This is a genomic window from Vibrio intestinalis (assembly GCF_025195085.2).
Lineage (GTDB): Bacteria > Pseudomonadota > Gammaproteobacteria > Enterobacterales > Vibrionaceae > Vibrio > Vibrio intestinalis.
The window spans coordinates 1-57,671 of the sequence record NZ_JANAVY020000014.1; the positions used below are offsets into that span (position 1 = coordinate 1).

Sequence of the window (57,671 nt, forward strand, 5' to 3'; positions counted from 1 at the left end):
AAAAGAACTAAAACAGCTTTCCGAATTAAAGAATTTGCTTGGCGACCATAGCGTTGTGGACCCACCTGATTCCATGCCGAACTCAGAAGTGAAACGCAATAGCGCCGATGGTAGTGTGGGGTTTCCCCATGTGAGAGTAGGACATCGCCAGGCTTTAAATTTAGACTCAAGAGTCTAACCAGTGCGGAGCGGTAGTTCAGTTGGTTAGAATACCGGCCTGTCACGCCGGGGGTCGCGGGTTCGAGTCCCGTCCGCTCCGCCACTTATTTCAAGAACCTCGCTAATAGCGAGGTTTTTTTGAATCTACAATATGATAAACTGTAGTTTCTACAGGGGTGTAGCTCCAATTCGAAAGAACAAAGAGCAGCGGATTCCCCAAATACCTTGTGATAGGGCGTGTTGGGAGTTCGAATCTATTCGAACCTGATTGTAGATAAAATTTAGGGGTGTAGCTCCAATTGGCAGAGCAGCGGATTCCAAATCCGCGTGTTGGGAGTTCGAATCTCTCCACCCCTGCCATATTCAAGGCTCTAGTCGAAAGACTAGAGCCTTTTTCGTTTTACCCCTAGAAAACTCCAATTGGCAGAGCAGCGGATTCCCCGAACTACCAAAACAGCGCGTGTTGGGGCGAAGCTTTCGAATCTCTCCACCCCTGCCATATACAAGGCTCTAGTCTAAAGACTAGGGCCTTTTTCGTTTTACCCTAGAAAGCTCCAATCGGCAGAGCAGCGGATTCCCCGAACTAGCAAAACAGCGCGTGTTGGGGCGAAGCTTTCGAATCTCTGGATCGCCAGCCCGGTCCACACCTGCCATATTTAAGGTTCTAGACTAGGCGTCCCCGACGAAAGACTGGAGCCTTTTTCACATCCCCAAAACTCTTCTCATAACCACAATTTCTTTATCTAGTTGAGAATTGATCTCACTAATTAGTTAGACTGCAATAGCTCAACTAATAATAAAGGAATAGCGTTATGGATTTTACTCGCCGCCAATTCTTACAATCTTCTCTTGCTGTAAGTGCTTTAACTGCTTTGCCTGCTTGTTCACTTGTTGGTGGTAAGCAAAAAGATGGACGTTATGTTTATGATTTAACGGCTCAACCCGCGACGGCAGAACTCGTTCAAGGCCACCAGACTCCGGTACTTGGCTTTAATGGTCAGATACCTGCCCCTACAATTCGCTGTCGTCAGGGTGAGCCTGTGACAATTCGTTTTACGAACTTATTGGATGAACCCACTACCATACATTGGCATGGCTTACGCATACCAATTGAGATGGATGGTGTTCCGTTCTTAAGTCAGCCACCAATCATGCCTGGTGAAACCTTTGTTTATACCTTCACGCCACCAGATGCGGGTACTTTTTGGTATCACCCACACATGAATAGCGTCGTTCAATTAGGAATGGGTCTTGTTGGATTAATAATTGTTGAAGAGTCGGTTCCAGTCGTATTCGATGAAGAACATGATCTTATGGTTAAGCATTGGCATATCGACAAGCAAGGGAACTGGAAGAAGTTGATGGTGCCTAGATTAAGTGCTCGTATGGGAACTCCGGGAGAATACAGCAGTGTTAATGGGATTCATGAGCCCGTTTACCAATTGCAAGAAAATGCCACCACGCGCTTACGCATTGCTAATGTCGATAACACCATTACTTACCCCATTGCAGTTGAAGGCGCAGAGGCTTGGGTCATAGCTATTGATGGAAACCCGATAGAGACGCCCTATAGACTCACAGAACATAAGATTAGTCCGGGAATGAGGGTTGATATTGGTTTAATCGCTCCAAAGGCTGGAGAGCGTTTATACGTTCGTCATATGAAAGGGCGTTTCCCCTTCCCGTTGTGCGAATTTGAAACGACTCAATCTAATCTTGCTAAAGAGCAGTTACTACCGTCTTTACCACTTAACCCTGTGCCAGATCTCGACCTCGCGAACGCTGAAGAAATTGATTTTGTCTTCGAATGGGAGGGTGCAGTCACTCCAACAGACAAATCAGGCAAGGCAATGCCGAAGTTCTGGTTAATGAATAAAAGAGCTTGGGAAGGAATGAGTAAAGACAATATTCCTGCGCCGCTAGCGACATTGCAGTTGGGCAAGACTTATATTTTCGATCTACGTAATGTCACCCAATACCATCATCCGATTCACTTACATGGTCATACTTTCACTGTTCTTGAAATGGATGGTAGAAAACTCGCGCAGCCTTTTCATACCGATACTGTTTTATTAGGAAAGAACGGGCGAGCGAAAGCGGCCTTTGTTGCTGATAATCCCGGTCGCTGGATGTACCATTGCCACGTTATTGAACACATGAAGACGGGTTTAATGGGGTATATTGAAGTAAAGTGACTCCTGTAACTTTTTAAATGTAACGCTATTACCAAGTAGAACATAGGGAGAGTTTTGCGCAAATATAGCTTACTTAGTTCGATTAATGACGTTTTATGGCTACAATATCGTCATTAGTTTTTAGGGGGTAGTATGGGACAGCTTTCCATTTTGGGATTCATCGCCTTGGGCGGTGCATTCGGCGCGTGTTCGCGTTATCTAGTGTCTGAATTGTGCGTATTGTTATTGGGGAGGGGTTTTCCATACGGTACGCTAACGGTCAACGTGGTGGGTTCATTTGCGATGGGATTGCTTATCGCTGCATTTGAGAGTGAGATGCTCGCTACTGAACCTTGGAGACAAATCATCGGCTTGGGCTTTCTTGGCGCATTGACCACTTTCTCAACATTCTCGATGGATAATGTTCTGTTGATGCAACAAGGCGCGTTTTTCAAGATGGGTTTGAACGTTATTTTAAACGTTGTATTGAGTATTTCAGCAGCATGGCTAGGTTTCCAATTGCTAATGAAGAGTTAAAAAATAGTTTGTTAATTTATAAGCTGTCGGCTTGGTTTCAACCACCCGATTGCTTATAATCGTTTTACTTGTCGGAGTGCCATAAGGCTGAGACCGTTAATTCGGGATCCGTTGAACCTGATCAGGCTAACACCTGCGAAGGGAACAAGAGAAGATATCTACACCCATTTAAGTCCTAGTGATGGGTCGATCTATCATCTAATCGTCTGCTGTCATATATCCATTTCTCGGTTTATAGCATTCGATTCCTCTTGTCGCATCTTTCCGCCAAGCATTTTTATCCAAAATCTTTTTATCTAGAATAACAAAGCAAGGAAAAATGCTATGTCGAGTCGCAAGCAAGCGAGACTGGAAGCAAAACAGTTCATTGATACTCTTTCGGTACAGCCGTACCCAAATTCTAAGAAAGTTTATATTCAAGGTACGCGTGCTGATATTCGTGTACCTATGCGCGAAATCTCTTTGGCTGATAGCTTAATTGGTGGCACTAAAGAGGCTCCGATTTTCGAGCCTAACGAGCCTATACACGTCTATGATACCTCAGGCCTATACACAGACCCAGATTACCAAATCGACCTATACAGCGGCTTACCTAAGCTACGCGAGCAGTGGATTGAAGAGCGTAGTGATACAGAGTTACTTGATGATGTTAGTTCTGTGTACACCAAAGAACGCTTAGAAGATGAAACACTAGATGATCTTCGCTACGGCAATCTACCACGTATAAGACGTGCTAAAGGTGATCAGTGTGTTACTCAGCTCCATTATGCTCGTAAGGGTATCATCACACCGGAAATGGAATATATTGCCATCCGTGAGAACATGGGACGTGCGAAATTTCGTGATGAAACGCTAAATCAACAGCACGCTGGCCAGAGTTTTGGCGCGAACCTACCTAAAGACATTACTTCTGAATTTGTGCGTAAAGAAGTGGCTGAAGGCCGAGCCATTATCCCTTCTAACATCAACCACCCTGAGTCTGAGCCAATGATAATTGGCCGTAACTTCTTAGTGAAAGTAAACGCTAACATCGGTAACTCTTCCGTCAGTTCTTCCATTGAAGAAGAGGTTGAGAAACTTGTTTGGTCTACGCGTTGGGGTGGCGATACGGTCATGGACTTATCGACGGGCCGTAATATCCATGAAACTCGTGAATGGATTTTGCGTAATAGTCCTGTGCCAATTGGTACCGTACCTATGTATCAAGCGCTTGAGAAAGTGAATGGCGTAGCTGAAAACCTTAATTGGGAAGTGATGCGCGATACACTTATTGAACAGGCAGAGCAGGGGGTTGATTACTTTACGATTCATGCTGGCTTATTGCTTCGCTATGTACCAATGACAGCGAAGCGTGTTACCGGTATTGTTTCTCGTGGTGGTTCTATCATCGCTAAGTGGTGTCTTGCTCATCATCAAGAAAGCTTCCTCTACACTCACTTCCGCGAGATCTGTGAAATCTGTGCTAAGTATGATGTTGCCTTGTCTTTAGGCGATGGTCTGCGCCCAGGTTCAATTGCTGACGCGAACGACGAAGCGCAGTTTGCAGAGCTACGTACTCTAGGTGAATTGACTAAAGTCGCTTGGGAATATGATGTCCAAGTGATCATCGAAGGCCCTGGTCACGTGCCAATGCACATGATTAAGGAAAACATGGATGAGCAGTTAAAGCATTGCCATGAAGCGCCTTTTTATACGCTTGGCCCACTAACTACAGATGTCGCTCCGGGTTATGACCATATTACCTCTGGTATAGGCGCTGCAATGATCGGTTGGTATGGCTGTGCCATGCTGTGTTACGTAACACCAAAAGAGCATCTCGGCTTACCAAACAAAGAAGACGTAAAAACCGGCCTGATTACTTACAAGCTTGCAGCTCATGCGGCTGATTTAGCGAAAGGTCATCCAGGCGCTCAGGTTCGTGATAACGCGCTATCAAAAGCTCGCTTTGAATTCCGCTGGGAAGATCAGTTTAACCTATCATTAGACCCAGAAACCGCTCGTTCATTCCATGATGAAACTTTGCCGCAAGAGTCGGGTAAAGTTGCTCACTTCTGTTCTATGTGTGGTCCTAAATTCTGTTCAATGAAGATCTCTCAAGAAGTTCGTGAATACGCGAAAGACACTAAGCAAGTTGCTGCTGACCAAGCCATTGAAATTAAAATGTTGGATGACCCTCTAGAAGGAATGCGCCAGAAATCGGCAGAGTTTTTAGCCACTGGCTCTGAACTCTACCATCCTGCTGCGAGTCCTGAAGTGGAGGAGCAACCGTGATCGAAAAGGTGAAGTTGCTCGTTCCTGCTTCTAATATATCGGCAACACAAATGCTGCAACATTGTTTGTTATTGGCTGAGAAGCAAGGGTTAGCGATTGACCATGTTCAGTTGGGTGTAAGCCCAACTGAATACTTTATGGTGCAGAATGGCAGTTCAGCGTATCGCTATCAAACGGATTGTTTTGTTGGTTCAGCGCAAGTTGTTTCCAGTGATACCGATTGGGCTTTTGAGTATCACTCGGGTTCTATCTCTCTGGCTACCACTGGTTCTCTACAGCCCAATACAGTGAAGCTTGATGTAGCGAATGAGGAGTATAGCCTCGATGTATGGCGTCATCCTTTGAGCGGAGAAATACGCGCATTGTCATCGCATAGCAATCAGAGTCAAGTTCAGTTCGAACCACAGCGGCACTTTTGTTGGCTACTTACCTTGCTCGCTTTAGATTTTCCTATCGAGGATAGCCTTACGTTGGCAAGAGCGTTGACCAATGTTTCACGTGAAACATGGCCTGAGGATTTTAGTCTATTTCCGATACCAGTGATTGAAGACCCACGTTTGGGTATTCAAGTAGGGTGGAAAGTGGCGAATAAGTCGGTGTCGTTTCCTACTTTAACGAAGCAAAGTTTGGGTCTATATCCGGTTGTTGATGACGTTACTTGGATTGAAAAGCTGCTACCTTTGGGGATCAAAACGATTCAGTTACGAATCAAAGATACTCAACAAGCCGACTTAGAGCAGCAAGTTGTGCGCGCAATTGAGTTGGGTCGTCAATACAAAGCTCAAGTCTATATCAATGACTACTGGCAGTTAGCGATTAAGCACGGTGCTTTTGGTGTTCACCTTGGCCAAGAAGACATTGAAGAGTCGAATCTAAGTCAGCTTAGTCGTGCCAATGTCAGCCTTGGGTTGTCCACTCATGGCTATTATGAGCTGCTAAGAATTGTTCAGATTCACCCAAGCTATATTGCACTTGGCCACATTTTCCCTACCACTACCAAGCAGATGCCCTCTAAGCCACAAGGCTTGGTTCGTTTAGCGCTGTATCAGAGACTGATTGACTCTATCCCTTACGATGCAAGTAAAGGCTATCCAACGGTTGCGATTGGTGGCATTGACTTAACCAATGCCGAGCAAGTTTGGCGTTGTGGTGTGTCGAGTCTCGCGGTGGTTAGAGCTATTACCTTAGCCGGAGAGCCAAAGCAAGTAATCGATAGTTTTGCCCAGTTAATGACGTTAGCTAAGCAGCAAGGAGATACCTGTGTTGCAGGATAGCCAGTTTATTCGCTATCAAAGGCAAATTGCTTTAACGCAAATTGGTGAAATTGGTCAGCAGCGATTATCTAGCTCCCATGTTCTTGTGATCGGCTGTGGTGGATTGGGTAGCGCAGCTAGCTTGTATTTAGTCGCCGCTGGCGTGGGTAAGTTAGTGATTGTCGATGATGACACTGTTGACGTTAGCAACATGCAGCGCCAGGTAGTGTACCGCCAAGCGGATGTTGGTAGGGCTAAGGTACAGGCGATGGCAGAACAGTTGTCAGAGCTAAATGGCGAAGTCAGTGTACGGGCTATTAACAAGCGTTTAGAAGCAACTCAGCTAGGCATGGAAATCATGTTGGCTGATTTGGTACTCGATTGCAGCGATAACTTGCCTACGCGCCATATGATCAATCAGCTTTGTTTTGAGAAAAATACTGCACTGATTTCTGCTGCGGCGATTGGCTGGCAGGGGCAGTTTGCTGTGTTTGACTTTGCCCGGAAGGATGAGCAGCAACAGCCCGATTTGTCATGCTACCGTTGCTTAGTGCCATTTGATGAGCTGCCCAACACAACCAAATGCAGTGATTCAGGAGTCATTGGCCCTGTCGTTGGCACATTAGGTAATTACCAAGCGTTAGCGGCCATTCAGAAATTAGCGATAGGGCAGTTTAAGTTTCCAACGGGTCAGTTGCATCTGTTTGATGGTTTAACTCTTAAATGGCAAACCATGGCAATAAGCAAAGATGCCCAATGCAGCGTATGTAATAACGATTGAGTTACGGGCATAAAGGTTAGCTTACGCTCGGACAATGTAAGTAGAGATATTAGGGTCGAAGTAATGGGTTCAATAACTATCATAATCAATGAGCAGTCACATCAGGTTGCCGAACAAAGTAGCCTTGAGCAAATAATCAGCCAGTGCGCGTTACCAGAGTTGGGCTGTGTCTTTGCAATTAATAATCAAGTCATTCCTCGTAGTGAGTGGCAGTCAACAGTACTCAGTGAAGGCGATGCCATCTCACTATTTCAGGCCATAGCAGGGGGGTGATGGCATGTTAACGATCGCAGATAAGCTGTTTGATTCACGCTTATTTACCGGCACTGGTAAGTTTGCAAACAGCCAATTAATGGCAGAAGCCATAAAACAGTCTGGTTCTCAGTTGGCCACCATGGCGCTAAAGCGTGTTGATGTTAACGACAAGCATGATGATATTCTCAAGCCTATTGTTGAAGCGGGTGTGAGTTTGTTGCCAAACACGTCAGGCGCTAAGAACGCAAAAGATGCCATATTCGCAGCCCAACTTGCTCGAGAAGCGTTAGGGACCAACTGGTTGAAACTAGAAATTCACCCAGACCCAAAATACTTAATGCCTGATCCAATCGAAACTCTTGCAGCAGCGGAGCAGTTAGTTCGTGAAGGTTTCATAGTACTCCCTTATTGTCATGCTGACCCTGTGTTGTGCAAACGCCTTGAACAAGTTGGTTGCGCAGCCGTGATGCCGTTGGGTGCGCCTATTGGGTCGAATAAGGGCATCGCTTCTGCTGACTTTCTAGAAATCATTATCGACCAAGCAACCGTTCCTGTGATTGTGGATGCAGGTATTGGCGCTCCTTCCCATGCAGCAAGAGCAATGGAGATGGGTGCTGATGCAGTGCTCGTGAACACGGCCATAGCAGCAGCCGCTGATCCGGTCGCGATGGCGAGAGCATTTAAGCTAGCGGTAGAAGCAGGACGCATGGCTTATGAGTCCGGCCTTGCTGGGAAAGTGAATCATGCGATTGCTTCGAGCCCACTAACGGCTTTCTTGGACGAGCTATAGGGAGCGCAGTATGAGCTTTGTAGAGCGTTTTAAGCAGCTTGATTGGGATGATATTTCTATGTCGATTTACGCGAAAACCTCGCGTGACGTAGAGCGAGCGCTGAGTAAACCTAAGTTAGACTTAGAAGACTTTAAAGCGCTGATCTCTCCAGCTGCAGAACCTTACTTAGAGCAGATGGCACAACGATCTTACGCACTAACGCGTAAGCGTTTTGGTAATACGATGTCGTTGTATATACCACTCTATTTATCAAACCTGTGTGCGAATGCGTGTACCTATTGTGGCTTCTCTATGGAGAACCGGATAAAGCGCCGAACCTTGAATGTTGATGAGATCAGTGCCGAAATCGATGCTATCAAAAAGATGAAGTTTGATAGTGTCTTATTAGTCACGGGTGAGCATGAAACCAAAGTAGGGATGAACTACTTCCGTCAGGTGGTGCCTGCAATAAAACAGCGCTTTAACTATTTAGCGATGGAAGTTCAGCCTTTAGAGCAAGAGCAATATGCAGAGCTAAAGACTTTGGGTTTGGATGCGGTGATGGTCTACCAAGAAACCTATCATCCGGCGACATACGGTCTACACCATTTGCGAGGTAATAAAACTGATTTTGAGTTTAGGCTAGAAACACCTGATCGCTTGGCAAGGGCTGGGATAGACAAGATAGGTATTGGTGCGTTGATTGGTCTCGAAGAGTGGCGTACTGATTGTTTTTATGTGGCTGCTCATCTGGAGTATCTAGAGAGAACTTATTGGCAAACTCGATACTCTATTTCATTCCCACGCCTACGTCCGTGTGAAGGTGGCAACTCGCTCAATAGCTTACAACCTAAATCAGTCATGAATGATAAGCAACTTGTGCAGTTGATCTGTGCGTATAGGTTGTTTAATCCAGAGGTGGAATTGTCTTTATCGACTCGCGAGTCAGCTAAGTTCCGCGACAGTGTTTTACCCTTGGGTATAACCAGTATGTCTGCTGCATCGAAGACTCAACCAGGCGGTTACGCAATGGATGATGTTGAGCTAGAGCAGTTTGCGATTAGTGATGAACGCAGTGCTGCTTCGGTCGAGACAATGATTAGGCAGCGAGGTTTTGATCCAGTTTGGCGAGATTGGCATTCAGCATATTCGGGATAAATGACTTCCCAATAGCTATGTTTCACGTGAAACACAAAAAAGGCTCTTCGATGTGAAGAGCCTTTTGTCTATCTGTTAATCGTGGATAGAGCGAAGCGTTCTTACCGACAACACACTATCAATTTTATGAATGGCTCAGTGGTTGTGTTGCCTGCTGTAACCACTGTTTGACTTCACCGTCTACTAGAGGGCCAATTTCATCCCATACTTTCTGATGGTAGTCGTTAAGCCATGCAAGTTCAGGGCGCGTTAGCATGTCGACATTGATGTTACGCACATCAATAGGGCAACGAGTTAGCGATTCAAAAGCGAGTACTGGGAAATCGCCCTGCGTTTGTTGTTCCACTACGATCTCTAAGTTTTCGATACGAATACCAAACGCATCTGCGCGGTAGTAGCCCGGTTCGTTTGATAGCACCATACCTTTTAGTAGTGGTACATCGATCTGCTTCTTCGAAATGCTAGCTGGGCCTTCATGAACACTTAGGAAGTGACCAACGCCATGACCCGTCCCGTGGTCGTAATCGAAACCTTCAGCCCAAAGGTGCTGACGCGCAAGAGTATCAATTTGGTAACCGCGAGTGGCTTTCGGGAAGCGCGCACGAGCTACGCCAATGTGGCCTTTTAGTACCAGAGTGAACTGTTTAATCATGTCATCGCTTGGTTGGCCAATAGCGATAGTTCGAGTGATATCTGTTGTGCCATCTAAATACTGACCGCCTGAATCAACTAGGTATAGCGTGTTCATTTCTAGCTTGCCCGGTTCAGGTTGGTTCTCATGGTTATAGTGACACATTGCTGCGTTACCGCCAGCAGCAGAAATTGTATCGAAGCTTAAATCCATAAGGGTTGGATCTTGCTTACGAATGGCGTATAGCTTGTCTGATAAAACCGCTTCGTCGTGTAGACGACCAGCAGTAACTTCAGCATCTAACCAGGCTAAAAACTCTACCATCTTTGCACCATCACGAAGGTGACATTCGCGCATACCTGCAATTTCTACTTCGTTCTTCGCTGCTTTTGGTAGCAGGCAAGGGTCAGCTTTGCTTACCACGGTCGCACCACTGTTTTGTAGTACCAGTTTGAACCAAGTGTTGCTTGTTGCTGGGTCAACCATTACGCGTTGGCCTGTGAGTTGTTCTAGGCGAGATTGAAGTTGGTCTGGGTGGAATACCTCGACACCTTGGCCAACGTGTTGTGCAAACTCAGCAGGTAGACGAGCAGGATCTAAGAAGTACTCGACTTTACCTTCATTGGTTACGATTGCGTGCGAGAGCAGCACTGGCAGACGAGAAACATCTAAGCCACGTACATTGAGTAGCCAACAAACAGAGTCTAAAGCAGTGATCACTGCGCAATCTGCACCTGCTTTATCAATGATTTTACCAATTTCTTCGCGTTTGCTTTGGCTTGATTGACCAACTGCATGGGTCGCCATCAAGCGTACATCGCTAACTAGTGGTTCAGGGCGATCACTCCACAGCAGATCGATTGGGTTTTCGCTTAAAATTACTAGTTCATGTTTAGCCAGTTTGTCTTGTGCGCCTTCAAGCCAACCTGAGTTGTGCATGCGCGGATCGATAGCAACCTTAGCACCAACCGGAAGCTGCTCAACAACCCAATCAAGAGCAGGTTCTTCAATGAGATGACGATATTCAAACAACTCAGCAGGAACTTGTTTAGTCACTTGTACTGTGTAGCGACCATCAACAAAAATAGCCGCGTTTTCACGAGTGATGACTGCTGCACCTGCAGAACCAGTGAAACCCGATAACCAATGTAGGCGTTCGTTGTGCGCAGGGACGTATTCACCTAAGTATTCATCTTCATGAGGTACAAGCAAAGCATCCAAGTTTTGCTGAACGAGCCACTCTTTGATGGCAGCTAAACGTTGTTCAGTTGTCGTAAGCATCTATCTAATCCTTCATATTGTGTTGTGCCGTTGCAAACGGTCAATGGCGAATAAGCTACTCCTTTTACCGTTTGGCTGCAAACGATACCGAAAGGCTTACTATCATCGCCAGTTAATGCATCTAGTTATTACCCATTTGACGCTATCTTAGCGCAAGAGTTTTCTCTTGAATCATATTACGTAACCAAGACAGAGCAGGGTCGTTTTCTCGTTCGCGATGCCAAAATAGTGTGTAGGCCATAGGAGGGAATTCCATCGGCAATGGCATGACCGTGAGGTTGAGTTGTTGGGCGGCCAAGTTAACGAAGTGGCTCGGTGCGGTAAAGATAAAATCGGTATAGCTACTCAAGCTTGCTGCACTATTAAAGTCCGGCACTGTAATCGCAATATCGCGCTCTTTACCAATATCGGCCAGGCGGTAATCAAGCAACCAGCGGTCATTGCCATCGCAGCGAACTTGGACGTGACGTTGACGTAGATAGTTTTCTAACGTCCAAGGTTGAGTGAGAGCTGGGTGGTCATTACGCATTAGGCACATTTGATTGTCGCGATAGACTTCCTGCCAACAAATATCATTGGGCGGCAGCATAGTGAGCTTAGCGTCATTGATGTCGATATCTTTACCTGTGATACCAATATCTAGTTCACCGCGTTGCAATTGCGTAAAGGTTTGATCGCTCCATGGGTGGGTGCTGATTGTCACATTCGGTGCTTGTTGGAAAATATGAGGCAAGAAATGCGGCAGAATCAACGGGTAGACGCTTTCTACCGCAGCAATTTGAAACCGTTGGGTGCTTGTTGCTGGCGCAAACTCTTCTGGGAGTGTGAGTTGTTCTAGTTGATTAAGTAGCACGTCAAGTTTGGGTTTCAAAAACAAGGTTTTTGGTGTTGGCGTTAAGCCGTGCGATTGACGTACAAAAAGCGGGTCATCGAATTGAGTGCGGAGTTTTGCTAAGTTCTTACTGACTGCGGATTGTGACAGACAGAGTCGGCTAGCTGTGCGGGTGACATTAAGTTCTTCGCTTAATACCTGCAAACAAACCAGTAAATTTAGGTCGATACGAGCTAATTTTTCCACGTTCATATGATTTTACTTCTTGGAATATCAGGGATGATTTTTTGTCATTGGATGTCATATCTAGGTTAACTTACACTGTGCCAAATTTCACTCATTTATGGTTATCTTGTGCACAACTCAAACTTTGCGTCACCGGCGAAAACTCAGATGGTTTTACTGACGTTGCTGGTGTTATTCAGCCCACTTGCTATTGATATCTACCTTCCAGCACTACCGCAGATCTCGGCAGCGTTTCACGTGGAACACGCATTGGCACAAGACACAATCACTTGGTTTTTGTTTGCTATGGGCGTTGGCCAGCTATTTGCGGGGCCTTTGGCAGACAAACTAGGACGTCGAACTGTTGCATTGGGCGGTATCACCATCTATGGATTGAGTGCCTTATTGGCGTGGGGCGCACAAAATATAGAATGGATGTTGATAGCGCGTTTGCTACAAGGCTTAGGTGCGTGTGCGACATCGGTAGCAGCCTTTGCAACAGTTCGCGATATCTTTGGCCCAGAAAAAAGCGGCAAGATGATCAGTTACCTCAATGGTGCGATTTGTTTTATTCCTGCTTTAGCGCCGATTCTTGGTAGTTGGTTAACGCAACAATTTGGCTGGCGTAGCAACTTTAGCTTTATGGCTATCTTTGCAGTAACGGTGTTGGTGATGATGATCATCCGCATGAAAGAGACTAATCCTGCGCCAAGCACCGAACCTGTGTTTCGACTACAGCGTTACTTAGATATTCTAAAAACGCCATCATTCTTATTTCACGCGACATTGTGTATGTTGGCGATGGCCGTCATCCTCGCTTACGTGACTTCCGCTCCTGTTGTTCTAATGGAAGGGCTAGGCTTGTCGATGAATGAGTTTACCTTTTGGTTTGGTGTTAATGCAGCGATCAATATTGTCGCTTGTATGACCGCGCCAAAATGTATGGATAAGTTAGGTACGCACAAAACACTCACTATCGGGATCGTTACGCTGCTTGTCGCGGGTGCAATGATGCTGATGCTAGCGGATATCGACACTGCATTGGCCTTTATGGCGCCAATATTTCTTTCTTCAGTTGGGTTTGCATGGATATTAGGTGCTGCTGCAGGCAAGGCACTGGCTCCTTTTGGTGATAAAGCGGGTACTGCTGCGGCACTACTAGGCTTATTCCAGATGAGTGGCTCAGGATTGGTTATTGCGTTGGTACAACGCTCGGGCCTAGAGCCCCAAGTCATGATAGCGATTCAAATGCTGATCGTGCTACCGGGGTTATTGGTACTGTACAGTAAGTCAGGTAAGCAATGGCACGCTCCATTGGCGCAATCCTAACTAGGCTTGAATAGAAAAACGTTGTATATTTGTCCGCTCAGTTATAACAAGTTGGAAAACAAATAAACATGTCATTGACGACATACGAAATGGCTCGTTTGATGGAGCAGCTAGAAAACGCCCCTGAAAAAGTAATGTTTGGTAAATTGCTAAACGAACTGGGCGATCAAAGTGGTGAACGTATTCAAAGCGCTGCCAAACAAATTCCACTCGAAAAGCTACGCGACATTGTTTATCAATTCCAGCAAGTGATTGAAGCTCGTAAGGATGAGCAAGTCGATATTCTTGCTAAACAGATTTCGGAACAAGGCATCTCGGCTGAAGAGCTAAAAGCGTTTTTGGCACGTTAGATAGCTAACATGAATTATTGAAAAGCTCGCTAATTACAGCGAGCTTTTTTTATGGATTCACATTGCGGTTGATAGGATTTTGCAGTGAGATGAGGGTTTCAGTTGATTGCACCTCATCAATCGCTTGCAGCTTATCAATCAGCACATATTGCAGCTCTTCAATGGAGCGGCACATCAATTTAACGAAGATATTGTATGCCCCCGTGGTGTAGTAAGCTTCGACCACTTCCTCTAGTGCATTAAGCTTTTCCAGTGCTGAGTGATAATCGCGCGCGGCATTTAAATTAATGCCGATAAAACAGCACACGTCGTAACCGAGTTTTTTGGTATCGACGATGACTTCTGTCCCTTGAATCACTTCAGCAGCTTTCATTTTTTCGATCCGAACATGGATAGTGGCTGGGCTCACATCGAACTGCTTAGCCATTTCAGCGTAAGGTTTGCGAGCGTCCGCCATTAAGGTTTTGAGAATCGCTTTGTCGAGGTCATCAAGTTTATTTACGTGAGCTTGCATGGATGTTCCTTTGAGGTAATAGGCGCAAGGTGGAAAGAGTACAATTTAACATCAATAATGGTACTATTAATTTAACTTTTTCACTCATTTGAGAGCTTATCGCGTGCGTTTTTATCTGATTCTAATCGTTTCACTTTTTAGCACCTTGAGTGCGGCACAAGATAAAGACGTATTGATCGTTCACTCATACCATCAAGGCTTCTTTTGGACTGATTCCTTTCAGCAGGGACTAGAGGATGTCTTAAGTCACACGCGTGTGAATACTCGTGTGGTCTACCTTGATACCAAAAGGCTGCAAAGTGAAGAGTATTTAGAGCAACTTTATTTGCTCTACAAGACTAAGTTTTCCCAAGAGTCATTTAAAGCGATTGTCGTGAGTGATAACAATGCACTTACTTTAATGAAGCGACTCGCTCCTGAATTGGGGGATACACCAATCATCTTTGGTGGTATCAATAACTACAGCCCAGAAATGCATCTTGGTCTGCGAGCAACGGGCATTACTGAGGATATTGATATTCTCAGTAACATCAGTCTTATTGAGCGCATTCAACCTAATGTAGAGAATATTTACGTTATAAGTGATCACTCTATTACCGGTGAAGCGGTTCGTGCTCAAGTTAGTGGTTTCTTAAATCAATACCCAGACTACAAGAATATCGTTCAGCAAGTTGTACCGGAAACTTATCCTCAATTGCTTGAGTTTGTCTCTGAACTCGATACCACGTCGAGCGTGCTCTTTTGGGTTTATTACCGTGATGAAAGAGGCTGGATTAGCGGCTTAGAAGATTGGAAAGCACTAAACGAAACGTCAGGTGCCCCTATCTTCATGGTGCACGATTTAGGCATGGGTTATGGCGCCGTAGGTGGTGTGATTCAAAGTGGTCGAATTCAAGGGCAACAAACGGCGGGTCATTTACTTAAGGTACTTAATCAGCCCAATGGCCGCCTGCCTCAAATACAAATTGGCTCTCCTGAAATTAAGCTCGATTACCAAGCCGTCACTCGCTGGGGGTTGGGTGCTGATGCAGAGTCACCATCAGTATTTTTTAATAAGCCGCAAAGTTTCACCGAGCGTTACAGTAAAGAGCTGCGCATCGTTGTTAGTGTCATCGCGTTACTCTCAATCATTATCATGTTTTTGGTTTACTACCTCAGCCGTTTGAAAAAGAGTGAACAGCTTGCTCGAGATAATCAGACACTGATTGAAATGGTGTTTGACCAAAGCTATCACTATATCGGTATTTTGGATTTGCATGGCCGTTTGGTGTCAAGTAACAGTAAGCTGCAAGCGCTGATGTACCACAAAGAAATGATGATGGAGAAACCAATTTGGCAACATCGTCACTGGGAATCGAGCGCAGCAGAAAGATTTAAGAGTTACTTTGCTAACGGCAGTTGTGATGGTGCTTGCCAGTTTGAAGCAGAGATCTGGGATCCAGACCAAGGCGCGAAGGTGCTTGAGTTATCGCTAAAACATCTCCCAGAGCACGAGAACAAAGAGTTACAGATACTGCTTGAAGCGCGTGATATTACCTCACGCAAATTGACCGAAGAGCGACTATTCCAGCGTGAAGCCAACTTAAGCCATTACTATGATCAGCAGCCGGTGATGATGATAACGTTGGATGAGCAGAACCGTATTCAGCAGGTAAACCAATTTGCAGAGCAATTGTTGGGCTATAAAGCCGAGCAGATCTTGGGTCATCGATTAAGAGAGTTCTACTGTGATAGAGATGCGGTGATTCCGCGTCAAGTTCTGTTGCAACCAAAACAAGCAATGAAAGGCGTTTGGCGTCGAGAAATCGACTACCGCCATGCTGATGGAAAAACGCTCAGTATCCGAGAGAATATAAGGCCATTAGTACAAAGTGGGCACTTACTTATTGTTGGTGAAGATGTGACCGAAATGCGTCACTTAGCCAATCAATTAGCGTATCAAGCGCAGCATGATTTATTGACTGACACCTTTAACCGCAACCATTTCGAATTGGAATTAGAAAAGGCGTTACGCGAAGTCGAGAGTTACACCCGAACTCATGCGATGTTGTACCTCGATATGGATCAGCTCAAAGTGCTTAACGATACAGCAGGCCATGAAGCAGGCGACGCCGCGATTCAATTCTGCGCCAGTATGCTGGAAGAGGTTTTGCCGTATAACGCCATCTTGGCGCGTATGGGCGGTGATGAATTTGCGGTGCTGTTGAAAGACTGCACCGAGCGAGATGCGAAAAACGTCGCGAATGCGATTATCTCTACCTTAAGTGAGCAGCCGTTTGTTTGGTATGACATCAAACTAAACCTCACTTGCTCTATCGGTATTCGCTTGATTGACCATACAGCGACATCTCCGCAAATGGTTCACGCTCAAGCAGACACCGCTTGTCACGCAGCCAAAGAAGAAGGCCGTAATCGCTTTAACCTATATGCGATTGATGACAAAGACTTGCAGCGCCGTGAGCTAGAGATGGAGTGCGTGAACTTAGTACACAATGCACTGGCTCATGATCGTATCGAGTTATTTGCTCAGCGTATTCTTGGCTTAAGCCAAGAGGACGATCGGATGCACTTTGAGATACTTATCCGCATCCGCAATCGAGATGGTGAGTACATTTCACCGGGTATCTTTATGCCAGCTTCCGAGCGCTACAATATTGCCCACTTGTTGGATAAGCAGGTTGTCTCTCAAACCTTGCAGTGGTTAGCTTCGCAGCCTGATGTGATTGAAAACCTATCCATGTGTTCAATCAACCTGTCCGGTCACTCGATGGGTAACAAAGAGTTTGTTGATTTCTTAATTCAGGAATTGCAAACCAGTAGCGTACCTTGTAACAAGATTTGCTTAGAAATCACTGAAACCGCAGCAATGAGTAATATGAATCAAGCCATTGAGCTGTTTACTCAACTGAAACAGCTTGGTTGTTTGATTGCGCTGGATGACTTTGGTTCAGGGCTATCATCATTTGGTTACCTGAAAAAGCTACCAGTCGATATTGTTAAGATTGATGGCCTGTTTGTGCGGGATATGGACGTGAATGAAATGGACCATCTGATGGTTCGCTCAATCAATGATTTAGCCCGTCAGATGGGTAAGAAAACCGTGGCAGAGTTTGTTGAAAATACCCAAATTATTGATTTGCTGTTTGAGCTGGGCGTTGATTACGCCCAAGGCTATGTGATTGGTAAGCCTAAGCCGTTACCTGAATTGGTCGAAGAGTTACTCGAAGAGCAATCTAGCCATAGTACCGTGAACTAAATTTCGCTACACTTCTGCGACTTTTTTGCACCTTTCTGGAGCCCTCCGTGCAGTTACAATTGATTTGTGAAGACCAAACGCAATCAGATCACCTAGCCATGCTTTCACAGCGCTGGGGGCTGAATCATGATGCAAACAGCGAGTTTGCCTTGGTTCTTACAGAGCAACGTTTAGAGCTACGCAAGCTTGATGAACCTAAACTGGGTGCTATCTATGTCGATCTCGTGGGTGGTGCTGTTGGCCATCGTCGTAAATTCGGTGGTGGTAAAGGTCAAGCAATCGCCAAAGCGGCGGGTTTAAACAAAGGCGCAATACCAACGGTGTTAGATGGCACTGCTGGATTAGGGCGTGATGCGTTTGTATTGGCATCTCTTGGTTGCAAAGTGCAAATGGTAGAGCGTAACCCTGTGGTTGCTGCATTGCTTGATGACGGCTTAGATCGTGCTAAACAAGACCCGGATATTGGAACATGGGTAGGAGAGCGTATGTCATTAATTCATGCCTCTAGCCATAATGCGCTCCAACAACTCGCGCAAGACCCTGACTTTGTTGCTCCTGATGTGGTCTATCTCGACCCTATGTACCCGCATCCAGAAAACAAAAAGAAATCCGCATTGGTTAAAAAAGAGATGCGTGTTTTTCAATCATTAGTGGGTGCTGACCTTGATGCTGATGGGTTATTAGAACCCGCTTTAGCCCTTGCCACTAAACGTGTGGTTGTTAAAAGGCCAGACTACGCAGAATGGCTGAATCAACAAAAACCAGCCATGGCGATTGAAACCAAAAAAAATCGTTTCGATGTGTATGTAAAGGCATCAATGACTTAGCCATTCTGAGAGCGAATTACCCTCATTTACTGCTTGCCAATTGATACTTCTAACGGTATTACTAAGAATTATTCGTATTCTTAGCTGAGGTGTAGTGTGGCTAAACGTCTGTGTAAATTAAATCGTCGAGACATTGCTGATCAGCTAGGTGACATTCATCGTTTGGTGAGCGCGCCAAAATTCTTGTGCCGTTCTTGTGCGCGCTCTTCTGCTGACAAAGACACGTTGTGTAAGCCTGCCGCGATTCCACCTCAGAGTTGTCAAAGTAAACCTATCGCGGAACAAGCGCAGTGTGGGTTACTGGCTGAAGCCTTACCAGGCAAGGCCTCATTAAGTACCTTAACTGAACCCGTGACAGAGATAGAAAGTGTTTCAAAAGCCGAAGTTAAGCGCGTGAAGAAGCAAGCCAAGCAGCAGAAGAAACAGTATAAGAAATTGAAGAAAGTACTGAAGAAGCAACAAAAGCTGCTTAAGAAACACCGCAAGCTAGAAAGTAAGTTCGCTGCAATCAATCAAAGGTTAGAACCGTTTGAGCGCCCGGCAAATCAAGGCGCTGACGCAGTTCATTAATGTTGAGTTTCTAGTCTTGTCTCGTCCTTAAATATGTTGAATACAAGAAGCCCGCTGTTGATAGCGGGCTTTTTAATTTCTGCTGCATTAATTAATCAGTGACTAATTAATCATTCGCTGCAATCGCTAATCCTTAATCGGAACCACCAACATATCCACTGGCGAGCAATTGATAAGCTGGCGAGTAGAAGAGAGCAGCTTGCTCCAAAAGTCTTGATGGTGACCGCATACCACAAGGTCAACTTGATACTCTGCGATGTTTTCGCAAAGCTCATTGCTTAAATCCCCACTGCCAATCAAGGTGTGCTTAATTGGGTAATTCGCATGGTCAGCCAACTGCTGTAATTGCTCCTGAGAAGCAACTAAGGCTTGATGCTGCGTTTCCGCGAGGTTTATATCAATTAAGCCGGTATACAGCTCGGCATAATTCACATCAATATGAATAAAAGAAACGTCAGCTTCCAGAGGTTTAGCCAGAGCGACGGCTTTTTCTACTAAATATTTACTGTCTTCAGAAAGGTCTATGGCGACTAAGATATGTTGATAACTCATGATGCTATCTCCTGTGATATCCCTAAATTTAGATTAGCACTAGATTATTGATAATTATGCCGAAGTGATCTCATATCCACATTCAGCATACAAAGTGTTATGGTGAGGTATAAATAATAGTCAGTCTAAAATTAGGAGCCGCAAAATGCTGTCTCAAGCAATGATCGATCAACTCAATGAGCAAATTAACCTAGAATTTTTCTCATCCAATCTATACTTACAAATGAGTGCCTGGTGTGAAGACAAAGGATTTGATGGCGCGGCTGAATTTTTACGCGCTCACGCCGTAGAAGAAATGGAACATATGCAGCGTTTGTTCACTTATGTGAGTGAAACCGGTGCAATGCCAATTTTAGGCGCGATTGAAGCACCAAAACACGAGTTTGAGAGCCTTGGCGAAGTATTTCGGGAAACCTACGAGCACGAGCAGATGATTACTCAGAAAATCAACAAGCTCGCGCATCTAGCGTTTACTTCTCAAGATTACTCTACATTCAACTTCTTACAGTGGTACGTAGCGGAACAGCACGAGGAAGAGAAGTTATTTAAAGGGATATTAGATAAGTTAGACCTTGTTGGCGAAGATGGTAAAGCGTTGTTCTTCATCGACAAAGATCTGGCGGCTTTAGCAAAAGAAGGTTCATCTTCTATCATGGATGCCCCAGCTGAATAGTTTTCAGCGAGAGACACACTTTTAAGTTCGTCTTTTTCTCTTGGGCATCTGGGAAGATGTAGGGAGGAAAAGATGATCAGTGGAGACACCATTCTATTTGCGCTAATGCTTGTCACTTTGGTTAATATGGCAAGATACTTAACTGCGCTACGTTCGTTAATCTTTATCATGCGGGAGGCTCACCCCTTGCTCTATCAGCAAGTCGATGGTCGGGGATTTTTTACCACTCATGGCAATATGACTAAACAGGTCAAGCTGTTCTCATACCTGAGGAGTAAAGAGTATCACCATCACCATGATGAAGTATTTACCGGAAAATGTGACCGAGTGAGGCAGTTGTTTATTCTGTCTACCGCATTGCTTGGTGTCACCTTGTTGGCTGCCTTCATGCTATAAATTGGTGAATTGGCAAGCAGAGCAATTAAAGCTAAAATAACCACTAAATAGCAAGGATGTGCAATTCGCACATCCTTTTTTATTGCCACCTTAAAAGCAAAGTAGTTTGAGTGAGTAAGCATGAGTGAGAAGTTTGATGTCGTCATTATCGGTGCTGGTGCAGCCGGATTAATGTGTGCAGCAGAAGCGGGTAAGCGTGGCCGTAAAGTGCTGGTGCTTGATCATGCTAAAAAGCCTGGGCGAAAAATCCTGATTGCTGGTGGCGGCCGCTGTAATTTCACTAACTATGATGTTACCGCGAGCAATTATCTTTGTCGTAATCCGCACTTTGTTAAGTCAGCGCTATCGCAATACACCAATTGGGATTTCATCTCTATGGTGAGCAAACATGGTATCGAGTTTGAAGAGCGTGACCATGGCCAATTGTTCTGTGTGGGTGACTATGATTCAAAAGACATCGTCAAGATGATGTTGGCGGAATGCGACTTACCTACTGTGAAGCTGCGTTATCAGCAAGATGTACATCAAATCGAACAAACCGAAACAGGCTTCGTTCTGCATTCAAATACCGATGTGATTGAGTGCGAGTCTCTAGTGGTGGCGACCGGTGGTCTATCAATGCCAAAACTGGGTGCAACTCCATTTGGCTATAAGATTGCCGAGCAGTTTGAACTGCCGGTGATCCCAACTACAGCAGGTTTAGTACCTTTTACTTTGCACAAACAAGATAAAGAAGATTTTGCTGAGCTGTCTGGTATTGCGATTCCTGCGGAGATTACCGCAGAAGACGGCACGCTATTTAAAGAAGCGTTGCTGTTTACGCACCGTGGCTTATCTGGCCCATCGGTGTTGCAGATTTCGTCATTCTGGAAGGCAGGGCAAAAGGTTACGATTAACTTAGTACCAGAAGCGGATGTAGATCAGCTATTAACGACATCACGAGAAAAACACCCGAATCAAAGCTTAAAGAATACCTTAGCGCGTGTATTGCCAAAGCGTTTGGTGGAAGTGCTGATTGAACGTAAAGAGCTACAAGATAAGCCACTGAAACAGTTTAATGACAACCAATTAAAAGCGATCACGCAATATCTTGAGAACTGGCAAATTGCACCTAATGGCACGGAAGGCTACCGAACGGCTGAGGTGACGTTAGGTGGTGTGGATACAGACCAGTTATCGTCGAAAACCATGGAGTGTAAAAAGGTTAAAGGTTTGTACTTCATCGGTGAGGTGATGGATGTGACGGGCTGGCTTGGCGGCTATAACTTCCAATGGTGCTGGAGCTCAGGTTACGTGGCGGGTCAATACGCGTAATCGCGTTGGAAAATTGAGATTGAGTTAAGGGCGCTTTGTAAGCGCCCTTATTATTGGTCTTTAGTGCTACCTAATTAAGGCCAAGCTACTTTGCGGATTTGAATTTCAGTTGCTGAATTACCAAACCAGTAATGATCAAAACTAAGCCAACTAAAGTTGTGGGATGAATCTCCTCGCCAATAATGGTCGCGAGCAAGATCAGTGAAATAAACGGTGAAGCGAAAATGAGGTTACTGATGCGTGCGGTATTCTCAGTGAGTTTCAGCGCGCTTAGCCACAACACAAACGTCACACCCATTTCAAACAAGCCAACGTAACTCACTGCAAGCCAGCCTTTAACACTGATTTGTTGCCAAGTTGCGCCTTCCCAAATGCTTAACCCAATCGCAAACGGAATGGCGACAAGAAAGCCCAGTAAAACTCCAACCACAGGATCGGCTTTGTTCTTCGTATTTAGAATCCAATAACCTGCCCAAAGCAAGGTAGAAAGCAGTGCTAGGCCAACACCAGTAGGGCTTTCAAAATTAAGACCGAGCAAATCACCTTTGGTGGCGATGACCACCACACCAAAATAGCTTAAGCCACAAGCTAGCCAATCTTGCTTGCGAATCTTTTGTCCCAAAAACACCGCTGCCATTAAGGTTAAAGTGATTGCCCAGCTATAGTTGATCGCCTGAGCTTGTGAAGCAGGCAGCAAATCGTAGGCTTTAAACAAGATGATGTAGTAGGCCAGCGGATTGATTAAGCCAAGCAGCAAGTAATACCAAGGGTTAGCAGTAAACACACTAGAGAGTGAGGAGAGTTTGCCCTGTACGCCACAAATAATGGCTAACGCGATGGCAGAGACAATGCTGGCGATGGTCAGCATTTGGATGGGAGTAAATTCAGCAAGAGTCAGTTTGAATGCGGTAGCAACAGTCGACCAAAGTAACACGGCAGACAATCCGAATCCTATAGCGCGGCGCTCGTTCATAGTTATCCTTCTAAGCAACCTAAACAATGGCGAGGCAGCCATTGTAATATCAGTAAATGCCGGCAATCTTATTGCTGGCACAGTACGTACCGTCGAACCGTTCGAACATTGTACGGACGCTAAGTCTATCTGTTGATTATCTGCTCTACAAACTGGACATTTATCCAGTGGTGAAATACCATTAAATTTACGCTTTGAAAACGAGTTAACCCCTTACTATGCAATGGATTATCGAGAACCAAACCTTATTGTTTAGCGCTATCGGCAGCGCAACTGTTAGCGGCCTAGCGGTTGGCTGGTGGGTTAAACAGAAAATGTGTCTCGACAACCAATTGTTAGAGCAGCAGCTAGAGTCGAATCAACAGCTTGCTCAAAACCAAATTGACCAATTACGCCAATCTCTGCAGCAATCACAGCAAGAGTTAGATGAGTTAGACCAAGAGCGTGACAAAGCCGCTTATGAGCTAAAGCAGTCACACGGTAAGTTAATGGCCGTGATGGAGAAGCTGCGCTACTTCGATGCAGTTAAACAAGAGCGTCAGCAATACGCCGATGACCTTAATCTAATTCGTGAGCAAAAATCTCAACTTGAGGCTCAATTGCGCGAGCAAGAAGCGCGACATGAACAAGCGCAGATCGCCAGCCAAGAAAAGCTGCAAATCCTTGAACAAGCCGAAGAGCGCTTAAAGCAGCAGTTTGAGCAGCTAGCCAATCAACTGTTTGAAGCGAAAACAGCTAAAGTGGATCAGCAAAACAAACAGAGCTTGGAAGGGTTATTAAGCCCATTAAAAGAGCAGCTAGAAGGCTTTAAGAGGCAAGTGAATGACAGTTTTACTGTGGAAGCCAAAGAGCGTCACACCTTAGTCCATGAGCTAAAAAACCTGCAACGTCTGAATGAACAGATGACTCGAGAAGCAGTGAATCTGACTCAAGCGTTAAAAGGGGATAACAAGCAGCAAGGCAACTGGGGTGAAGTTGTACTGGCGAGGGTGTTGGCTGAATCAGGTCTGCGTGAAGGCCATGAGTACCAAACGCAAGTGAGCTTGCAAAACGAGGCAGGTAAGCGTTACCAACCGGATGTGATTGTCCATTTACCGCAAGATAAACAAGTGGTGGTGGATTCGAAAATGGCCTTAGTGGCCTACGAGCGTTACTTCAATGCTGAAACCGATAGCGAGAGATCGCAAGCACTAAGTGATCACTTACTTGCACTACGCGCCCATATTAAAGGGCTAAGCAACAAGGATTATCATCAACTTAAAGGTATTCAAAGCCTAGATTACGTGTTGATGTTTATTCCGGTAGAGCCTGCTTTCCAAGTCGCGATTCAAGCTGATCCAAGTTTGGTTAAAGAGGCGATGGAGCAAAACATCATCTTAGTTAGTCCGACTACATTGCTAGTGGCCTTACGTACTATCGATAACTTGTGGCGAAACGATAGGCAAAATCAGAATGCACAAATCATCGCAGAACGTGCCAGCAAGCTTTACGACAAGCTGCGTCTGTTTGTGGATGATATGGAAAGCCTTGGCGGTGCGCTGGATAAAGCGAACCAGAACTACCAAGGGGCAATGAATAAACTTGCAACCGGCCGTGGAAACGTGATTCGCCAAGCGGAGAGCTTTAAACAGCTTGGTGTAGAGGTCAAAAGGCCTATCTCAAACGACATTAGAGAGATGGCACTGCATACAGATATGTCAGAAAATGAAAATTTGGCGGAAAATGCACCTCTGCTAGAAAGACATCCGGCTGAGGATAAAGTAAACTAATCCTCCGCAGCACTGAGCCCATCAAAGTTGAGAGAAATACTGTGCTGCTTGAAGAGGAATCACCATGACGGATACAAGCGTACAGTCAAATACAGCTATACAATCAGATGAAACCACACACTTTGGTTTCACAACCGTAGCCAAAGAAGAGAAAGTGGCTAAGGTTGCTCAAGTTTTCCATTCGGTAGCCGCAAAATACGACATTATGAATGACCTAATGTCAGGTGGTGTACACCGTTTGTGGAAACGCTTCACTATTGATTGCAGTGGTGCGCGTCCGGGTCATCGAGTGTTAGATCTAGGTGGTGGTACTGGTGATCTTACGGCTAAGTTCTCACGTATTGTCGGTGAGAAAGGCCACGTTATTCTGGCGGATATCAACAATTCAATGTTGAATGTTGGCCGTGATAAGTTACGTGATATTGGTATTGTTGGTAACGTAAACTACGTGCAAGCCAACGCCGAAGAACTGCCTTTCCCAGATGACTATTTTGATGTCATCACCATCAGTTTCTGCCTGCGTAACGTAACAGACAAAGACAAAGCGCTGCGTTCAATGTTCCGTGTGCTAAAGCCGGGTGGCCGTCTATTAGTGCTTGAGTTTTCTAAGCCAGTATTTGAGCCACTATCGAAGGTGTACGACGCGTACTCTTTCCACCTATTGCCAAAAATGGGTGAGCTAGTGGCGAACGACGCAGATAGCTACCGTTATTTAGCTGAATCAATCCGCATGCACCCAGATCAAGATACGCTGAAAGGCATGATGGAAGAGGCTGGTTTCGAGAAAACCAACTACTACAACCTAACCGGTGGTATTGTCGCGCTGCACCGCGGTTATAAATTCTAAAGGGTCATTATGCCATTTGAGCCATTAGTAACAGCGGTTATTGAAACCGGCTTAAACACCCTGATTAAAGACGATCCGGAATTGGGTCGTCGTCTTGCTCGTCTAAAAGGGCAAGTCATCCAAGTTAATCTAAAAGAAGTCAACAAAACACTGACCTTTGTGTTTAGCCAACAAATTGATGTTTTGGCGAACTATGAAGGGGAACCTGATTGTTATCTCTCTTTGAATCTCTCTGTTCTGCCTGAACTGCGCGACCAAGCCAATATTACCAAGCTGATTAAGCAAGATAAGTTGGTATTGGAAGGTGATATTCAGTTAGCGCAAAAATTCTCGCAGTTAATGACAGACTGTAAGCCTGATATTGAAGAGTGGCTATCGCGCGTCACGGGCGATGTAGTCGCTCACAATGTGGTGCAAGGTGTGAATAACATCGGTGAGTTTATTAAAGCTCAGGCGTTGAAGAAGCAAAGTCATCTGGGTCAAGTGATCACAGAGGAGTGGCAACTCACTCCAGCCCCTTTAGAAATCGCACATTTTTGTGATCAAGTTGATGATGTCAAAAGCCATGCGGCTCGTATCGAAGCCAAACTCAACCAATTATTGGAGCGTGCATGACGCCTTTGGAACTACGACGCCTTTATCGCATCATCAAAGTTCAGCTTGAATACGGTCTTGATGAGTTGTTACCGACTCATCAATTGACCAAAGCGCCACTACTGGCGCGAAAAGCCCTATTTTGGATTAAGAATCAGCACCAAGATAAAGAGCTTGGTGATCGCTTGCGTTTAGCATTGCAAGAGCTTGGTCCGGTGTGGATTAAGTTCGGCCAAATGATGTCGACACGTCGTGACCTGTTTCCTCCGCAAATAGCTGACCCTTTAGCTCTACTGCAAGACAAAGTGGCCCCATTTGATGGTGAGCTGGCTAAACAGCAGATGGAGCAAGCGTTAGGCGGGCCAATCGAACAATGGTTTGATGATTTTGAGATTGAACCATTGGCCTCTGCATCCATTGCGCAGGTGCATACTGCTCGGGTGAAAGAGACTAGCCAAGAAGTGGTATTAAAGGTCATTCGACCAGATATTCGTCCGGTGATTGATGCAGATCTAAAACTGATGTACCGCATGGCGCGTATAGTCGCGAAAACCTTGCCTGAAGCACGTCGTTTGAAACCTGTAGAGGTCGTTCGTGAATACGAAAAAACCTTACTGGATGAACTAGACTTAAGAAGAGAAGCTGCAAACGCTATTCAGCTGCGTCGCAACTTTGAAGGTAGTGAAGAACTATACGTACCGGAAGTTTTGCCTGATTTTAGCAGCGAAAGCTTGATGGTCTCTGAACGTATTTATGGCATTCAGGTGTCCGATATCGAAGGGCTAAAAGCCAACGGCACTAACATGAAGCTGTTGGCTGAACGTGGCGTAAGCGTGTTCTTTACGCAGGTGTTCCGCGATAGCTTCTTCCATGCTGATATGCACCCAGGTAACGTATTTGTTGAGCCTGAGCATCCAGAAAACCCTCGTTGGATTGGTTTAGACTGCGGCATCGTCGGTACGCTAAATAGCGAAGATAAACGTTACTTAGCGGAAAACTTCTTGGCGTTCTTTAATCGAGACTACCGTCGAGTGGCTGAATTGCATGTGGAATCGGGGTGGGTTCCACGTGAAACCAATATCGACGAATTTGAATTCGCGATTCGTATTGTGTGTGAGCCGATTTTTGCTAAGCCACTGTGCGAAATTTCGTTCGGTCATGTGTTACTTAACCTATTCAATACCGCGCGTCGTTTTGAGATGGAAGTGCAACCACAACTGGTTCTGCTGCAAAAAACGCTGCTGTATGTTGAAGGGTTAGGTCGTCAGCTTTATCCGCAATTAGATTTGTGGGCAACGGCGAAACCATTCTTAGAAGAATGGATGATGAATCAGGTTGGCCCGCAAGCGGTGATCAACGCGGTGAAAGACCGTGCGCCATTTTGGGCAGAAAAATTACCAGAACTACCGGAGCTGTTGTACGACAGCTTGCGTCAAGGAAAAGCGCTTAACCAACGCATGGATCAGTTGTATCAAGGTTACCGTGCTAGCAAACGTCAGCAGGCGACAGGTAAATTTTTATTTGGTGTTGGTGCCACATTAGTCGTATGCTCGGCAATACTGGTCAACAGCACTTATGAGCAACTATCACCGATAAGCGCAGTAGCGGGTATCACATTTTGGTTGCTCAGTTGGCGAGCTTATCGTCAATAAAGGGTAAGCTCTTATAAAATTATTTTTAAATAAAACCCGAGGTAAAAATTATGGGTATTAGCTGGCCACAACTACTGATTATTGCTGTCATCGTACTCCTGTTATTCGGAACAAAGAAACTGCGTAACATTGGCGGGGATTTAGGCAGTGCAGTAAAAGGCTTCAAGAAAGCAATGAACGACGATGAAGCACAGCAAGAGAAGAAAGAAGCAGATGCTGATTTCGAACCGAAAAATCTAGAGCAGCAGAAGACGGACGCATCTGCTGAAACTAAGAAAGACAAAGAGCAGGCATAACCCGTGTTTGATATCGGTTTTTGGGAACTGGTATTAATATCTGTCGTCGGGCTGGTGGTTCTTGGGCCAGAGCGTTTGCCTCATGCTATTCGCAGCGTGTCTCGTTTTATCGCGTCCGCTAAGAGCATGGCAAACAATGTGAAAGATGAAATTTCACATGAGCTAAAGGTGCAAGAGTTGCAAGAGAATCTGCGCAAAGCGGAAAAAATGGGGATGGAAGACCTATCTCCAGAGCTGAAATCTTCTGTAGAAGAGTTGAAGCAAGCTGCGCAAGAAGTGCAACGACCATACGCTAACCAGACTGAAAAGGCAGGGCAAGAGTCAGTTGCTTCTGAAACATCAGAGCCATCTGAACCTGTGCCAGCACCGGCAGATAAGAAAGCCGAATAGTCTCTTAGGGAGGAGCTGCATTACGATGTAGCTCCTTTTTGATCTCATACCAATCAAGATAAGTGAGTCATAGTTCTCTTTTAAGCAGAGTGAATTACTTATGTTGATTGGTATTCATAACGGGGTTTGATATGTCTTCAGTTGAGCAGACACAACCTTTAATCAGCCACTTGCTTGAACTTCGCGATCGCCTACTGCGTGCGATTGGGGCGGTTCTTGTGGTGTTTGTTGGGTTGCTCTACTTCTCTAATGATATTTACGAGTTTGTTTCTAAGCCGCTAGTAGATAAATTGCCGGAAGGGGCAACTATGATTGCAACAGATGTTGCGTCTCCCTTCTTTACACCGCTTAAGTTGACCTTAATTGCCGCGGTGTTCTTAGCCGTGCCGTTTATTCTCTACCAAGTGTGGGCATTCGTAGCGCCAGGGCTATATAAGCATGAGCGCAAGCTGATCATGCCGCTAATGTTCTCGAGTTCACTGCTATTCTATTGTGGTGTCGCTTTTGCGTACTTTGTGGTGTTCCCTCTGGTATTTGGCTTCTTTACTGCCATCTCGTTAGGCGGGGTAGAGTTTGCTACCGACATCTCCAGTTATTTGGATTTTGTGCTAGCGCTTTTCTTAGCGTTTGGTATTGCATTTGAAGTACCTGTAGCCATCATCTTGTTATGTTGGACAGGGGCAACAACACCAGAAACTCTGCGTGAGAAGCGCCCTTACATCATTGTGATTGCGTTTATTGTCGGTATGCTGTTAACGCCACCAGACATGATTTCACAGACACTACTCGCCGTGCCGATGTGTTTGTTGTTTGAAGTCGGTTTGTTCTTTGCCCGTTTCTATACGCGCAGAGGCGATGCAGCAGAAGTGCAAGACGAAGAGTAGATACTCTGATGGTTAGAATTGAAAAAGGTTGGCGAGTGCCAACCTTTTTTGTGTTTAAATTCTGCCGTTTAATCGGCTTACAGTTTGAATAGCGCTTTTGCGTTACGAGTGGTGAGCTCATCCACTTTCTGTAGAGATAACTCGCGTAAATCAGCCACACGCTGCGCGACTAACTGAGTGTAGGCCGGTTCATTACGCTTACCACGATGAGGCACTGGTGCTAGGTATGGGCAATCTGTCTCTAAGATAACGAAGTCCAAATCTAAATGTGGAATCACTTTATCCATCCCGCCATTTTTAAAGGTCGAAACGCCTCCTAAGCCTAAGTGGAAACCTAAGCCATTGATCGCTTGCGCTTGCTCAACAGTGCCGCCAAAGCAGTGGAAAACACCACTAAGAGAGCCATCTTGCTCTTGGCCAAGTAGTGCTAAGGTTTCATCGATAGAATCGCGGGTGTGAATCACGACCGGCAAATTCATCTCTTTTGCCCAGTTTAACTGAGTAACAAACGCCTTCTCTTGCTCGGCTTTGTAGGTTTTGTCCCAATACAAATCGATACCGATTTCACCCACGGCAATGAAGTTGTGTTTATCAAACCATTGGTGAACTTGTTTAAGTGTGTCATCGACATTGCCATCGACGTAACAAGGGTGAAGGCCCATCATTGAACGACACACGTTAGGGTAAGCGCGCTCAGTATCCAACATAGGTTGAATCGATTCTAAGTCGATATTGGGTAGCAGTATTTGTTCAACACCTTGTTCAAGGGCGCGTTTAACCACTTGGTCACGGTCATTATCAAATTCGCTAGCATAGATATGAGCATGGGTGTCGATCATGGTAAGTCTCTCTTTCTTTCAATCTCGCCAGTATACGGCAGTGTGAAGCTTAGGTCATTTCTTGCGATATTTGCCGCGAGAAACTAGCGTGAATAGGTCAGAGTGATATGATGCCTTTAAGCACTTTCACCAGATAAAGGAGAATAGAGTGTCCGTTTCCATTCAAGGCCAGTTCCCTGGTCGTCGCATGCGCCGTTTGCGCAAACATGACTTCAGCCGTCGTTTAATGGCTGAAAATCAATTGTCAGTGAGCGATCTTATTTACCCAATGTTTGTATTGATGGGTAAGGATCGTCGTGAACAAGTAGAATCAATGCCGGGCATTGAGCGACTATCGATTGATTTGCTATTGGAAGAGGCACAATACCTAGCGCAGTTGGGTGTTCCTGCAATTGCTCTATTCCCAGTGGTAAACCAAGATGTGAAAAGTTTATGTGCAGCGGAATCCTATAACCCTGAAGGCTTGGTTCAGCGAACTGTTCGTGCATTGAAAGAGCATGTGCCAGAGATCGGTGTGATTACCGATGTTGCGCTTGATCCCTTCACCACTCATGGCCAAGACGGCATCATTGATGATGAAGGTTACGTGCTGAATGATCGCACCACTGAAGTGCTTATCAAACAGGCACTGTCTCACGCAGAAGCGGGTGCAGATGTGGTTGCGCCATCAGATATGATGGATGGCCGAATCGGTGCGATTCGTGAAGCGCTAGAAGAAGCGGGTCATATTAATACTCAAATTATGGCTTACTCTGCGAAATACGCCTCTTGCTACTATGGCCCATTCCGCGATGCGGTTGGCTCTGCATCAAATCTAAAAGGTGGCAACAAGAAAAACTATCAAATGGATCCTGCTAACTCAGATGAAGCCTTGCACGAAGTAGCAATGGACATCAATGAAGGCGCAGACATGGTGATGGTTAAGCCGGGTATGCCATATCTAGATATCGTTCGCCGCGTGAAGTCAGAACTACAGGTTCCGACTTTTGCATACCAAGTATCCGGTGAGTATGCGATGCACAAAGCGGCGATTCAAAATGGTTGGCTGAGTGAGCGTGATACCGTGCTGGAGTCACTACTATGCTTTAAACGTGCTGGTGCAGATGGCATTTTGACTTACTTTGCCAAAGACGTTGCTGAGTGGCTAGCAGAAGACAATGCCAAAGCGGCTGAGTATCTGAATAAAGCGGACTAACGCTATTTTAGTCGTGATTAAGGCTGACATTATGTCAGCCTTTTTTGATGGTTTTGATTATTGATAGAAAGGGGCTGTAGATGACGATCGTATATCGAGAAGGAACATTGCAAGAGTGCGTGCAGGTTGTGCAGCGAATTAATGAATTCTCCCATAAAGAAACAGTGCAATCTCTGAGTGAGCGTCTAAATGATAAACGTCATTTGATTCTGGTGGCCGAGCGAGAAGGGCAGATCTTAGGTTTTAAGATTGGCTACCAATTGGACGAAAATACCTTTTATAGCTGGTTTGGTGGGGTCGATTCTGCCGCGAGAGGCGCTGGGATCGCGCAAAGCTTACTTGATGATCAAGAGATCTGGGTCAAAAAAAACGGGTACAAAGCGATCAAAGTTAAATCGAGAAATCAATTTCCTTCAATGCTAAGACTGTTAATTAAAAATGGCTATCTAATTGAAAATTATGAACAAAAAGAATCTTTACTGGAAGCTAGAATCCACTTTTTCAAAGCTTTGTGAGAGTGCTATAAAAAATAAATGAGATTTTTTCTCATTTAGGTGTTGACGACTTAAATGAGAATAATTATTATTAACCTCGTCTTAGGGAATGAGGAACAGTTCACAAGGACGTTGAATTACGAAATTCAATTCATTGGATTAAGTGATGACACAGAACTTACCGAACTTGCACAAGTTCTTTTTGACACGACATTGCTCACATTGCTTCCAGTGTAATTTATAGCTTTATGGCAAAGCGACATGTTCCACATGAATTAGCTTTGACCCCTTTTTGCTAGGCGACATCGTAAGATGTCGCTTTTTTTCTGCCTAAAATTCTTCTTGAACAAAAGGACACCAGTAGTCTTTTCCACAGTTGAGGATCGTTTGTTGATCGCAAATGAAATGATCGATCTTTGTTATATCTCTTTATTTTCATGTGCTTATGTGGTGTTTTTTCCATTTAACCCACAAAAATATAGTCAGTGGTTAAATATTATAAACAGAGTTATCCACAGGTGGGTGGTTGGCTTGTGGGAATAATCACCAATTGTCGTAATCCACATCACAGAGATTACGTAGCATCACTTCCTCAGTCGTGGCATTCTAGGCAGATCTACAATTTCATTCTCTCTGGATACTGAAAGACTATGGCACGCATTCCTGATAATCCGTTGATTCTTATCGACGGCTCTTCTTACCTTTATCGCGCTTTCCACGCTTACCCGGGCACTATGAGCAATGGTGATATTCCTACTAACGCGGTGTATGGCGTAGTAAACATGCTGCGTAGCATGATGCGTCAATTCGCATCTGATCGTATTGCGGTGATCTTCGATGCCAAAGGTAAAACCTTCCGTGACGATATGTATCCAGAGTACAAGGCGAATCGCCCACCGATGCCGGATGATCTTCGTTGTCAGATTGAGCCATTGCACAATGTGATTCGTGCGATGGGTTTACCTTTGATCTCGATTCCGGGTGTTGAGGCTGATGACGTTATCGGTACGTTGGCATACCAAGCTTCTCAGCAAGGCATGCCTGTACTTATCAGTACTGGTGATAAAGATATGGCTCAGCTGGTGGATGACAATGTTACTTTGATCAACACCATGACCAACGTTGTGATGGATCGCGAAGGCGTGATTGAAAAATTTGGTATCCCACCTGAGTTGATCATCGACTACCTAGCGTTGATGGGCGATAAAGTCGATAACATCCCCGGTGTTCCGGGTGTGGGTGACAAAACCGCGACCGCATTGCTACAAGGTATTGGTGGCCTCGATGCGCTATACGACAACCTTGATGATATCGCGCCTCTTGGCTTCCGTGGTTCTAAAACCATGGCGAAGAAACTGGAAGAGAATAAAGAGAATGCACAGCTCTCTTACCAATTAGCCACAATCAAGCTTGATGTTGAGCTAGAAGAGACGCCAGAGTCTTTGCTAAAAACAGAGCCTAATAAAGATGAGCTAATCAGCCTTTATGGCAAGCTAGTATTTAAATCTTGGCTGAATGAGCTACTTGAAGGCGGTTCAGGTGTGGTTGAAGCCGATGAGAAAAGTGGCGGTACAACAGGTGCTGCTAGCCCTCAAGCGGATATGGACACCTCAGCGGTTACCATCGATCGTAGTCAGTACGAGACGATTCTAACGAAAGAATCTTTCGCAGAGTGGCTAGAAAAGCTTAAAGCATCAGAGGTGTTTGCCTTTGATACTGAGACAGATAGCCTAGACTATATGGTTGCTAACTTAGTTGGTCTTTCCTTCGCGACAGAAGCGGGTGTAGCCGCTTACGTGCCAGTGGCTCACGATTACCTCGATGCGCCAGAACAGCTAGATCGCGATTGGGTGCTAGCACAGCTTAAACCTATTCTAGAAGATGACAGCCAAGCAAAAGTTGGTCAAAACTTAAAATACGATGCCAGTGTGTTAGCGCGTTACGGCATTGAAATGCGTGGTATTAAGTTCGATACCATGCTGGCCTCATACGTGTACAACAGTGTAGGTGGCAAGCACGACATGGACAGCCTAGCGCTGCGCTTCCTACAACATAGCTGCATTTCATTTGAGCAAATTGCAGGTAAAGGTAAGAAGCAGCTTACTTTTAATCAAATCGAATTAGATCAAGCTTCTCCATACGCAGCGGAAGATGCGGACGTGACTTTACGCCTGCATCAGCGTTTAAACGAGAGCCTAGAGCAAGACGATAAGCTAAATGGTATTTACCATGAAGTGGAAATGCCGCTAGTTCCAGTATTGTCACGTATCGAGCGCACTGGCGTGCTAATTGATGACATGAAGCTTTCTGCGCAGTCGCAAGAGATTGCGGTTCGTCTAGACGAGCTTGAACAGAAAGCGTATGAGCTAGCAGAGCAAGAGTTTAACATGAACTCACCTAAGCAGCTGCAAGCGATTCTGTTTGAAAAGATGGGACTACCGGTCATTAAGAAAACACCGTCAGGTACACCATCAACCAATGAAGAAGTGCTGCAAGAGCTGGCTTTAGATTACCCATTACCGAAGTTAATCCTAGAGTACCGTGGCTTAGCGAAGTTGAAATCAACTTACACCGATAAGCTGCCGAAGATGATTAACCCTGAGACTGGTCGCGTACATACCTCTTACCACCAAGCGGTAACGGCAACGGGTCGTCTTTCTTCAACCGATCCAAACTTACAGAACATTCCAATTCGTAATGAAGAAGGCCGTCGTATTCGTCAGGCATTCATTGCGCCACATGGCTACAAAATCATGGCTGTCGATTATTCGCAAATCGAACTGCGCATTATGGCTCACCTATCGGGCGATAAAGCGTTATTGGATGCGTTCCGTCAGGGTAAAGACATCCACGCTGCGACAGCGGCTGAAATTATTGGTGTCGATATCGATCAAGTATCGTCAGAGCAGCGTCGCCGAGCGAAAGCGGTTAACTTTGGTCTTATCTACGGCATGAGTGCTTTTGGTCTAGCGAAGCAACTGGGTATTCCACGCGGTGAAGCACAGCAGTACATGGATACTTACTTTGAGCGCTACCCAGGTGTGATGCAATACATGGAAGATACTCGCAGCGCAGCGGCAGAGCAGGGTTATGTTGAAACTATTTTCGGCCGCCGTTTGCACCTACCAGAAATTAAATCGCGTAATGGTATGCGTCGTAAAGCGGCAGAACGTGCAGCGATTAACGCACCAATGCAGGGTACGGCAGCAGATATCATCAAAAAAGCCATGCTACTTGTCGATGAGTGGATTGAGAAAGAAGGTGATGGCCGCGTTAAATTATTAATGCAAGTGCACGATGAATTGGTATTTGAAGTTCAAGAGTCAGCTTTAGCCGAAATTGAAACAAAAGTACAAGAATTGATGGAATCAGCAGCGCAGCTTGAAGTGCCACTGATTGCTGAAGCAGGCCATGGTGACAACTGGGATCAGGCGCACTAGACAAAAAATGACCTAATTGGGCAAAATAGTATGAGCCAGCGCACAAACGCTGGCTTTTTTTTGTCGCTAAAAAAGCCTGTAACGACAAGGGTTTTATGTTGCTAAATGAAATTCAAATGAAAAAAACTTACGAAAGATCTTTGCAAATCTGACCAATTGTTGTACATTAAATCTCGTAGGGTACAGAGGTAAGATGTTCTATCTTTCAGACCTTTTGTTTCACGTTATTGGATTAGGCTGATTCAGCCGCCCCAGTCAGTGTTTGACTGGGGCGTTTTTTATTGTGCCAAAGAAAATTTCCAACCAAATGAACACCTTGTCAATTTCCATATAAAATCTGCGTCTTTATCGCCTGCTTTTCGAGCAAATCCTCAAAAAAATCTTCTTTAGCAACATAATCTGTAACTTAGAAAAAATCTGTAATATTTCTCCATTCACACTTTTGTTATTTCGGCTAAAAAATTAAAACCTAATAATTAACTTTTTTCATCCACTTGATGAATCAATGACGAGTAATAACAAGCGCTCTAGCGTATCGGCTGCGAATTGATGTGTTGTTTTCGCGAAAGGCAGGGGGATTGCAAAGCAGGCAAGAATCCTAAATGCTAAGCAGCATAATAATAACTACGACTAATTCTCTCCCGTTGCCCCGTCTTTATGGCGGGGTTTTTTATTGCCTGTCGAAAGCTTTGGGTAGCTGCTAAAGGTTGATGTGTTGTCAGTCACTGACAATAAAAAACCTCGCAGCGGCGAGGTTTTTTGTTCGGTATATAACGCAGTGCTTATTGCTCTGCATCACCTTGTTCATCGTTATCTGATGCTTCAAGTTCTTCTTGCGCGATCAGTTGTTCCAGAGCTGGAGCAAACCACTCATCGAGTTTTTTACGCAGTACGTCTACGCCAAGACCTTTTAGAGATGAGAACGCATCAACTTTTACATCACCGCCAAAGCCAAGTGAAGATTCGCGAATCTTTAATACTTGTGCTTTTCGAGCGCCACTTTTCAGCTTGTCAGCCTTAGTCAGCAGCACTTGTACTGGAATGCCACTGTCTACCGCCCAGTAGATCAATTGTTGGTCGAGATCTTTCATCGGGTGGCGAATATCCATCAATACCACTAAGCCTTTCAGACATTGGCGTTGTTGCAAGTATTCACCCAGCGATTTTTGCCACTTCTTCTTCATTTCTAGTGGAACTTGGGCAAAGCCGTAGCCCGGTAGGTCGACGATATGGCAACCATCAGCTACCTTAAAAAGGTTAATGAGCTGTGTACGGCCAGGAGTTTTACTGGTTTTTGCTAGGCTTTTCTGATTGGTAAGACGGTTTAATGAGCTCGACTTACCTGCGTTGGAGCGTCCGGCAAACGCAATTTCGATGCCCTCATCTTCTGGCAAATGACGAATGTCAGGTGCACTTGTGATGAAATGGGTGTTTTGGTAACTAATTTTCACGTTCACTGTTAACTCCATCTCGACTTTGTGTAGTCAATTGATTACTTTTTTGTGAAATTGTGTAAAATATCCGTACTCGGCATAAGGTCACTGATTATATCATGAGTGACTTTTTAGAGTGGTACTGGAAGATTAATAATTATAATGGAATGTCATGAATAAATTAGTGCTAATTGTGAGCCTTTTAGCCAGCAGCTCCCTATGGGCCCAAGGGGTCATAGAAGCTGGCAAAAGCAAATCACAAACTTGTATTGCATGTCATGGAGCTGACGGCAACAGTTTACTCGGTATTTACCCATCACTTGCTGGTCAGCATGCGAAGTATATAGAAAAACAGCTGAAAGACCTAAAGTTAGGTATGACAAGTAATGGAGACAAAGGCCGTTACGACCCAGTCATGAGTGGTATGGCTATGCCTTTAAGCGAGCAAGATATGGCAGATCTGGCCGCGTACTATGCTTCTTTACCTATTGCGCATAGCACCACACCAGAAAATGTCGTCGAGCAAGGCAAGGTTCTATATACCGCAGGTGATGTCGAGCGAGGTTTAACCGCTTGTATCGCATGTCATGGCCCTCGAGGTAATGGGACGGAGCTTTCTGGCTTCCCTAAAATCTCTGGCCAACAAGCTGACTATGTTAAATCACAGTTAATGAAATTCCGTGATGGTAGCCGAGGCAATGATATGAACGCCATGATGCGTGATATTGCCAAAAAGCTAACGGATGAAGATATCGATACGTTATCTAAGTATGTAGGTGGTTTGCATTAGTACTTGTTCTCTTATCCAATCGAATCAGTAAAAGAGCGATAACCGAAGTTATCGCTCTTTTTTGTTATGGCTTAGAGCATGATGTTGATCACCTGGCGGCAAACACTTCTGAGGTTAGTTCTGCTCGTCACTGTGTAGGATATTTGCCATATTTATTGGCGAAAAAAGGAAGTGTATTGGTGTAACTATTTGTATGTATGTGCTTTTTGTTTTTCTTAACTTTCGGGTGCTGATTTTTCTTTCGCGCTTATTGTCTCCATTCGCGATCGGCGTAAAGTAACCCCATCTGCAAGGAGCAGATCGAGGAAGACAGACTAGGATAGTCTCCAAGGATGCAAGCGAGGGACGCTTGGCGGCGGGAGAAAGGACTTTAGGTAGGCGGGAAGCTTACTCAATAAGGATGGTTAACTCGTCTAATGGTTTAGACAGGGAAACGGAACCAGGCTAGGGATTAGCCCAGTAACAGGACGTTGAAACGGAAAGCCAAAACTCATCAGGACGATGAAAAACGACACCTAAATTGTTAGGAATTAGCAAGGAAAGCGCTAAAAACAAAAGGATAATTGGTGTACGAAATTTTCGTACCACACAGTTTCGCCATCTAGGCATTAGGAAGCGATAGTTTACTATCGCTTTTTTTATACCTATTTTTTATCAATTTGACGATTAATTGCACAATAGTGCTCCACTCTAACCGCAGTTTCTGGTATGTTTCGCATCCCCGTTTGAGGATGTATTGATGCACAACTGCCCACTTTGCCAAGGCTCACAATCAAACCACTATCATTTTGATAAACGTCGCGAGTATTTACAGTGCGGTGTATGTGAATTGGTGTTTGTGAATCCTGAGCAACGTTTGGACTCTGATGCAGAAAAATCGCAGTACGATTTGCACCAAAATGACCCACAAGATATGGGTTATCGTCGATTTTTATCACGAATGGCAGATCCGATCATGGCGCGAGTTCCAGCCAATAGCCAAGGGCTAGATTTTGGCTGTGGACCCGGACCAACGCTATCTTTGATGTTACAAGAGCAGGGTTACAACATGGCGTTGTACGATATTTACTATCACCCTGAAACATCTGTCCTCAAACAACAATATGATTTTGTTACTGCCACCGAGGTGATTGAGCATTTATATACGCCCGATAAAGTGTGGCAGCAATGGTTGAATTTGGTTAAGCCCGGTGGCTGGCTTGGTATTATGACCAAGATGGTGATCGATGTTGAAGCGTTTGCGACATGGCATTACAAGAACGACATTACTCATGTCATCTTTTTTAGCCGTAAAACGTTTGAATACTTGGCAGAGCGGGATAAGCTCGAACTAGAATTTATTGGAAATGATGTAATTTTACTGAGGAAACCCCAGTAATGAGCCGTAATAAAAAAGCCAAATCAGGTGGCAACGGTGACCTGATTGTTGTTCGCAACCGTACACAGTCTGATGTGGAAGGTCGCTTACGCAAAAGAGATAAAAAGCGCAAAGGCCTGAAAACAGGTACTCGTAACTCTGAAGAGAAATCTCGTAAAGAGCAAACTGTTGGTCAAGCGCGTGATCCGCGTTTAGGCAGCAAGAAGAAAATCGCTCTAGTGGTTGAGACAGTTAAAAAGCCAACTAAAGCTGAGCGTCGTGTGTCTGCTGAGAAAGAGCTAGACATGCTTGAAAATGACGCGCAACTAAACGTATTGCTTGATCGTTTAGACAATGGTGAAAACCTAGGTGCGGGTCTACAGAAATACGTTGATGAGAAACTGGATCGCATCGAAGTTCTAATGAAGCAGCTTGGTCTTTACGAAGAAGAGCAAGAAGAAGCGGAATTAGAGCTAGAACCAGCGCCACAGCAAAGTAAGCTAGCGAAGAAGAAATCGCATTCTGATGATGATCTGCTTTCTCAATTCGAAGGTTTAGATTTAGACCAATTTAAAGGGTAGTAGCGCATCATGAATGTAACCTTATTAGCCATTGCGGGCGGAGTCATTATTGTTGGCTTAGCCTCATACGCGGGTTACCTTCTGCTCCAGCTCAAGAAGCAAAAGGAATTGCAGCTTAAACATCAAAAGCTTGCAATAGATAAACGTAACGCGAACATTTATGAAAACGTGAACACCTTGTGCCTTGCAGGTATTCAAGGTCAGTGCGACTTATCAGAAATCAGCATTCGCGTTTACTGCATTATGGATTATGTCCAAGGTGAAGATCGCATTGATTTTGATGCTACGTATCCTGCGATCTCTGAGTTGTATCATGTGGTGAAAGACATGGCGCGTGGTGAAGACCGTCAGAACTTAGCCAAGAAAGAACGCATGCAACAAAACCTAGCGCGACAAAAAGCCGAATCTCGCCTGCAAGAATCGATTGTTGAAGAGCTCAAGCAGCTGAAATCAAAGGTGCAACCTTTAAACAATCAAATCAATATTCAGATGCTTTAAGTTAACTCGCTTAAATACGGTTCGATCACTTATTATTAATAGAGGTGATCGAACTATCAATTCTGAGTATTGGTACTCAAAAAACGGCCCGCTTTACCAATTGAATCCATTGCGTATGGCAAAATAGACCGTTCACATAACTATGACTTTTCAGTCACAAATTGGAAATATCAATATGTCGCAGCAAGTCGTCGCAAGCCAACAAATTGTATGGGACCAATCGGTTCTGGATAAATACAATTACTCCGGCCCTCGTTACACGTCTTACCCAACCGCGTTAGAGTTTCATGAAGCGTTTACCATCGCTGACTACGACATGGCGTGCACGGCATACCCTGAAAGGCCAATTTCGTTATATATCCATATCCCGTTTTGTCACAAGCTTTGCTACTACTGTGGTTGTAATAAGGTTATTACGCGTCACGCCCACAAGGCGGATGAATACCTTGATGTGATTGAATTGGAAATCCGTACACGTGCTGCGTTATTGCAAGGCCGTCGTGTTACACAGTTGCACTTTGGTGGTGGTACGCCAACCTTCTTAACTAAATCGCAAATCAGCCGTTTGATGGCTATTTTACGTGGTGAGTTTCATTTCGAAGAAACGGCTGAGATCAGTATCGAAGTTGACCCGCGTGAAATCGAAATGGATGTGTTGGATCACCTACGCGGTGAAGGCTTTAACCGTCTAAGTATCGGTGTACAGGACTTCAATAAAGAAGTTCAGCAACTGGTTAACCGTGAGCAAGATGAAGAGTTCATCATTGAAATGGTTAAACGCGCGAAAAAGCTAGGCTTCCGCTCAACTAACCTAGACCTTATCTACGGTTTACCTAAGCAGACGAAAGACTCTTTTGCGGATACCTTGAAGCAAGTGCTAGAGATGCAGCCGGGTCGTTTGTCTGTGTTTAACTATGCCCACATGCCGCAACTGTTTGCTGCGCAACGTAAAATCAAAGATGAAGATTTACCGCAAGCCAAAGAGAAGATGGCTATCTTGCAAGATACTATCTCAACCCTTACCGGTGCTGGTTATCAGTTTATCGGTATGGACCACTTTGCGCTGCCAGATGATGAGCTCGCCGTGGCTCAGCGTAATGGCATTCTTCACCGCAACTTCCAAGGCTACACCACCCAAGGTGAATGTGACCTGATTGGCTTTGGTGTATCAGCCATCTCTATGGTCGGTGATGCTTACGGCCAAAACCAAAAAGAGCTTAAGAAGTACTACGCTCAGGTGAACGAGCAGCGTCATGCATTGTGGAAAGGCGTGGTGCTAGACCAAGATGATTTGATTCGTCGTGAAGTGATTAAACAGCTGATTTGTAACTTCAAACTGGATAAGAACTTCATTGAAAAAGAGTTTGGTTTAACCTTTAACCAATACTTCAAACAAGATTTAGAATTGCTGCAAACCTTCATCAATGATCAGCTGGTGGAAGTTGATGATAATGAGATTCGCGTTACGCTGCGTGGCCGTCTTCTGATTCGTAATATCTGTATGTGTTTTGATAAATACCTACGCGATAAAGCCCGTCAGCAGCAGTTCTCTAGAGTGATCTAACTACTCGCGATCATAGTATTAAGCCACGAATTTGCGTGGCTTTGTTGTATCTAGCGATGCTTAAAGCGCAATGTATTTCTCTTGTGCAACCTTCCATAGCGCTTTAACTAGCGGGTTGTCCAGCTGAGAACGCTTGCAACACACTCCTAGCTCAAACGGTGCAATGGAGGCGACTTTAAGCCTTTCTATCTTATCTCTTACTGGGCTGTTGTTAATCACCACGTCAGGGGCAATACCCACGCCACAACCTAGCGCCACCATACTAACAATCGCTTCATGGCCAGCCACTTGAGCATAGATGTTCGGTTTAATCTTCATTGTTTTAAACCAAGTGTTTGCACGTTCTCTGGCGGTTCCTGCTTCCGGCACGATGAAAGGGATTTGGCTCCAATCAGGTTGCTCTTGCTGCAAGTGTTGAGCGAAGTTGCTGATACCCGCAGGGGCAATTACAGAAAGCGGAATTTCACTGATCGGTTCAAATTCAATTCGCGATGGTAATTGGTCAGGCATGGCCGAAATTGCGATGTCAGCGTCATCACTTAATACCTTATCAATGGCTTGTGCCGGATCGCCGGTAGAGAGTTTGAACTCAATAAAGGGGTGACGCAGTCTAAATTCAGACAGCAGCTCAGGTAAATGGCTATAGCTGGCCGTTACTGAGCAAAACAGACGAATTTCACCTTTAAGCTCTTGGTCGAGCTCGGCAAATTGCGCGTGATAGTTTTGCCACTCGGCCAGTATGTTTAGCGCAACAGGTAATAGCTTCTTACCTGATGGGGTGAGCTCAACACTGCGATTGTCACGCAATAACAAAGCTTGGCCAGTTTCCGCTTCGAGTTTTTGTATCTGACGGCTGAGTGCAGAAGGGCTGATGTGCATGGCAGAGGCTGTCTTGGCAAAGCTTTTGGTTTCACATAAGTGAATGAAGAGCTGTAAACATTTGATGTTCATTAACTGGCAGTCCCTTTAAGAGCAGAGATGAAGTCTACGTTGCATTTTTTGCAATAACTAATTGTGAATATATCACTTTAAGCAATTTAATGTCTGCATTAGTATCGAGTTATTCAGTAGTCAAACCTACTGACCGTATGGACATAATTCTTAAAGGAGCGCCCAGCAATGGCTAACTATTTCAATACATTAAACTTGCGTGAGCAGCTAGACCAACTAGGTCGCTGCCGTTTTATGGATCGTAGTGAGTTTGCAACAGAAGCAGACTACCTAAAAGGTAAGAAAGTGGTGATTGTCGGTTGTGGTGCTCAAGGTCTTAACCAAGGTCTGAACATGCGTGACTCTGGCCTAGATGTCTCTTATGCACTGCGCCAAGCGGCTATCGACGAAAAGCGTCAGTCGTTCAAAAATGCTCAAGAAAATGGCTTTGAAGTAGGTAGCTACGAAACGCTAATCCCTCAAGCGGACCTAGTGGTAAACCTTACTCCAGATAAACAGCATACCAATGTAGTTGAGACAGTAATGCCTTTAATGAAGCAAGGCGCTGCATTAGGTTACTCGCACGGCTTTAACGTAGTAGAAGAGGGCATGCAAATTCGTAAAGATCTAACGGTTGTTATGGTTGCACCTAAGTGTCCAGGTACAGAAGTACGTGAAGAATACAAACGTGGCTTTGGCGTACCAACCCTAATCGCTGTTCACCCAGAGAACGACCCACAAGGTGAAGGCTGGGATATCGCCAAAGCATGGGCAGCTGCGACAGGTGGTCACCGCGCAGGTTGTCTAGAGTCTTCATTCGTAGCAGAAGTGAAATCTGACCTAATGGGTGAGCAAACTATCCTATGTGGCATGCTGCAAGCTGGCTCTATCGTATGTTACGAGAAGATGATTGCTGACGGCATCGACCCAGGCTACGCAGGTAAGCTGCTTCAATACGGCTGGGAAACCATCACAGAAGCACTGAAGTTTGGTGGCATCACCCACATGATGGACCGTCTATCAAACCCAGCTAAGATTAAAGCATTTGAGCTGTCAGAAGAGCTTAAAGATCTAATGCGCCCACTGTACAACAAGCACATGGATGACATCATCCAAGGTGAGTTCTCAAGCACTATGATGGCTGACTGGGCGAATGATGATGTGAACCTACTAGGCTGGCGTGCTGAAACAGGCGAAACGGCATTTGAAAACTACCCATCAACCGATGTTGAGATTTCAGAGCAAGAGTACTTTGATAACGGCATCCTAATGATTGCCATGGTACGTGCAGGCGTTGAGTTAGCATTCGAAGCGATGACAGCATCAGGCATCATCGATGAGTCAGCGTACTACGAATCACTGCATGAGCTACCACTAATCGCGAACACCATTGCACGTAAGCGTCTATACGAGATGAACGTAGTAATTTCAGATACAGCAGAATACGGTAACTACCTATTCGCTAATGTAGCAACACCGCTACTGCGTGAGAAGTTCATGCCTTCAGTAGGCACGGACGTTATCGGTAAAGGCCTAGGTGAAGCATCTAACCAAGTAGATAACGCAACGCTAATCGCAGTAAATGAAGCGATTCGTAACCACCCAGTAGAATACATCGGTGAAGAGCTACGTGGGTATATGACCGATATGAAGAACATCGCGGTGGGTGGCTAAATTACTTGCCTTAATGTTTTATTTCGTTGTCGAAGGTGCTCATTTGCGACTGCAAACTGCGCGCCTTCTCCTAGAAATAAAACCTTAATACTGCGTAATTGCAAACAAATAGCAAAGCAGTAAGAACTCCAGGCTGACTGGGGTGATAAATACAAAAAAACACAACATCTAAAAACAAAGGGCTTGGTCACTGACCAAGCCCTTTTCTTTTGTGTTCATTAAACGTATTGGATTACTTGTCTGCTAGTTTTTCTTCTAGGTCAGCCAGTTTCTTTTCCATTTCCGTTAGCTTTTGGCGTGTGCGTAGCAGTACTTGAGTTTGTACATCAAACTCTTCGCGGCTGACAACATCAAGCTTATTCAGTTGGCCTTGGATTACTTGGCGAACTTTTTGGTCAACGTCTGAACCTAGGTCTTTCACTGGTTGAGGCATTGAGTCATGAATCTGTTTAGCGATCTGCTCTAATTTTTTTGGATCAAACATAGTGGTTATCACTCCTGTATCTTTGACGACATTTTAAGTAATTCAATCTAGAAAGTCGCCCATTAGAGAGTAAAAAAGCGATTCAAGTTGAGAGGTAGAAAAAAGGCCACCGAAGTGGCCTTTAGCGACTTAACAACTTATTGGTTGTTTTTCGCGAGTTCGCGACAAGCCGCTTTCGCTTCGTCAACTCGCGCTAGCTTTTCCAGATCTTTGTCCTCTACAAATACTGGCAGAGGTTTGTGTTTCTCTGCTAGGTAGCTGTAGATAACTGGCAGTACGAATAGGGTAAACAGAGTACCAATCGCTAGACCAGCAACGATAACAATACCGATACTGAAGCGCTGAGCAGCACCTGCACCTGTTGCGTACATCAGTGGGATAAGACCTGCAATCATCGCTGCAGTGGTCATTAGGATAGGGCGTAGACGTACTTTTGCCGCTTCCATAACTGCTTCGATACGGTTTTTCTTATTGTGTAGCTGCTCTTCTTTCGCAACCTCACAAATCAAAATACCGTGCTTGGTGATAAGACCAACAAGCGTAATCAAACCAACCTGCGAGTAGATGTTCATGGTTGCTGCGCCCCATGCTAGGGCAATCAAAGCACCACAAATCGCAAGCGGTACAGAGACCATGATAACCACTGGGTCTTTCAGAGATTCAAACTGAATCGCAAGAACCAAGAAGATGATCGCCAATGCCAAACCAAAGGTGGCGTATAGCGCGCTACCTTCTGTTACGTACTGACGGGCTTCACCCATGTAGTCATGGTTGTAACCAGCTGGTAGTTTGCTTTCCGCAATGTCTTCAAACCATGTAATCGCATCACCCATTGCAGTGCCTGGAGCTGGTACCGCGCCCACGCTTGCTGAGTTTAGCTGGTTGAAGTGTGGTAGTGAGCGAGGCTCTGCCACAACATCAATGGTGATTAAGCTACCCAGAGGAATTGCATTACCATCTGCTGCACGCACATAGTAGTTTTTCATCGATTCTGGGTTTAGACGCCACTTACGTTCTACTTGAGGGATAACCTCGTAAGAACGGCCGTTTAAGTCGATACGGTTTACATAACCATCCGCCATCATAGTACCTAGCGTGATACCGATGTCTTGCATGGTCACGCCGTATGCACCTGCTTTGTCTTTGTCGATGTTGATTTTCATCGTCGCTGAATCGTAGTTTAGATCCAAATCCGAGTAGACAAACATCGGGCTATTTTTCACTTCGGTCAGAACTTCTGTCGCGATAGTGAACAAGCTTTCAAAGCTATTCGGCGTTGTGATAACAAATTGAATTGGTAGACCAGAACCCGCACCTGGAAGTTCAGGCATCTGGAATGCGGTTACCGCCATTCCTGGTACTTCACCAACCAATTGACCTACACGGTTAGCCACTTCAGACTGAGACGCTTCACGCTCGCTCCAAGGTACCATCGAGGCAATACCAAACGCTTGGTTAGAGTTCGGCACACCCGTAAACACCTGCGCAAATTCTACTTCTGGCTGAGCAGACAGAATTTCATTTACGTGGTTCATGGTGTTTTGCAGGTAGTCTAAGTTCGCATTAGACGGGCCGGTACCCATCAGCATTACTGCACCTTTATCTTCTGATGGCGCGAGTTCACTTGGGATGAACTTAAACAGAATCGGAAGGCTAGCAAATACAATAATACCGAACGCAAGTACCACTGGACGATGATCCATGACCGCTTGAAGCATACGCTCATAACGGTTAGTCATGCGTTCTAGAACAGAGTGTACCTTTTGCTCAAACTTGCTTGGCTCTTCATTCGCCTTAAGCATTTTTGAACACATCATCGGTGATAGGGTCAGAGCCACAATACCGGATACAAATACCGAGCCGGCAAGTGTTAAAGCAAACTCTTTAAAGAGCGAGCCTGTAATACCACCCATCATCGCGATTGGCGCATATACCGCACCTAGCGTCAGTGTCATTGCAATTACTGGAACGGCAATTTCACGTGTACCAATGATCGCCGCTCTAAACGGAGATTCACCCAACTTGATATGACGGTCGACGTTCTCAAGAACAACGATCGCATCATCCACCACCAGACCGATGGCCAGTACCATCGCCAGTAGCGTCATCAAGTTCCACGAGAAGCCGATAGATTGCATGACCATTGCCACACCGATTAACGACAGTGGAATAGTCACAATCGGGATCAGTACTGCACGGAACGAACCTAGGAACAAGGTAATCACGATCAGTACGATTAACGCCGCTTCCAAGATAGTCTTGATTACTTCTTGAATGGACTCGTTGATCGCAACCGTTGAGTCGTACATCACGTTCATGGAGATGTTGCTCGGTAGGTTACGTTCTAACTGAGGAAGTAAATCTAAGACATCGGCTGCGATGTTAATTGGGTTAGCACTAGGTGCTGCGTTGATCGCTGCAACCACGGCCTCTTGGCCGTTAGCACTCGCGCGGTAAATATCGTGGCTTTTCTCTAGTGTTACTTTCGCGATATCGCCAAGACGAATCACTTCACCTTCAGCACCAGATTTCACCACCAGCGCTTCAAGTTCGTCAGTGTTCGATACCTGAGTATCGGCACTACCGTTGTAAAGCACCATCTCACCGATAGCTTGACCTGTCGCTGATTGGTAGTTGTTGGCGTTAAGTACGCCCATCACATCAGATGCAGTTAGGTTAAGCGCCGCCATTTTTGCAGGGTCTAGCCATACGCGCAGTGCGTATTTCATACCACCGTAGAGATCAACCTTAGATACACCACTTACCGTGAAGAGCTGAGGGTTGATTACACGTTCTAGGTAGTCAGTGATCTGACTAGACGACAACTCATCACTGGTGAAACCAATGTAAAGTACCGCTGTGGTAGAACCGGTAGACATAGTTACAGTTGGGTCTTCCGCTTCTTTTGGAAGCTGAGAACGAACTGAGTTTGTCTTGGCCAAAACGTCAGACAGTGCCGCATTCGGGTCAGTGTTGAGCTTCATGTTTACGGTAATCGTAGATGAGCCCAAAACAGACGAAGACGTCATATAGTCGATGTTGTCGGCCTGTGCGACCGCTTGTTCCAATGGCTGAGTAATGAAGCCTTGAATCAAGTCAGCACTGGCACCGTAGTAGCCAGTAGACACGGTGATTACCGTGTTTGTCATTTCTGGGTATTCACGCACCTGCATCTTGAATATTGCTTGGAAACCAAGCAAGGCTATCAAGAAGCTGATCGAAATCGCCAGAACTGGACGTTTAATAAAAACATCAGTAAAGCGCATGATTCCTCCAATTACAGCATTGGTGTTTCAGCTGGTGGGGTAGTTGCATCACTTTCTACGATGCGAACTTTCGCGTGGTTACTTAGACGAACTTGACCTGAAGTCACCACAACGTCGCCAGGTTTCACACCTTCCAGTACGTGTGCAACATCAGCGGCACGCTCACCGATTTTAACGACATGCTGCTTAACGCGTTTAACGCCTTCTTCTTCAGTTACGATGTACACACTGTCACCGTAAAGCGTATAAGTAATCGCTGTTTGCTGAAGCGCTACTTGGTTTTCTAGCTTAGGAAGAATGATGTTAGCGCGTGCAAACATACCGCTACGCAATTGACCATCGCTGTTAGGAATATCTGCTTGAACTTGAATCAGACCGCTTTGAACGTTTACAGCAGGCTCGATTGCAGATATAGAACCTTCAAACGTTTTCTCTGGGTAAGCATCAACAAAAATGTCGACTTGTTGGTCAAGTTTGATGCGAGAAATGTCTGCTTGAGGAACAGTGAAGCGAAGGCGCATAACGGTGGTGTCTTCTAGACGAACAATATCACTACCTGCTTGTAGGTATTGGCCTAGGTAAACGTTACGAATACCAACGACACCAGCAAATGGCGCTTTGATTTCACGGCGGTCAATAGACGCTTTAAGGCTTTCAATTTCCGCTTGAAGTGAGAAGTAGTTTGCACCAGCTTCATCATACGCTTCTTTTGAAATAGACCCTTTTTTGTATAGACCTTGGTAACGCTTGTACTTCGCTTTTGCTGCTGGCAGCTTAGCTTGAGCACTCTTTAGGTTAGCTCTTTCAACTTCAGAGTCCAAAGTGATAAGAGGCTGACCTTCTTCAACTTGAGTACCTGACTCAAAGCTGATCACGTCAATCACACCGCTAGTTTCGTTAGCTACGGTAACGCCTTGGTTTGGCTCAATGAAACCGATCGCTTCAATCACTGGCACCCAGTCGGTAGCTTGTACTTCAGTCACCGTTACCGGAAACTCAGGTTCTGGTAGGTTTGCCATGTACTCGGCAATTTTTTGTTGCTTGAATAGATTGAAACCAATCACACTACCAAACAGTAGTACGACGATAACAATCATAAAGAAAGTCCACTTTTTCATTCTATTAAGAACTCCAAGTTAGTGATTAATTATTGCATCCCAGCTTGCGTCGATAGCGGCTTCAAGTGCCTCGTCGTCAAGATGGTAAAATCCCAAAGCGTGTTTTCGAGCAAGCGCAACACAAGCTTCAAAAGTTAGCCCCGAAAGTACTTCGTTCGCTAGAGGTTTAAATACGCCTTGCTCTTTGCCTTCTTCGAACAATCGGTCTACCTTAAAGAACATCTTCTTTTCTAATAGTCGGATTGATATCTCGGAAGAACAAGGAAGCGATTCGTATTGAACCCGGTTACTCAATGCATTGATGTTTGACGCCGCTAAGTTCCAAATGTTCAACCACATAGTACGATAGCGTACTTTTAACGGTTCAGAATCATCGACATCAGCCTGAACCGCAGTAGCGATTCGTTGAGCGACGCGCAAACGCACTTCGTTGAGTAAATCTTCTTTGTCGGAGAAGTAACAGTAGATAGTGCCCGCTGCAACGCCGGCTTGTTTCGCCACTTTATGCATTGAAAGGCCATGAAAGCCCGTCTCTGCAATCAGCTTTTCGGCTGCATCGAGTATCTGCTGTTGCTTATCTACGTTAGTGTTGTTGGCCATTATATGAAACCACCAATGAATGAACGTTCATTCATTATAGACCAATTACTGCCCACTAGTGCAATAAAATTTATACAAAAATCAGGAAAATTAGTCGATTACTGGCTCTATATTTGTCAGATAGGGTGGCCAAATTGGTCGACGTATTAATAATAGCAATTGAACTATTGCGCCATTATTATAAGCGCCATTATTTTTACCCAATGAGAACTCCATGAAGCTGAATCCCGGACAAGACCAAGCGGTTAAGTATGTATCGGGCCCATGCCTAGTATTAGCTGGCGCAGGGTCAGGTAAAACGCGCGTTATTACCAACAAGATTGCGTACTTGGTTCAGCAGTGTGGTTACAAGGCGCGTAATATCGCAGCCGTTACCTTTACCAATAAAGCCGCACGTGAAATGAAAGAGCGTGTTGGCCAAACATTGGGTAAGCAAGAAGCCAAAGGTTTGATGGTTTCTACCTTCCATACCTTAGGTTTGACCATTTTAAAGCGCGAGTACAAACACCTTGGTTTGAAAGCGGGCTTTTCGCTGTTTGATGACCAAGACCAAATGGCCTTGCTTAAAGAACTTACCGAGAAGCAGCTGGATGGCGATAAAGATCTGCTGCGTAGCTTATTAAGCACCATTTCAAACTGGAAGAATGACATGTTGACCCCTGAGCAGGCCAAAGCGCGTGCTCAGGGTGAACAACAACAGCTGTTTGCTTTCTGTTTTGAAATGTACCAAAAGCAGATGAAAGCTTATAACGCACTCGATTTCGATGATTTGATTGCTTTGCCAGTTTGGCTGCTGAGAACCAATGAAGAAGTGCGTCAGCGCTGGCAAAATCGTATTCGCTACTTGCTGGTGGACGAATATCAAGATACCAACACCAGTCAGTACGAGTTGGTGAGACTCATTGTTGGCGAACGTGCGCGCTTAACCGTGGTAGGGGATGATGATCAATCTATTTACTCATGGCGTGGTGCAAAGCCGCAGAACTTAGTGCTGCTTGGTGAAGATTACCCTAACCTTAAGCTGATCAAGCTAGAGCAAAATTACCGCTCAACTAACCGTATCTTGCGCAGTGCAAACATCTTGATTGCCAATAACCCGCACGTGTATGAGAAATCGCTGTTCTCAGAGCTACCGGATGGTGAAAAGCTCAAGGTGCTATTAGCGAAAAACGAAGAGCACGAAGCAGAGCGTGTTACGGGTGAAATCATTGCCCATAAGTTCTTAAATCGAACTGACTATCGTGATTACGCGATTTTGTATCGTGGTAACCACCAATCGCGTTTGATTGAAAAATCTTTGATGCAAAACCGCGTGCCGTACAAGTTATCAGGTGGTACGTCGTTCTTCGCTCGTGCAGAAATCAAAGACATCATGGCTTACCTTAAAGTGTTGGTGAACCCAGATGATGACAACGCGTTCATTCGTATCGTGAATACTCCTAAGCGCGAAATTGGCCCAGTGACATTAGAGAAGCTCGGCAGTTACGCCAACATGCGTGGTAAAAGCTTGTTCGAATCGAGCTTTGAAATGGGCTTAGAGCAGCATCTTACTGGCCGAGGCCTAGAGAATTTGCGCCGCTTTACCGCTTGGTTGGTGAAGATTGCGGATCAAGCAGAGCGTGGTGATACGGTGGAGGCTGTTCGTTCACTTGTGCGTGATATCAATTACGAAGATTGGTTATACGAAACATCGTCAAGCCCGAAAGCGGCCGAAATGCGCATGAAGAACGTCTCTGACCTTTATTCTTGGATTGTTGCCGATCTAGAAGGTGACAACTATGACCAAGAAGAGAAGACAATCAAAGAAGTCGTTCAACGTTTGACCCTGCGTGACATGATGGAGCGCGGTGAAGAAGATGATGACAGCGATGCAGTCCAGCTCATGACTCTACATGCTTCCAAAGGCCTAGAGTTCCCTTATGTGTACTTGATTGGTACTGAAGAAGGCATCTTGCCTCACCAAACCAGTATTGATGAAGAGAACGTTGAGGAAGAGCGCCGCCTTATGTATGTAGGTATCACACGCGCGCAGAAGGAGCTGACATTTACCATGTGTCGTGAACGTCGTCAGTTTGGTGAATTAATCAAACCGACGCAAAGTCGTTTTCTGGATGAACTGCCGTTTGATGATGTTGAATGGGAAGCAACTAAAAAGCCAGTAACTCAAGAAGAGCGCATGGCAAAAGGTCAGGCGCACATTGCCAACCTAAGAGCGATGTTTAAGAAAGACTAAATGTATTGATCTATTAGGTGAGGCGTTCCGCTTTTACGGGACTCGACAAACGCGAGTATTTCACCATCAGAAATACGCTTCACTACCGTATCTCCATTACGTATTTCGATCATCGCTTGACCGCCGTGATTGACAATATTGGCACTTAAATTATTGCTCAGTTCAGGCAGTGCAGAGTTGAGATGCTCAACAATCTGACGCAGCTGCTGTTTAGACTTAACATCGTGAGGGTCGATTTTTGACTGTGATTCTTCACTTTGTGAAGGTTTAGTGTGTTGCTCATGAATGTGATTCTCCCTTGGGTGTGGGAGGTAAGAGTTGGATGTGATTTTCATAAGCATCTCCGAAAGTGTTCGAAAATCATACTGCCTACTTATTGTATCGTCACAAATGCGCTTCTCTTGAGCCTATTTTTATAAAACAACCAATTCAAAGGCTTAACGCAGATTGCTAAGCCTTTAACTGTTGTGTTGTTGGTTATAGGCCTTCGATCATGTGATCAATAGCAGCAATAATCTCTTCATCGGAACAGTCCATACATGAACCTTTAGCTGGCATGGCATTGAAACCGTTGATGGCGTGATCGGCCAGTACATCTTTACCTTTCGCAATTCGAGGTGCCCAATCATTGGCATCACCAGTGACCGGTGCGCCGCTTACCCCAGTGCTGTGGCATGCGGTACAAAACGTTCCGTAGACCGTTGCGCCATCTCGTGGGCCGCTTCTTTCTACAACGACAGGCTCTGCACCCGCAAGATAGACATCACCGACTGGCTTAATTCTTTCTGCAATTGCGTCATGCTCTTCAGGACTGACGTTTAGGGCAAACGTCGCGGAAGAGAAAGTCGCTGCCGCTATTAAAGCGGTAAAGATTTTTCGAGACATATCCATTTAACTCACTGTACATTCCAGAAGATGAGCACTGACTCACCAATTATTATTCCAATGCGTTATCATTCTTAGCTGATGTTTTTATTCGCATTGATATTAGAGTATAAGATGTTCTACAAGGTTTAACGTGGTTAAATCAATGTAAATACTAGGTGATTATATATCGAGCGGATGTTGCAATAAACAACAACTTGTCCATGGCAAGGTGTATGTCACACCATTTGTAGGGTTTTATTCGCCATCAATCGCCCAAAAAGGCGTCAAACGATAAAAAAACTTGAAAAAGTACTAGACGACATAGTGTGATATACGTATTATTCCACTCCGCCGATGGGGCATGCGCCCGTAGCTCAGCTGGATAGAGCGTTGGCCTCCGGAGCCAAAGGTCGAAGGTTCGAATCCTTTCGGGCGCGCCATTTGCCTGGAGGAATATCGGTAAAACAGATAGTGGTGGCTATAGCTCAGTTGGTAGAGCCCTGGATTGTGATTCCGGTGGTCGCGAGTTCGAATCTCGTTAGCCACCCCATTATTTCGGTAACCTAGTTTACTCAGTAGATAGAGGTTTCCAGTTTCGATTTTATCGGGACAAAACATAAGTCGGTGAATAGCGCAGCTTGGTAGCGCATCTGGTTTGGGACCAGAGGGTCGGGGGTTCGAATCCCTCTTCACCGACCACTATTTCAATAATCGCAAATGCGGTTATACAAAAAAATTAGTGGTGGCTATAGCTCAGTTGGTAGAGCCCTGGATTGTGATTCCGGTGGTCGCGAGTTCGAATCTCGTTAGCCACCCCATTAATTTTGTCGGTGAATAGCGCAGCTTGGTAGCGCATCTGGTTTGGGACCAGAGGGTCGGGGGTTCGAATCCCTCTTCACCGACCACTATAAGAAAGCCTCGTCAGAAATGACGGGGCTTTTTTACATTTGGAGATCTGAACTTCGAACAGAGTGGGGTCGTCTGATGTTCAAAGTATGTCTCTTCACCGACCACCATAAGAAAGCCTCGACTGGCCGTCCGCGTCAGAAATGACGGGGCTTTTTTACATTCTGAAGTCTTGAAATACAGAGTGCGAACAGAGTAGGGTTCGCCTGATGTTCAAGATATATCTCTTCACCGACCTTTTCTTTTCTAGCTCTCTTATTCCAATCCTCGGGGTGGTTTCTACAAATAACCCGCGCGACTTCTAAATATCTACTATCGTTAAAGTGACTGCTTACAATTGAAAATAAAGAGTAATAATCTGCCTTTTGGTTTTTATGGTGGTCTCGTGTGTTGTTTTTACATCTATAACTAAATGTTTGTTTTGTTTTTGTTAATGAATTTATATTCCTATTTGTGGGTAATTATTCTTGTTGTTTGACGGGGTTTTATGAGATCTCACCATATAGCGAGCTTTTAGGTTGTTTTGGCTAGGTTTTTCTTAAAGTTAGCATAATTGATTATGCAAATATTCGTTTATGAGCTGCTTAAAATATGCGCAAATTCGACTTTTTTCACTGTGTTTGTTGCTTTTCTGTGAATTTTTTGCCAAATTGTTCAGCTTGTAACTGTCAGAATGATGTACTGACAAAGAATGGATTCACTTAATACTTGTTGCAGCAGCTTAGTGTTCGGCTATTTCTTTTTCGAGAATGGTTAATTGTTGTGGCGACAGGTATCAGACAGGGCAGAAAACTGCCATAGCAGTAGAGGTCTGGTAATGTCACTTTTAGAAGTTAAAGATCTTCGTATTGAATACCCATCTCGTCATGGTGTTCATGCCGCGGTTAAATCTTTATCGTTCAATATTGAACGTGGAGAAATCGTGGGCGTAGTGGGCGAGTCGGGTGCAGGTAAATCAACCGTTGGTAACGGGGTGATCGACTTGCTGAGCCCTCCTGGGGTTATCGCGGATGGTGAAGTATTTTTAGATGGAGAGAAGATCTCTGGTCTCACCCCGCAGCAGATGCGTAAAGTGCGCGGCTCAAAAATTGGGTTTATTTTCCAAGATCCAATGACCTCTCTAAATCCTCTTTTCACGGTTGAGCATCAACTAAAAGAAACGATTCATGCCAATATGAAAGTTTCAGAAGAAGAGGCATATCAACGTGCTCTTTCTTTGATGCAGCAAGTGGGCATTCCACAGCCTGAAAACCGCCTTAAGCAGTACCCTCACCAATTTTCTGGTGGTATGCGTCAGCGTGTGGTTATCGCGATCGCTCTAGCGGGTGAACCCGATTTAATCATCGCGGATGAGCCAACCACAGCGTTGGATGTATCGATTCAAGACCAAATCCTTAATCTAATTCGTGAGCTATGCATTAAGAAAAATGTCGGTTGTATGTTGGTCACTCACGATATGGGTGTGGTTTCCAATGTGACAGATCGTGTGGCGGTGATGTATCGCGGTGATTTGGTTGAGTTTGGCCCGACAGCGAAAGTACTTGGCGACCCAGACCACGCTTATACCCGCAGTTTGATCTCTGCCGTTCCTCGTTCCGATATCAAGTTAGACCGTTTCCCACTGGTTAGCTACATCGAAGAAGCTCAGGAAATGGAGCAACTGGATGTCAAAAATCACTGGCTAGGTCAAAGCCAAGATCACCGAGATTACACTGGCCCGTTATTACAGGTTGAGAACGTCAATCTACGTTTTATTACTAAAGACTCGTTGTTTGAAAGTCGTCGTGAGTATGTTCAAGCTTCAAACAATGTCAGCTTTGAAGTGCATGAAGGTGAGACGTTTGGTTTAGTCGGTGAATCAGGTTCAGGTAAATCGACCATTGCCCGCGTTATTGCCGGTCTATATCAGCCGAACTCAGGCAAAGTGACATTTGAAGGTATTAATTTAACCGGTCTGAAATCTGAAAAAGAGCGCCGTCCGTTGCGTCGTCAAATGCAGATGGTGTTCCAGAACCCATATACGTCAATGAACCCGAGAATGAAGATTTTCGACATCATTGCTGAGCCTATTCGATTCCACAAGCTGACGCGCAATGAAACAGAAACGAGACAGATCGTTAACGATCTATTGGATCACGTTGGCCTAGGCAAAATGGCGGGTGTGAAGTATCCCCATGAGTTTTCTGGTGGTCAGCGTCAGCGTATCTCAATCGCTCGTGCTTTAGCGACGCGCCCACGATTGTTGATTTGTGATGAGCCTACCTCTGCACTGGATGTATCAGTGCAAGCGCAGATTCTTAACCTGCTCAAAGACCTACAAGATGAGTTAAACCTCACCATGTTATTCATTAGTCATGACTTGCCAGTCATTCGCCAGATGTGCGATCGAGTCGGCGTGATGCAAATGGGTACCTTATTAGAGGTCGCACCAACTGAGCAGCTCTACACAGATCCTCAACATGATTACAGCAAACAACTAATTTCCTTAATGCCGGAATTTACTGGCTTAAGAGAAGGGGTAAAAACGGCTTAAGCCGACCTATTCAAAGGCCGTGGCCTGCGAATAGCTAAGATGCAAACACAACATAAACTAGGGATAGCTATCCCGCATAAGGAGTTATGCAGATGAGTATGAAAACCAAGATTGCAGTCGCCGTTGCAGTAGTGGCTGCAGGTGGTATCTATTTTGCGATGCAACCAAAAGAAGAGAAAGTTGCAGAGCAAGAGGCTGCGAAAGTAGAGCAGCCAGTGGCGCAGGAAGTAGCGATTAAAGTGGCTTACGATGCTGACCCAGTATCACTAGACCCACATGAGCAGCTATCTGGCGGTACGCTACAGATGTCGCACATGGTATTTGACCCTCTAGTGCGTTACACCCAATCTTTAGATTTTGAATCTCGCCTAGCAGAAAGCTGGGAGCGTGTGGATGACACCACTTTCCGCTTTGCACTGCGTAAGGGTGTGAAATTCCACTCAGGTAATGAGCTGACGGCTGATGATGTTGTATGGACATTTGACCGTCTTAAAAACTCTCCAGACTTTAAAGCGATCTTTGAACCGTACGAGAAGATGGTGAAAGTGGATGACTACACGGTAGAGCTCGTATCAAAAGCGGCTTACCCACTTGTGCTACAAACTGCGACTTACATCTTCCCGATGGACAGCAAGTTCTACACCGGCACAACGGCTGACGGCAAAGATAAAGCGGAAGTGGTTAAGCACGGTAACTCGTTCGCTTCGACGAACGTATCTGGTACAGGTCCATTCATCGTAACGGCGCGTGAGCAAGGCGTGAAAGTTGAGTTTGAACGCTTTGACGGCTACTGGGATAAAGAGACGGGTAACGTAGATAAGCTAACACTTGTGCCAATTAAAGAGTCGGCAACACGTGTTGCTGCGCTACTGTCTGGTGACGTAGATATGATTGCTCCAGTTGCACCGAACGATCACAAGCGTGTTCAAAGCGCGTCTGATATCGATCTTGTGACGCTTTCTGGTACGCGAATCATTACTTTCCAAATGAACCAAAACAGCAATGAAGCGTTGAAAGATGTACGCGTTCGTCAGGCGATTGTTCATGCGATTAACAACGAAGGTATCGTTGATAAAGTAATGAAAGGCTTCGCGACGGTTGCTGGTCAACAAGGCCCATCAGGCTACGCAGGCTATGATGAAGCGCTTGTTCCACGTTTTGACCTAGAGAAAGCTAAGCAGCTAATGGTGGAAGCTGGCTACCCAGATGGCTTTAGCCTAACGATGATGGCGCCTAACAACCGCTACGTGAACGATGCCAAGATTGCACAATCTGCAGCGGCAATGCTGTCTAAGATTGGCATTAAGGTTGATCTGAAAACCATGCCTAAAGCGCAATACTGGCCTGAGTTTGATA

General features: G+C 45.2%; 50 protein-coding genes, 7 tRNA genes, 1 rRNA gene and 1 riboswitch (1 of these 59 running past the window's edge). Of the genes, 44 read left to right on the forward strand and 14 right to left on the reverse strand.

What is annotated here, in order from left to right:
• Positions 1–37: 37 nt before the first annotated feature.
• The 11 genes from rrf to thiH all read left to right on the forward strand — a co-directional run bounded on the left by rrf (position 38) and on the right by thiH (position 9,358).
• Positions 38–153 (forward strand): 5S ribosomal RNA (gene rrf / locus MU515_RS15555).
• Between the two features lie 32 nt (positions 154–185).
• Positions 186–262: transfer RNA gene (locus MU515_RS15560), tRNA-Asp, on the forward strand.
• A 180-nt stretch (positions 263–442) separates the two neighbouring features.
• Positions 443–519: transfer RNA gene (locus MU515_RS15565), tRNA-Trp, on the forward strand.
• Positions 520–971: 452 nt separating this feature from the next.
• A complete protein-coding gene (locus MU515_RS15570; protein ID WP_260261323.1) occupies positions 972–2,354 on the forward strand; it encodes a multicopper oxidase family protein in 1,383 nt (460 codons plus the stop codon).
• Positions 2,355–2,486: 132 nt separating this feature from the next.
• Complete coding sequence (crcB, locus tag MU515_RS15575; RefSeq protein WP_260261324.1) at positions 2,487–2,870, forward strand: fluoride efflux transporter CrcB; 384 nt, start codon at positions 2,487–2,489, stop codon at positions 2,868–2,870.
• Between the two features lie 62 nt (positions 2,871–2,932).
• Positions 2,933–3,031: riboswitch (TPP riboswitch) on the forward strand.
• 163 nt (positions 3,032–3,194) lie between these two features.
• The gene (gene thiC, locus MU515_RS15580) at positions 3,195–5,141 is read left to right on the forward strand and encodes a phosphomethylpyrimidine synthase ThiC (protein ID WP_260261325.1); all 1,947 of its coding nucleotides are present in this window, start codon (positions 3,195–3,197) and stop codon (positions 5,139–5,141) included.
• Complete coding sequence (locus tag MU515_RS15585; RefSeq protein WP_260261396.1) at positions 5,141–6,415, forward strand: thiamine phosphate synthase; 1,275 nt, start codon at positions 5,141–5,143, stop codon at positions 6,413–6,415. The genes thiC and MU515_RS15585 overlap by 1 nt, the downstream gene beginning before the upstream one ends.
• Complete coding sequence (locus MU515_RS15590) at positions 6,402–7,175, forward strand: HesA/MoeB/ThiF family protein (RefSeq protein WP_260261326.1); 774 nt, start codon at positions 6,402–6,404, stop codon at positions 7,173–7,175. Before MU515_RS15585 ends, MU515_RS15590 begins: the two co-directional genes overlap by 14 nt.
• A 63-nt stretch (positions 7,176–7,238) precedes the next feature.
• Positions 7,239–7,448 (forward strand): sulfur carrier protein ThiS, encoded by a 210-nt coding sequence (thiS, locus tag MU515_RS15595; protein WP_260261327.1) that lies wholly within the window; start codon positions 7,239–7,241, stop codon positions 7,446–7,448.
• A 4-nt stretch (positions 7,449–7,452) separates the two neighbouring features.
• Positions 7,453–8,220, forward strand: coding sequence for a thiazole synthase (locus tag MU515_RS15600; protein ID WP_260261328.1), 768 nt, complete (start codon positions 7,453–7,455; stop codon positions 8,218–8,220).
• A gap of 10 nt (positions 8,221–8,230) precedes the next feature.
• The gene (gene thiH / locus MU515_RS15605) at positions 8,231–9,358 is read left to right on the forward strand and encodes a 2-iminoacetate synthase ThiH (RefSeq protein WP_260261329.1); all 1,128 of its coding nucleotides are present in this window, start codon (positions 8,231–8,233) and stop codon (positions 9,356–9,358) included.
• A 124-nt stretch (positions 9,359–9,482) separates the two neighbouring features.
• Here thiH and MU515_RS15610 read toward each other — a convergent pair whose 3' ends face one another.
• The gene (locus MU515_RS15610; RefSeq protein ID WP_260261330.1) at positions 9,483–11,270 is read right to left on the reverse strand and encodes an aminopeptidase P family protein; all 1,788 of its coding nucleotides are present in this window, start codon (positions 11,268–11,270) and stop codon (positions 9,483–9,485) included.
• Positions 11,271–11,412: 142 nt separating this feature from the next.
• Positions 11,413–12,354, reverse strand: a complete 942-nt coding sequence (locus tag MU515_RS15615; protein WP_260261331.1) for a LysR family transcriptional regulator — start codon at positions 12,352–12,354, stop codon at positions 11,413–11,415.
• 141 nt (positions 12,355–12,495) lie between these two features.
• Between MU515_RS15615 and MU515_RS15620 the strand changes: the two genes are divergently transcribed.
• Both MU515_RS15620 and tsrA read left to right on the forward strand, forming a co-directional pair.
• Positions 12,496–13,656 (forward strand): multidrug effflux MFS transporter, encoded by a 1,161-nt coding sequence (locus MU515_RS15620; RefSeq protein WP_260261397.1) that lies wholly within the window; start codon positions 12,496–12,498, stop codon positions 13,654–13,656.
• A gap of 68 nt (positions 13,657–13,724) precedes the next feature.
• A complete protein-coding gene (tsrA, locus tag MU515_RS15625; RefSeq protein WP_260261332.1) occupies positions 13,725–14,006 on the forward strand; it encodes an H-NS-like global regulator TsrA in 282 nt (93 codons plus the stop codon).
• Between the two features lie 49 nt (positions 14,007–14,055).
• On the opposite strand, the gene asnC is transcribed toward tsrA, so the two are convergent.
• Positions 14,056–14,520 carry a transcriptional regulator AsnC gene (gene asnC, locus MU515_RS15630; protein WP_260261333.1) on the reverse strand — a complete coding sequence of 155 codons (465 nt, stop codon included), beginning with the start codon at positions 14,518–14,520 and terminating at the stop codon, positions 14,056–14,058.
• A gap of 103 nt (positions 14,521–14,623) precedes the next feature.
• Between asnC and MU515_RS15635 the strand changes: the two genes are divergently transcribed.
• The 3 genes from MU515_RS15635 to MU515_RS15645 all read left to right on the forward strand — a co-directional run bounded on the left by MU515_RS15635 (position 14,624) and on the right by MU515_RS15645 (position 19,173).
• Positions 14,624–17,776, forward strand: a complete 3,153-nt coding sequence (locus MU515_RS15635; protein ID WP_260261334.1) for an EAL domain-containing protein — start codon at positions 14,624–14,626, stop codon at positions 17,774–17,776.
• Positions 17,777–17,823: 47 nt separating this feature from the next.
• Positions 17,824–18,603: a class I SAM-dependent methyltransferase gene (locus tag MU515_RS15640; protein WP_260261335.1), complete on the forward strand. Its 780-nt coding sequence runs from the start codon at positions 17,824–17,826 to the stop codon at positions 18,601–18,603.
• 96 nt (positions 18,604–18,699) lie between these two features.
• Complete coding sequence (locus tag MU515_RS15645; protein WP_260261336.1) at positions 18,700–19,173, forward strand: hypothetical protein; 474 nt, start codon at positions 18,700–18,702, stop codon at positions 19,171–19,173.
• Positions 19,174–19,299: 126 nt separating this feature from the next.
• Here MU515_RS15645 and MU515_RS15650 read toward each other — a convergent pair whose 3' ends face one another.
• Positions 19,300–19,725 carry a universal stress protein gene (locus MU515_RS15650; protein ID WP_260261337.1) on the reverse strand — a complete coding sequence of 142 codons (426 nt, stop codon included), beginning with the start codon at positions 19,723–19,725 and terminating at the stop codon, positions 19,300–19,302.
• Positions 19,726–19,870: 145 nt separating this feature from the next.
• On the opposite strand from MU515_RS15650, the gene ftnA reads away from it, so the two are divergent.
• From ftnA to MU515_RS15665, 3 genes are all read left to right on the forward strand, one after another.
• Positions 19,871–20,398, forward strand: coding sequence for a non-heme ferritin (ftnA, locus tag MU515_RS15655; RefSeq protein ID WP_260261338.1), 528 nt, complete (start codon positions 19,871–19,873; stop codon positions 20,396–20,398).
• 72 nt (positions 20,399–20,470) lie between these two features.
• Positions 20,471–20,794 carry a universal stress protein UspB gene (gene uspB, locus MU515_RS15660; RefSeq protein ID WP_260261339.1) on the forward strand — a complete coding sequence of 108 codons (324 nt, stop codon included), beginning with the start codon at positions 20,471–20,473 and terminating at the stop codon, positions 20,792–20,794.
• 120 nt (positions 20,795–20,914) lie between these two features.
• On the forward strand, positions 20,915–22,108 hold the full coding sequence (locus MU515_RS15665) for a BaiN/RdsA family NAD(P)/FAD-dependent oxidoreductase (protein WP_260261340.1): 1,194 nt from the start codon (positions 20,915–20,917) through the stop codon (positions 22,106–22,108).
• An 85-nt stretch (positions 22,109–22,193) separates the two neighbouring features.
• On the opposite strand, the gene MU515_RS15670 is transcribed toward MU515_RS15665, so the two are convergent.
• Positions 22,194–23,081, reverse strand: coding sequence for a DMT family transporter (locus MU515_RS15670; RefSeq protein ID WP_260261341.1), 888 nt, complete (start codon positions 23,079–23,081; stop codon positions 22,194–22,196).
• A gap of 218 nt (positions 23,082–23,299) precedes the next feature.
• On the opposite strand from MU515_RS15670, the gene rmuC reads away from it, so the two are divergent.
• The 7 genes from rmuC to tatC all read left to right on the forward strand — a co-directional run bounded on the left by rmuC (position 23,300) and on the right by tatC (position 29,513).
• On the forward strand, positions 23,300–24,850 hold the full coding sequence (rmuC, locus tag MU515_RS15675; RefSeq protein WP_260261342.1) for a DNA recombination protein RmuC: 1,551 nt from the start codon (positions 23,300–23,302) through the stop codon (positions 24,848–24,850).
• Positions 24,851–24,914: 64 nt separating this feature from the next.
• Positions 24,915–25,697 (forward strand): bifunctional demethylmenaquinone methyltransferase/2-methoxy-6-polyprenyl-1,4-benzoquinol methylase UbiE, encoded by a 783-nt coding sequence (gene ubiE / locus MU515_RS15680; RefSeq protein ID WP_260261343.1) that lies wholly within the window; start codon positions 24,915–24,917, stop codon positions 25,695–25,697.
• 9 nt (positions 25,698–25,706) lie between these two features.
• Positions 25,707–26,312: a ubiquinone biosynthesis accessory factor UbiJ gene (locus tag MU515_RS15685; protein ID WP_260261344.1), complete on the forward strand. Its 606-nt coding sequence runs from the start codon at positions 25,707–25,709 to the stop codon at positions 26,310–26,312.
• Positions 26,309–27,943: a ubiquinone biosynthesis regulatory protein kinase UbiB gene (ubiB, locus tag MU515_RS15690; protein ID WP_260261345.1), complete on the forward strand. Its 1,635-nt coding sequence runs from the start codon at positions 26,309–26,311 to the stop codon at positions 27,941–27,943. Before MU515_RS15685 ends, ubiB begins: the two co-directional genes overlap by 4 nt.
• A 47-nt stretch (positions 27,944–27,990) precedes the next feature.
• The gene (tatA, locus tag MU515_RS15695; RefSeq protein ID WP_260261398.1) at positions 27,991–28,239 is read left to right on the forward strand and encodes a Sec-independent protein translocase subunit TatA; all 249 of its coding nucleotides are present in this window, start codon (positions 27,991–27,993) and stop codon (positions 28,237–28,239) included.
• A gap of 3 nt (positions 28,240–28,242) precedes the next feature.
• Positions 28,243–28,629: a Sec-independent protein translocase protein TatB gene (tatB, locus tag MU515_RS15700; RefSeq protein WP_260261346.1), complete on the forward strand. Its 387-nt coding sequence runs from the start codon at positions 28,243–28,245 to the stop codon at positions 28,627–28,629.
• Positions 28,630–28,760: 131 nt separating this feature from the next.
• On the forward strand, positions 28,761–29,513 hold the full coding sequence (gene tatC, locus MU515_RS15705) for a twin-arginine translocase subunit TatC (protein ID WP_260261347.1): 753 nt from the start codon (positions 28,761–28,763) through the stop codon (positions 29,511–29,513).
• Positions 29,514–29,590: 77 nt separating this feature from the next.
• Here tatC and MU515_RS15710 read toward each other — a convergent pair whose 3' ends face one another.
• Entirely contained in the window at positions 29,591–30,352 is a 762-nt protein-coding gene (locus MU515_RS15710) for a TatD family hydrolase (protein ID WP_260261348.1), read from the reverse strand.
• 148 nt (positions 30,353–30,500) lie between these two features.
• On the opposite strand from MU515_RS15710, the gene hemB reads away from it, so the two are divergent.
• From hemB to spfP, 4 genes are all read left to right on the forward strand, one after another.
• Positions 30,501–31,547 (forward strand): porphobilinogen synthase, encoded by a 1,047-nt coding sequence (gene hemB / locus MU515_RS15715; RefSeq protein ID WP_260261349.1) that lies wholly within the window; start codon positions 30,501–30,503, stop codon positions 31,545–31,547.
• Positions 31,548–31,633: 86 nt separating this feature from the next.
• Positions 31,634–32,062 carry a GNAT family N-acetyltransferase gene (locus MU515_RS15720; RefSeq protein ID WP_260261399.1) on the forward strand — a complete coding sequence of 143 codons (429 nt, stop codon included), beginning with the start codon at positions 31,634–31,636 and terminating at the stop codon, positions 32,060–32,062.
• A gap of 629 nt (positions 32,063–32,691) precedes the next feature.
• Positions 32,692–35,481, forward strand: a complete 2,790-nt coding sequence (gene polA / locus MU515_RS15725; RefSeq protein ID WP_260261350.1) for a DNA polymerase I — start codon at positions 32,692–32,694, stop codon at positions 35,479–35,481.
• Positions 35,482–35,674: 193 nt separating this feature from the next.
• Entirely contained in the window at positions 35,675–35,722 is a 48-nt protein-coding gene (gene spfP / locus MU515_RS20100; RefSeq protein ID WP_438356636.1) for a small protein SpfP, read from the forward strand.
• Positions 35,723–36,263: 541 nt separating this feature from the next.
• Here the strand turns inward: spfP and yihA are convergent.
• Complete coding sequence (yihA, locus tag MU515_RS15730; protein WP_260261351.1) at positions 36,264–36,938, reverse strand: ribosome biogenesis GTP-binding protein YihA/YsxC; 675 nt, start codon at positions 36,936–36,938, stop codon at positions 36,264–36,266.
• A gap of 148 nt (positions 36,939–37,086) precedes the next feature.
• On the opposite strand from yihA, the gene MU515_RS15735 reads away from it, so the two are divergent.
• From MU515_RS15735 to hemN, 5 genes are all read left to right on the forward strand, one after another.
• A complete protein-coding gene (locus tag MU515_RS15735; protein WP_260261352.1) occupies positions 37,087–37,704 on the forward strand; it encodes a c-type cytochrome in 618 nt (205 codons plus the stop codon).
• 739 nt (positions 37,705–38,443) lie between these two features.
• Positions 38,444–39,082 carry a class I SAM-dependent methyltransferase gene (locus MU515_RS15740; protein ID WP_260261353.1) on the forward strand — a complete coding sequence of 213 codons (639 nt, stop codon included), beginning with the start codon at positions 38,444–38,446 and terminating at the stop codon, positions 39,080–39,082.
• Positions 39,082–39,642, forward strand: coding sequence for a Der GTPase-activating protein YihI (gene yihI, locus MU515_RS15745; RefSeq protein ID WP_260261354.1), 561 nt, complete (start codon positions 39,082–39,084; stop codon positions 39,640–39,642). The genes MU515_RS15740 and yihI overlap by 1 nt, the downstream gene beginning before the upstream one ends.
• 9 nt (positions 39,643–39,651) lie before the next feature.
• A complete protein-coding gene (locus tag MU515_RS15750; protein WP_260261355.1) occupies positions 39,652–40,140 on the forward strand; it encodes a DUF2489 domain-containing protein in 489 nt (162 codons plus the stop codon).
• Positions 40,141–40,315: 175 nt separating this feature from the next.
• Positions 40,316–41,704: an oxygen-independent coproporphyrinogen III oxidase gene (gene hemN / locus MU515_RS15755; RefSeq protein WP_260261356.1), complete on the forward strand. Its 1,389-nt coding sequence runs from the start codon at positions 40,316–40,318 to the stop codon at positions 41,702–41,704.
• Between the two features lie 60 nt (positions 41,705–41,764).
• On the opposite strand, the gene ilvY is transcribed toward hemN, so the two are convergent.
• On the reverse strand, positions 41,765–42,655 hold the full coding sequence (gene ilvY, locus MU515_RS15760; RefSeq protein WP_260261357.1) for an HTH-type transcriptional activator IlvY: 891 nt from the start codon (positions 42,653–42,655) through the stop codon (positions 41,765–41,767).
• 168 nt (positions 42,656–42,823) lie between these two features.
• Between ilvY and ilvC the strand changes: the two genes are divergently transcribed.
• Positions 42,824–44,308, forward strand: a complete 1,485-nt coding sequence (gene ilvC / locus MU515_RS15765) for a ketol-acid reductoisomerase (RefSeq protein WP_260261358.1) — start codon at positions 42,824–42,826, stop codon at positions 44,306–44,308.
• Positions 44,309–44,540: 232 nt separating this feature from the next.
• Here the strand turns inward: ilvC and ubiK are convergent, their stop codons facing one another.
• The 4 genes from ubiK to MU515_RS15785 all read right to left on the reverse strand — a co-directional run bounded on the left by ubiK (position 44,541) and on the right by MU515_RS15785 (position 49,776).
• A complete protein-coding gene (gene ubiK / locus MU515_RS15770) occupies positions 44,541–44,792 on the reverse strand; it encodes a ubiquinone biosynthesis accessory factor UbiK (RefSeq protein WP_260261359.1) in 252 nt (83 codons plus the stop codon).
• A gap of 137 nt (positions 44,793–44,929) precedes the next feature.
• Positions 44,930–48,058: a multidrug efflux RND transporter permease subunit gene (locus MU515_RS15775; RefSeq protein WP_260261360.1), complete on the reverse strand. Its 3,129-nt coding sequence runs from the start codon at positions 48,056–48,058 to the stop codon at positions 44,930–44,932.
• 11 nt (positions 48,059–48,069) lie between these two features.
• Entirely contained in the window at positions 48,070–49,176 is a 1,107-nt protein-coding gene (locus tag MU515_RS15780) for an efflux RND transporter periplasmic adaptor subunit (protein ID WP_260261361.1), read from the reverse strand.
• Between the two features lie 18 nt (positions 49,177–49,194).
• Positions 49,195–49,776: a TetR/AcrR family transcriptional regulator gene (locus MU515_RS15785; protein WP_260261362.1), complete on the reverse strand. Its 582-nt coding sequence runs from the start codon at positions 49,774–49,776 to the stop codon at positions 49,195–49,197.
• A gap of 214 nt (positions 49,777–49,990) precedes the next feature.
• Here MU515_RS15785 and rep point away from each other — a divergent pair, with 214 nt between their 5' ends.
• Positions 49,991–52,009, forward strand: coding sequence for a DNA helicase Rep (gene rep, locus MU515_RS15790; protein ID WP_260261363.1), 2,019 nt, complete (start codon positions 49,991–49,993; stop codon positions 52,007–52,009).
• Here the strand turns inward: rep and MU515_RS15795 are convergent.
• Both MU515_RS15795 and MU515_RS15800 read right to left on the reverse strand, forming a co-directional pair.
• A complete protein-coding gene (locus MU515_RS15795; protein WP_260261364.1) occupies positions 52,006–52,344 on the reverse strand; it encodes a hypothetical protein in 339 nt (112 codons plus the stop codon). The two genes, rep and MU515_RS15795, sit on opposite strands and share 4 nt — an antisense overlap.
• A 142-nt stretch (positions 52,345–52,486) precedes the next feature.
• A complete protein-coding gene (locus MU515_RS15800; RefSeq protein ID WP_260261365.1) occupies positions 52,487–52,900 on the reverse strand; it encodes a c-type cytochrome in 414 nt (137 codons plus the stop codon).
• Between the two features lie 339 nt (positions 52,901–53,239).
• On the opposite strand from MU515_RS15800, the gene MU515_RS15805 reads away from it, so the two are divergent.
• From MU515_RS15805 to MU515_RS15835, 7 genes are all read left to right on the forward strand, one after another.
• Positions 53,240–53,316, forward strand: a tRNA-Arg gene (locus MU515_RS15805).
• Between the two features lie 34 nt (positions 53,317–53,350).
• Positions 53,351–53,426 (forward strand) — tRNA-His (locus tag MU515_RS15810).
• 72 nt (positions 53,427–53,498) lie between these two features.
• A tRNA-Pro gene (locus tag MU515_RS15815) sits at positions 53,499–53,575 on the forward strand.
• Positions 53,576–53,618: 43 nt separating this feature from the next.
• Positions 53,619–53,694 (forward strand) — tRNA-His (locus MU515_RS15820).
• Between the two features lie 10 nt (positions 53,695–53,704).
• Positions 53,705–53,781 (forward strand) — tRNA-Pro (locus MU515_RS15825).
• Positions 53,782–54,599: 818 nt separating this feature from the next.
• Positions 54,600–56,315 carry a dipeptide ABC transporter ATP-binding protein gene (locus MU515_RS15830; protein WP_260261366.1) on the forward strand — a complete coding sequence of 572 codons (1,716 nt, stop codon included), beginning with the start codon at positions 54,600–54,602 and terminating at the stop codon, positions 56,313–56,315.
• A gap of 158 nt (positions 56,316–56,473) precedes the next feature.
• Positions 56,474–57,671, forward strand: the 5' portion of a protein-coding gene (locus tag MU515_RS15835) for an ABC transporter substrate-binding protein (protein WP_432816157.1). It continues 353 nt past the right edge of the window; 1,198 of the gene's 1,551 nt are visible here — the first part of the coding sequence; the start codon lies at positions 56,474–56,476; its stop codon lies beyond the right edge, outside the window.

What these genes read in the sequence shown, in the direction of transcription:
- MU515_RS15570 (WP_260261323.1), top strand. Translation starts at nt 972, where the DNA reads ATGGATTTTACTCGCCGCCAATTCTTACAATCTTCTCTTGCTGTAAGT.
- MU515_RS15750 (WP_260261355.1), top strand. Translation starts at nt 39,652, where the DNA reads ATGAATGTAACCTTATTAGCCATTGCGGGCGGAGTCATTATTGTTGGC.
- tatC (WP_260261347.1), top strand. Translation starts at nt 28,761, where the DNA reads ATGTCTTCAGTTGAGCAGACACAACCTTTAATCAGCCACTTGCTTGAA.
- MU515_RS15735 (WP_260261352.1), top strand. Translation starts at nt 37,087, where the DNA reads ATGAATAAATTAGTGCTAATTGTGAGCCTTTTAGCCAGCAGCTCCCTA.
- thiS (WP_260261327.1), top strand. Translation starts at nt 7,239, where the DNA reads ATGGGTTCAATAACTATCATAATCAATGAGCAGTCACATCAGGTTGCC.
- polA (WP_260261350.1), top strand. Translation starts at nt 32,692, where the DNA reads ATGGCACGCATTCCTGATAATCCGTTGATTCTTATCGACGGCTCTTCT.
- MU515_RS15710 (WP_260261348.1), bottom strand. Translation starts at nt 30,352, where the DNA reads ATGATCGACACCCATGCTCATATCTATGCTAGCGAATTTGATAATGAC.
- MU515_RS15785 (WP_260261362.1), bottom strand. Translation starts at nt 49,776, where the DNA reads ATGGCCAACAACACTAACGTAGATAAGCAACAGCAGATACTCGATGCA.
- crcB (WP_260261324.1), top strand. Translation starts at nt 2,487, where the DNA reads ATGGGACAGCTTTCCATTTTGGGATTCATCGCCTTGGGCGGTGCATTC.
- MU515_RS15620 (WP_260261397.1), top strand. Translation starts at nt 12,496, where the DNA reads ATGGTTTTACTGACGTTGCTGGTGTTATTCAGCCCACTTGCTATTGAT.
- ftnA (WP_260261338.1), top strand. Translation starts at nt 19,871, where the DNA reads ATGCTGTCTCAAGCAATGATCGATCAACTCAATGAGCAAATTAACCTA.
- MU515_RS15780 (WP_260261361.1), bottom strand. Translation starts at nt 49,176, where the DNA reads ATGAAAAAGTGGACTTTCTTTATGATTGTTATCGTCGTACTACTGTTT.
- ubiE (WP_260261343.1), top strand. Translation starts at nt 24,915, where the DNA reads ATGACGGATACAAGCGTACAGTCAAATACAGCTATACAATCAGATGAA.
- yihI (WP_260261354.1), top strand. Translation starts at nt 39,082, where the DNA reads ATGAGCCGTAATAAAAAAGCCAAATCAGGTGGCAACGGTGACCTGATT.
- rmuC (WP_260261342.1), top strand. Translation starts at nt 23,300, where the DNA reads ATGCAATGGATTATCGAGAACCAAACCTTATTGTTTAGCGCTATCGGC.
- hemN (WP_260261356.1), top strand. Translation starts at nt 40,316, where the DNA reads ATGTCGCAGCAAGTCGTCGCAAGCCAACAAATTGTATGGGACCAATCG.
- MU515_RS15600 (WP_260261328.1), top strand. Translation starts at nt 7,453, where the DNA reads ATGTTAACGATCGCAGATAAGCTGTTTGATTCACGCTTATTTACCGGC.
- MU515_RS15685 (WP_260261344.1), top strand. Translation starts at nt 25,707, where the DNA reads ATGCCATTTGAGCCATTAGTAACAGCGGTTATTGAAACCGGCTTAAAC.
- MU515_RS15800 (WP_260261365.1), bottom strand. Translation starts at nt 52,900, where the DNA reads ATGGATATGTCTCGAAAAATCTTTACCGCTTTAATAGCGGCAGCGACT.
- MU515_RS15740 (WP_260261353.1), top strand. Translation starts at nt 38,444, where the DNA reads ATGCACAACTGCCCACTTTGCCAAGGCTCACAATCAAACCACTATCAT.
- MU515_RS15775 (WP_260261360.1), bottom strand. Translation starts at nt 48,058, where the DNA reads ATGCGCTTTACTGATGTTTTTATTAAACGTCCAGTTCTGGCGATTTCG.
- ubiB (WP_260261345.1), top strand. Translation starts at nt 26,309, where the DNA reads ATGACGCCTTTGGAACTACGACGCCTTTATCGCATCATCAAAGTTCAG.
- ilvY (WP_260261357.1), bottom strand. Translation starts at nt 42,655, where the DNA reads ATGAACATCAAATGTTTACAGCTCTTCATTCACTTATGTGAAACCAAA.
- MU515_RS15650 (WP_260261337.1), bottom strand. Translation starts at nt 19,725, where the DNA reads ATGAGTTATCAACATATCTTAGTCGCCATAGACCTTTCTGAAGACAGT.
- ubiK (WP_260261359.1), bottom strand. Translation starts at nt 44,792, where the DNA reads ATGTTTGATCCAAAAAAATTAGAGCAGATCGCTAAACAGATTCATGAC.
- MU515_RS15670 (WP_260261341.1), bottom strand. Translation starts at nt 23,081, where the DNA reads ATGAACGAGCGCCGCGCTATAGGATTCGGATTGTCTGCCGTGTTACTT.
- ilvC (WP_260261358.1), top strand. Translation starts at nt 42,824, where the DNA reads ATGGCTAACTATTTCAATACATTAAACTTGCGTGAGCAGCTAGACCAA.
- uspB (WP_260261339.1), top strand. Translation starts at nt 20,471, where the DNA reads ATGATCAGTGGAGACACCATTCTATTTGCGCTAATGCTTGTCACTTTG.
- thiC (WP_260261325.1), top strand. Translation starts at nt 3,195, where the DNA reads ATGTCGAGTCGCAAGCAAGCGAGACTGGAAGCAAAACAGTTCATTGAT.
- MU515_RS15830 (WP_260261366.1), top strand. Translation starts at nt 54,600, where the DNA reads ATGTCACTTTTAGAAGTTAAAGATCTTCGTATTGAATACCCATCTCGT.
- tsrA (WP_260261332.1), top strand. Translation starts at nt 13,725, where the DNA reads ATGTCATTGACGACATACGAAATGGCTCGTTTGATGGAGCAGCTAGAA.
- MU515_RS15615 (WP_260261331.1), bottom strand. Translation starts at nt 12,354, where the DNA reads ATGAACGTGGAAAAATTAGCTCGTATCGACCTAAATTTACTGGTTTGT.
- thiH (WP_260261329.1), top strand. Translation starts at nt 8,231, where the DNA reads ATGAGCTTTGTAGAGCGTTTTAAGCAGCTTGATTGGGATGATATTTCT.
- MU515_RS15610 (WP_260261330.1), bottom strand. Translation starts at nt 11,270, where the DNA reads ATGCTTACGACAACTGAACAACGTTTAGCTGCCATCAAAGAGTGGCTC.
- MU515_RS15665 (WP_260261340.1), top strand. Translation starts at nt 20,915, where the DNA reads ATGAGTGAGAAGTTTGATGTCGTCATTATCGGTGCTGGTGCAGCCGGA.
- rep (WP_260261363.1), top strand. Translation starts at nt 49,991, where the DNA reads ATGAAGCTGAATCCCGGACAAGACCAAGCGGTTAAGTATGTATCGGGC.
- MU515_RS15795 (WP_260261364.1), bottom strand. Translation starts at nt 52,344, where the DNA reads ATGAAAATCACATCCAACTCTTACCTCCCACACCCAAGGGAGAATCAC.
- asnC (WP_260261333.1), bottom strand. Translation starts at nt 14,520, where the DNA reads ATGCAAGCTCACGTAAATAAACTTGATGACCTCGACAAAGCGATTCTC.